General features: G+C 57.0%; 50 protein-coding genes, 1 other RNA gene and 1 pseudogene (1 of these 52 only partly in view). 42 read left to right on the top strand and 10 right to left on the bottom strand.

Going from position 1 to position 57671, the window contains the following annotated elements; translation table 11 throughout:
* Nucleotides 1-9: 9 nt before the first annotated feature.
* The 21 genes from LB462_RS13430 (at nt 10) to lpxC (ending at nt 22638) form a co-directional block, all read left to right on the top strand.
* The gene (locus tag LB462_RS13430) at nt 10-759 is read left to right on the top strand and encodes a lytic transglycosylase domain-containing protein (RefSeq protein WP_224508612.1); all 750 of its coding nucleotides are present in this window, start codon (nt 10-12) and stop codon (nt 757-759) included.
* Nucleotides 760-851: 92 nt separating this feature from the next.
* Nucleotides 852-1341, top strand: an RNA gene (rnpB, locus tag LB462_RS13425) — RNase P RNA component class A.
* A 387-nt stretch (nt 1342-1728) separates the two neighbouring features.
* On the top strand, nt 1729-2187 hold the full coding sequence (mraZ, locus tag LB462_RS13420; protein ID WP_224508610.1) for a division/cell wall cluster transcriptional repressor MraZ: 459 nt from the start codon (nt 1729-1731) through the stop codon (nt 2185-2187).
* Complete coding sequence (gene rsmH / locus LB462_RS13415; protein WP_224508608.1) at nt 2187-3215, top strand: 16S rRNA (cytosine(1402)-N(4))-methyltransferase RsmH; 1029 nt, start codon at nt 2187-2189, stop codon at nt 3213-3215. Before mraZ ends, rsmH begins: the two co-directional genes overlap by 1 nt.
* A gap of 3 nt (nt 3216-3218) precedes the next feature.
* Nucleotides 3219-3677, top strand: a complete 459-nt coding sequence (gene ftsL / locus LB462_RS13410) for a cell division protein FtsL (RefSeq protein WP_224508606.1) — start codon at nt 3219-3221, stop codon at nt 3675-3677.
* Nucleotides 3677-5416 (top strand): peptidoglycan D,D-transpeptidase FtsI family protein, encoded by a 1740-nt coding sequence (locus LB462_RS13405; RefSeq protein WP_224508604.1) that lies wholly within the window; start codon nt 3677-3679, stop codon nt 5414-5416. Before ftsL ends, LB462_RS13405 begins: the two co-directional genes overlap by 1 nt.
* Before the next feature lie 68 nt (nt 5417-5484).
* A complete protein-coding gene (locus tag LB462_RS13400) occupies nt 5485-6954 on the top strand; it encodes a UDP-N-acetylmuramoyl-L-alanyl-D-glutamate--2,6-diaminopimelate ligase (protein ID WP_224508602.1) in 1470 nt (489 codons plus the stop codon).
* Nucleotides 6951-8384: a UDP-N-acetylmuramoylalanyl-D-glutamyl-2,6-diaminopimelate--D-alanyl-D-alanine ligase gene (locus tag LB462_RS13395; protein WP_224508600.1), complete on the top strand. Its 1434-nt coding sequence runs from the start codon at nt 6951-6953 to the stop codon at nt 8382-8384. The genes LB462_RS13400 and LB462_RS13395 overlap by 4 nt, the downstream gene beginning before the upstream one ends.
* Nucleotides 8385-8408: 24 nt before the next feature.
* A complete protein-coding gene (gene mraY, locus LB462_RS13390) occupies nt 8409-9491 on the top strand; it encodes a phospho-N-acetylmuramoyl-pentapeptide-transferase (RefSeq protein WP_210000367.1) in 1083 nt (360 codons plus the stop codon).
* Between the two features lie 8 nt (nt 9492-9499).
* Nucleotides 9500-10903: a UDP-N-acetylmuramoyl-L-alanine--D-glutamate ligase gene (gene murD / locus LB462_RS13385; protein ID WP_224508598.1), complete on the top strand. Its 1404-nt coding sequence runs from the start codon at nt 9500-9502 to the stop codon at nt 10901-10903.
* A complete protein-coding gene (ftsW, locus tag LB462_RS13380) occupies nt 10903-12060 on the top strand; it encodes a putative lipid II flippase FtsW (RefSeq protein WP_224508596.1) in 1158 nt (385 codons plus the stop codon). The genes murD and ftsW overlap by 1 nt, the downstream gene beginning before the upstream one ends.
* Before the next feature lie 3 nt (nt 12061-12063).
* Nucleotides 12064-13191, top strand: coding sequence for an undecaprenyldiphospho-muramoylpentapeptide beta-N-acetylglucosaminyltransferase (gene murG / locus LB462_RS13375; protein ID WP_224508594.1), 1128 nt, complete (start codon nt 12064-12066; stop codon nt 13189-13191).
* Entirely contained in the window at nt 13188-14588 is a 1401-nt protein-coding gene (gene murC / locus LB462_RS13370) for a UDP-N-acetylmuramate--L-alanine ligase (protein ID WP_224508592.1), read from the top strand. Before murG ends, murC begins: the two co-directional genes overlap by 4 nt.
* A gap of 46 nt (nt 14589-14634) precedes the next feature.
* Nucleotides 14635-15609, top strand: coding sequence for a UDP-N-acetylmuramate dehydrogenase (gene murB / locus LB462_RS13365; RefSeq protein WP_224508589.1), 975 nt, complete (start codon nt 14635-14637; stop codon nt 15607-15609).
* Nucleotides 15610-15660: 51 nt separating this feature from the next.
* Nucleotides 15661-15942 (top strand): type II toxin-antitoxin system HicA family toxin, encoded by a 282-nt coding sequence (locus tag LB462_RS13360; protein ID WP_224508587.1) that lies wholly within the window; start codon nt 15661-15663, stop codon nt 15940-15942.
* Nucleotides 15939-16277: a type II toxin-antitoxin system HicB family antitoxin gene (locus LB462_RS13355; RefSeq protein WP_112530124.1), complete on the top strand. Its 339-nt coding sequence runs from the start codon at nt 15939-15941 to the stop codon at nt 16275-16277. Before LB462_RS13360 ends, LB462_RS13355 begins: the two co-directional genes overlap by 4 nt.
* Before the next feature lie 219 nt (nt 16278-16496).
* Nucleotides 16497-17423 (top strand): D-alanine--D-alanine ligase, encoded by a 927-nt coding sequence (locus tag LB462_RS13350; RefSeq protein ID WP_224508585.1) that lies wholly within the window; start codon nt 16497-16499, stop codon nt 17421-17423.
* Nucleotides 17411-18352: a cell division protein FtsQ/DivIB gene (locus LB462_RS13345; RefSeq protein WP_224508583.1), complete on the top strand. Its 942-nt coding sequence runs from the start codon at nt 17411-17413 to the stop codon at nt 18350-18352. The genes LB462_RS13350 and LB462_RS13345 overlap by 13 nt, the downstream gene beginning before the upstream one ends.
* On the top strand, nt 18349-19671 hold the full coding sequence (gene ftsA / locus LB462_RS13340; RefSeq protein ID WP_114428601.1) for a cell division protein FtsA: 1323 nt from the start codon (nt 18349-18351) through the stop codon (nt 19669-19671). Before LB462_RS13345 ends, ftsA begins: the two co-directional genes overlap by 4 nt.
* A 66-nt stretch (nt 19672-19737) precedes the next feature.
* Nucleotides 19738-21417 (top strand): cell division protein FtsZ, encoded by a 1680-nt coding sequence (gene ftsZ / locus LB462_RS13335; RefSeq protein ID WP_224508581.1) that lies wholly within the window; start codon nt 19738-19740, stop codon nt 21415-21417.
* 261 nt (nt 21418-21678) lie between these two features.
* Nucleotides 21679-22638, top strand: coding sequence for a UDP-3-O-acyl-N-acetylglucosamine deacetylase (gene lpxC, locus LB462_RS13330; protein WP_224508579.1), 960 nt, complete (start codon nt 21679-21681; stop codon nt 22636-22638).
* Between the two features lie 6 nt (nt 22639-22644).
* Here lpxC and LB462_RS13325 read toward each other — a convergent pair whose 3' ends face one another.
* A complete protein-coding gene (locus LB462_RS13325; RefSeq protein ID WP_224508577.1) occupies nt 22645-23538 on the bottom strand; it encodes a LysR substrate-binding domain-containing protein in 894 nt (297 codons plus the stop codon).
* Between the two features lie 109 nt (nt 23539-23647).
* Here LB462_RS13325 and LB462_RS13320 point away from each other — a divergent pair, with 109 nt between their 5' ends.
* The 6 genes from LB462_RS13320 to LB462_RS13295 all read left to right on the top strand — a co-directional run bounded on the left by LB462_RS13320 (nt 23648) and on the right by LB462_RS13295 (nt 32342).
* A complete protein-coding gene (locus tag LB462_RS13320; protein ID WP_224508576.1) occupies nt 23648-24037 on the top strand; it encodes a tautomerase family protein in 390 nt (129 codons plus the stop codon).
* A 268-nt stretch (nt 24038-24305) separates the two neighbouring features.
* The gene (locus LB462_RS13315) at nt 24306-25142 is read left to right on the top strand and encodes an outer membrane protein assembly factor BamD (RefSeq protein WP_210000402.1); all 837 of its coding nucleotides are present in this window, start codon (nt 24306-24308) and stop codon (nt 25140-25142) included.
* 77 nt (nt 25143-25219) lie between these two features.
* Complete coding sequence (gene recN, locus LB462_RS13310) at nt 25220-26896, top strand: DNA repair protein RecN (protein ID WP_224508574.1); 1677 nt, start codon at nt 25220-25222, stop codon at nt 26894-26896.
* A gap of 114 nt (nt 26897-27010) precedes the next feature.
* Complete coding sequence (ligA, locus tag LB462_RS13305) at nt 27011-29155, top strand: NAD-dependent DNA ligase LigA (protein ID WP_224508572.1); 2145 nt, start codon at nt 27011-27013, stop codon at nt 29153-29155.
* Nucleotides 29152-29856, top strand: a complete 705-nt coding sequence (locus tag LB462_RS13300) for a DUF2461 domain-containing protein (protein WP_224508571.1) — start codon at nt 29152-29154, stop codon at nt 29854-29856. The genes ligA and LB462_RS13300 overlap by 4 nt, the downstream gene beginning before the upstream one ends.
* A 215-nt stretch (nt 29857-30071) precedes the next feature.
* Complete coding sequence (locus LB462_RS13295; protein WP_224508569.1) at nt 30072-32342, top strand: TonB-dependent hemoglobin/transferrin/lactoferrin family receptor; 2271 nt, start codon at nt 30072-30074, stop codon at nt 32340-32342.
* A gap of 195 nt (nt 32343-32537) precedes the next feature.
* On the opposite strand, the gene LB462_RS13290 is transcribed toward LB462_RS13295, so the two are convergent.
* Nucleotides 32538-32882: a cupin domain-containing protein gene (locus LB462_RS13290; protein WP_224508567.1), complete on the bottom strand. Its 345-nt coding sequence runs from the start codon at nt 32880-32882 to the stop codon at nt 32538-32540.
* A gap of 150 nt (nt 32883-33032) precedes the next feature.
* Between LB462_RS13290 and LB462_RS13285 the strand changes: the two genes are divergently transcribed.
* Both LB462_RS13285 and LB462_RS13280 read left to right on the top strand, forming a co-directional pair.
* Nucleotides 33033-33779 carry an AzlC family ABC transporter permease gene (locus LB462_RS13285; protein WP_224508565.1) on the top strand — a complete coding sequence of 249 codons (747 nt, stop codon included), beginning with the start codon at nt 33033-33035 and terminating at the stop codon, nt 33777-33779.
* Nucleotides 33779-34072, top strand: coding sequence for an AzlD family protein (locus LB462_RS13280; RefSeq protein WP_224508563.1), 294 nt, complete (start codon nt 33779-33781; stop codon nt 34070-34072). The genes LB462_RS13285 and LB462_RS13280 overlap by 1 nt, the downstream gene beginning before the upstream one ends.
* Nucleotides 34073-34079: 7 nt before the next feature.
* Here the strand turns inward: LB462_RS13280 and LB462_RS13275 are convergent, their stop codons facing one another.
* The 6 genes and pseudogenes from LB462_RS13275 to LB462_RS13250 all read right to left on the bottom strand — a co-directional run bounded on the left by LB462_RS13275 (nt 34080) and on the right by LB462_RS13250 (nt 40556).
* Nucleotides 34080-35915, bottom strand: a complete 1836-nt coding sequence (locus tag LB462_RS13275) for an aminopeptidase P family protein (RefSeq protein WP_224508561.1) — start codon at nt 35913-35915, stop codon at nt 34080-34082.
* Nucleotides 35916-36098: 183 nt separating this feature from the next.
* A complete protein-coding gene (locus LB462_RS13270; RefSeq protein ID WP_224508559.1) occupies nt 36099-36815 on the bottom strand; it encodes a hypothetical protein in 717 nt (238 codons plus the stop codon).
* Nucleotides 36816-36895: 80 nt separating this feature from the next.
* Nucleotides 36896-38197: a hypothetical protein gene (locus tag LB462_RS13265; protein ID WP_224508557.1), complete on the bottom strand. Its 1302-nt coding sequence runs from the start codon at nt 38195-38197 to the stop codon at nt 36896-36898.
* Nucleotides 38198-38281: 84 nt separating this feature from the next.
* Nucleotides 38282-39166 (bottom strand): 50S ribosomal protein L11 methyltransferase, encoded by an 885-nt coding sequence (locus LB462_RS13260; RefSeq protein ID WP_224508555.1) that lies wholly within the window; start codon nt 39164-39166, stop codon nt 38282-38284.
* Between the two features lie 60 nt (nt 39167-39226).
* Nucleotides 39227-39816 (bottom strand): annotated as a pseudogene (locus tag LB462_RS13255) (SCO family protein).
* A gap of 335 nt (nt 39817-40151) precedes the next feature.
* The gene (locus tag LB462_RS13250) at nt 40152-40556 is read right to left on the bottom strand and encodes a hypothetical protein (RefSeq protein WP_224508552.1); all 405 of its coding nucleotides are present in this window, start codon (nt 40554-40556) and stop codon (nt 40152-40154) included.
* A 196-nt stretch (nt 40557-40752) separates the two neighbouring features.
* Between LB462_RS13250 and LB462_RS13245 the strand changes: the two genes are divergently transcribed.
* From LB462_RS13245 to LB462_RS13225, 5 genes are all read left to right on the top strand, one after another.
* The gene (locus tag LB462_RS13245) at nt 40753-41385 is read left to right on the top strand and encodes a DapH/DapD/GlmU-related protein (protein WP_224508550.1); all 633 of its coding nucleotides are present in this window, start codon (nt 40753-40755) and stop codon (nt 41383-41385) included.
* 185 nt (nt 41386-41570) lie between these two features.
* A complete protein-coding gene (locus LB462_RS13240; protein WP_224508548.1) occupies nt 41571-42053 on the top strand; it encodes a CreA family protein in 483 nt (160 codons plus the stop codon).
* Nucleotides 42054-42160: 107 nt separating this feature from the next.
* Complete coding sequence (locus LB462_RS13235) at nt 42161-42814, top strand: N-acetylmuramoyl-L-alanine amidase (protein WP_224508546.1); 654 nt, start codon at nt 42161-42163, stop codon at nt 42812-42814.
* 61 nt (nt 42815-42875) lie between these two features.
* Complete coding sequence (locus LB462_RS13230; protein ID WP_224508544.1) at nt 42876-43130, top strand: type II toxin-antitoxin system RelE family toxin; 255 nt, start codon at nt 42876-42878, stop codon at nt 43128-43130.
* The gene (locus tag LB462_RS13225) at nt 43123-43563 is read left to right on the top strand and encodes a helix-turn-helix transcriptional regulator (protein ID WP_224508542.1); all 441 of its coding nucleotides are present in this window, start codon (nt 43123-43125) and stop codon (nt 43561-43563) included. The genes LB462_RS13230 and LB462_RS13225 overlap by 8 nt, the downstream gene beginning before the upstream one ends.
* 5 nt (nt 43564-43568) lie before the next feature.
* On the opposite strand, the gene LB462_RS13220 is transcribed toward LB462_RS13225, so the two are convergent.
* Nucleotides 43569-46016 carry an ATP-dependent helicase gene (locus LB462_RS13220; protein WP_224508540.1) on the bottom strand — a complete coding sequence of 816 codons (2448 nt, stop codon included), beginning with the start codon at nt 46014-46016 and terminating at the stop codon, nt 43569-43571.
* Between the two features lie 267 nt (nt 46017-46283).
* Here LB462_RS13220 and LB462_RS13215 point away from each other — a divergent pair, with 267 nt between their 5' ends.
* Together LB462_RS13215 and LB462_RS13210 are read left to right on the top strand one after the other, a co-directional pair.
* Complete coding sequence (locus LB462_RS13215) at nt 46284-48620, top strand: glucose/quinate/shikimate family membrane-bound PQQ-dependent dehydrogenase (RefSeq protein ID WP_224508538.1); 2337 nt, start codon at nt 46284-46286, stop codon at nt 48618-48620.
* Between the two features lie 189 nt (nt 48621-48809).
* Nucleotides 48810-49343, top strand: coding sequence for a glyoxalase superfamily protein (locus LB462_RS13210; RefSeq protein ID WP_224508536.1), 534 nt, complete (start codon nt 48810-48812; stop codon nt 49341-49343).
* A 158-nt stretch (nt 49344-49501) separates the two neighbouring features.
* Here LB462_RS13210 and LB462_RS13205 read toward each other — a convergent pair whose 3' ends face one another.
* Entirely contained in the window at nt 49502-49972 is a 471-nt protein-coding gene (locus tag LB462_RS13205; RefSeq protein WP_112530060.1) for an Lrp/AsnC family transcriptional regulator, read from the bottom strand.
* A 146-nt stretch (nt 49973-50118) separates the two neighbouring features.
* On the opposite strand from LB462_RS13205, the gene LB462_RS13200 reads away from it, so the two are divergent.
* The 6 genes from LB462_RS13200 to LB462_RS13175 form a co-directional block, all read left to right on the top strand.
* Nucleotides 50119-51030: a DMT family transporter gene (locus tag LB462_RS13200; RefSeq protein ID WP_224508534.1), complete on the top strand. Its 912-nt coding sequence runs from the start codon at nt 50119-50121 to the stop codon at nt 51028-51030.
* Between the two features lie 45 nt (nt 51031-51075).
* Nucleotides 51076-51951 carry a dienelactone hydrolase family protein gene (locus tag LB462_RS13195; RefSeq protein ID WP_224508532.1) on the top strand — a complete coding sequence of 292 codons (876 nt, stop codon included), beginning with the start codon at nt 51076-51078 and terminating at the stop codon, nt 51949-51951.
* 86 nt (nt 51952-52037) lie between these two features.
* Nucleotides 52038-52988, top strand: coding sequence for a hypothetical protein (locus LB462_RS13190; protein ID WP_224508531.1), 951 nt, complete (start codon nt 52038-52040; stop codon nt 52986-52988).
* A gap of 8 nt (nt 52989-52996) precedes the next feature.
* Nucleotides 52997-53371, top strand: coding sequence for a DUF2185 domain-containing protein (locus tag LB462_RS13185; protein ID WP_112530052.1), 375 nt, complete (start codon nt 52997-52999; stop codon nt 53369-53371).
* Nucleotides 53372-53492: 121 nt separating this feature from the next.
* The gene (locus LB462_RS13180) at nt 53493-54902 is read left to right on the top strand and encodes an FAD-binding oxidoreductase (RefSeq protein ID WP_224508529.1); all 1410 of its coding nucleotides are present in this window, start codon (nt 53493-53495) and stop codon (nt 54900-54902) included.
* A gap of 61 nt (nt 54903-54963) precedes the next feature.
* On the top strand, nt 54964-57671 hold the 5' portion of the coding sequence (locus LB462_RS13175) for an AsmA family protein (protein WP_370637144.1). It continues 1168 nt past the right edge of the window; the window shows 2708 of its 3876 coding nt (coding positions 1-2708); the start codon lies at nt 54964-54966; its stop codon lies off the right edge, out of view.

Here is a 57671-nt window from a genome sequence, read left to right as displayed (position 1 = left end):
CGGAAAAAGATGACAAAAAAATTTGGTATGATTTTCGCCCTCCTTGGGGCGATGGCCTTCTTCGGCACAAATTCAGCATTCAGCGCTCCAAAGGAGCCGACAAACCTCGCCGACTACATGAAGGCAAAACGAGCCGAAGCGGAAAAACAGAAAGCCGCTAACAAGTCTACGAAGCCAGTGCAGGCAAAGACCCAAGTCAAGCGCAGTGTTGAAAAGACGGCGGTCAAGAAAAGCGCAGTCAAGCCGCAGCGGGTGAGCAAAAAGGCTTCAACCCACAAACGCCCGGTGGTTCAGGCTAAAGCGCGGGTGAAAACCGTCGTTCGCAACCAGACCATCAACCGTGTCGATACGATGACCACGGGCGGTGTCCCTTCAGCGATCGGATCGTCGAACTATGCGACGATTATCAGCTCTTACGCGTCGTCCTATGGTGTTCCTTTTGCGCTGGCGAACGCGGTCGTCAGGGTGGAAAGCAATTATCGTCCGAACATGACCGGCAGCGCCGGCGAAATCGGACTGATGCAGATCAAGCTCGAGACAGCGCGTGGCCTTGGCTATACGGGTTCGCGGCAGGCGCTCTACAACCCGGAAACAAATATCCAGTGGGGCATGAAGTATCTTGCCGGCGCGCACAAGCTTGGTAACGGCACGACCTGCGGCACCATCCTTCGTTACAACGCCGGTCATGGTGCCACGCGCATGAACCCGGTTTCTGCCAACTATTGCAGCAAGGTGAAGTTGCAAATGGCCGCCATGTAAGGCGGGTCAAACCCCTGCTGAATTCAAAGGCCGGATAGTATCCGGCCTTTTTTCATTTGCGTTTTTCCTCCGAAACGCATTTATACGCATCGCCAGCTGGCCGGGCAGCCGCGCATGTCATACGCCGAAAGGCGGCATGTGAGGAAAGTCCGGGCTCCATGGAAACACGGTGCCGGATAACGTCCGGCGGGGGTGACCCCAGGGAAAGTGCCACAGAAAGGAAACCGCCCCGTCTTTCGTTGCGCCGGGTTCAGAGCAATTCCAGGAAAAGTGTGAAGCGGTTTTCCGTCCGGAATTGCGACAAAAGGATACTGAACTGGACGCAAGGAATGACGGGGTAAGGGTGAAAGGGTGGGGTAAGAGCCCACCGCGCAACTGGTAACAGGGGCGGCATGGCAAACCCCACCGGGAGCAAAACCGAATAGGGACGGCGTGCCGGGCGAAAGTCCGGCGATCAGTTTCCGGGTCAGTCGTCCGGGTGGGTTGCAGGAGGCGGATGGCAACATCCGTCCAAGATGAATGGCTGCCGCGTTGGATGAAAATCCAGCCATACAGAACCCGGCTTACAGGCCAGCTGGCATTTTCACTACATTGATTTCACTGCGCTCGAGCGGTCCCGCCGGGTGCCGTCAATTACAACTTCCCGAAGAGTCCTAACCCTTCATTAAGCTTAATGAGCGATAAATTCAGAATCGCCGGAAGTGTGCCGGAATTGCGGCTCATTCCCACTCTGTGTCTTGTAATCCCATTGACGCCCATAGTGCCCCATGATATCGATTGATTTCATCAGTAGCGTTCAGTCGACACGGTGTTTCCCGAAATACGATTTGGCATGCCAAGGCTGGCGTTCGGCTCAGTTTGCCGGTGCTTGGACTTCTATTGGTGGGGCTCGCGCTTCGAAGCGATCGAAGGGTGAGGCAGAGGTAGAGATGATCGAAGCCCTGGGGGCGGAAACGGCGGTGTTGCGTTTTGAACCGGTTCCTCGGACATGTGACGAACAGGATCGATGTGAAGGGGCGGGTGTCCGTCCCGGCGCATTTTCGTTCGATCATCCAGGCGGCCGGACACACGGAACTCTACGCCCTGCGTTCTCTGCATCTGCCTGCGCTCGATGCGGGCGGCCCGGAGCTCTTGACGCGCTTCGACAACCATCTGGACAGCGAGGATCCGTTCGCGGAGACGGCGGACGACATGTCGTTTTATCTTCACGCGGATGGCGGTTTCCTGAAGCTGGACGGGGATGGGCGGATAACGGTTACGGATTTCATGCGCGAGCATACGGGCATTTCATCGGATGTGACCTTTGCGGGCGCCAACACGCATTTTCAGATGTGGCACCCGGACCGGTTCGAGGCGCATCGGGCAAAGGTCCGGCAGCGACTGGCGGAAAAGCGCCGTCAGGAAAATCTGACCGCGGGGAAAAGCTGATGGCGGGTTCGCCAGATGCGGGCGATGGCCGTCATATTCCGGTCCTGCTCGATGAAGTCGTTGCGGCGCTCCATCCAGAAAAGGGGCAGCTGATCATCGATGGCACATTTGGCGCTGGCGGCTACACCAAACGCATCCTGGAGACAGGTGCTTCCGTCATGGCCATCGATCGTGACCCGTCGGCTATCCAGGCCGGCCGTGCTATGGAAAAGGAATATGCCGGACGATTGACCCTGGTGCAGGGTGCTTTTTCGACGCTGGATCAGGTCGCGTTACTCGGTGCACCCGATGGCGTTGTTCTCGATATCGGTGTTTCGTCCATGCAGATCGATGAGGCCGAGCGGGGCTTTTCGTTCCAGAAAGATGGCCCGCTCGACATGCGTATGTCGAGTACCGGTCCGAGTGCTGCCGACGTCGTCAATCGCCTGAAAATCGGTGATCTGGCGCGTATCTTCAATTTTCTCGGGGAGGAGCGCCATGCCGGGCGCATCGCCCGTATGATCGACAAGCGCCGGGCGACCGAACCGTTCACCCGCACGCGCGACCTTGCCAATGCCATAGAGGCACTTGTCGGCAGAAACCCGAAAGTGCCGATCCATCCGGCGACGCGGGTGTTCCAGGCCCTGCGCATTTTCGTCAACGATGAATTGGGCGAACTCGTACGGGCGTTGCATGCCGCTGAACGTGTGCTGAAGCCGGGCGGGCGGCTTGTCGTCGTCACGTTCCATTCGCTCGAAGACCGTATCGTCAAGCGCTTCTTTTCCGATCGCTCAGGGACTGGCGGCGGCTCGCGTCATCTGCCGCAACTCGAACAGCGCCTGGCAAGCTTCACCCCGGTCGGCAAGGGCATCGTAGCACCGAGCGAGGCAGAGGCTCTTCGCAATCCGCGAGCCCGCTCGGCGAAATTGCGCGCCGGTATCCGCACAGACAATCCGCCGCTGGCCGAGGATCATTCGATCTATGGCTTGCCGAATCTTCCAGTGTTCCATGAAACCCAATCTCTCTTTGATAAAAGAATGGGGGGCTAATCCGTGCTGCGTACCTTCGACATCATATTGATCGGGCTGATGATCCTGGCGGCCGCCGTGACCTACAAGATCAAGCACGATGCTGAAAACCAGATGACGCAAGTTACCCGGCTCCAGCGCATGATTACGGATGAACGGGATACGATCGATCTGCTCAAGGCTGATTGGAGCCTGCTGACCCAGCCGAACCGTCTGCAAAAGCTGGTTGAGACGTTTCAAGGTCAACTCGATCTGCAGCAGGTGGAAGCGCAACAGATCATCAACATCGATGAATTGCCGCAGCCCAAACCTGTCTCGCAAGATTTGGATGACGTTGCGAACATTATCACCGAGGCAGATGCCGGTGAGAAAATCAAACCAGACACAACCATGACCGGCAGCATCAACAAACCGAAGGCGGCGCCCAAGCCGCCCAAGCGAATTGTTCCGATTGCAGCGCCAAAGGCAGCGGGGCTCTATTGATGGCTGCGATCTGGATCAAGCGGAAGAAAGCTGAATTGGTGACGGGCATTGCGCCTGTTTTCGCGCTGGACGCCAAAAAGAAAAAATCGGGCAATCGCGCCCGCAATCGCGTTGTCATGGCAATAGCTTGTTTCGTCGGCATATACGGGATTATCGGCGGACGCTTGGTCTATTACGGGATGCAGGAAGACACGACGGGCTATAATGGCCCGACCGGGGCGGTGCTTGCATCGCGTCCTGATATTCTCGATCGCAATGGTGAAGTCTTGGCCACCGATATCAAGACCGCCTCGCTTTATGCCGAGCCGCGCAAGATCGTCGATCCCGATGAAGCCATCGAATTGCTTTCGACGGTTCTGCCGGATCTCAACTTCGAACAGACCTATAGCCGCCTCAAGAGCGGGACGGGTTTTGCCTGGCTCAAGCGCGGGCTGACACCGCAGCAGAAAAGCCAGATCATGGCGCTGGGAATTCCGGGCATTGGCTTCCGCACGGAGAAATCCCGTTTCTATCCGGGCGGTCCCACCGCTTCGCATATCCTTGGTCTCGTCAATATCGACAATCAGGGTATTGCCGGCATGGAGAAATACATCGACGAACAGGGTCTGTCCGACCTGCGCGATGTCGGTCTTGCCGACAGTCGCTCGCTTGAGCCGGTGAAATTGTCGATCGATCTGCGTGTCCAACATGTCGTGCGCGATGTGGTCGTCAATGCGATGCAAAAATACCGGGCGATTGCGGCCGGCGCAGTGGTGATCAATGTGCATACCGGCGAAGTGCTTGCGATGGCTTCGGCGCCGGATTTCGATCCGAACAATCCGTTCAATGCGCTGGATAAAGACCACCTCAATCGCATGTCCGCCGGTACATACGAAATGGGTTCCACCATCAAGAGTTTTACGACTGCGATGGCGCTCGATTCCGGCAAGGTCAATTTGCAGAGTACCTTCGATGCGAGACGCCCTATTACCATTGGTCGACAGACGATCCGCGATTTCCATGGGAAAAATCGCATCCTGACTATGCCGGAAGTGTTCATCTACTCCTCTAACATCGGTTCGGCCAAGGAAGCGGACGTTGTTGGCATTGAAGGACACCGTGCCTTCCTGCATCGCATGGGACTGCTTGATCGAATGCAGACGGAATTACCCGAAGTCGCCCGGCCAATGGAGCCGAAGGTCTGGAAGAAGGTGCACTCCATTACGATCGCCTTCGGTCACGGCATGGCAACGACACCATTGCAGACGGCGGTTGGTGCAGCCGCCTTGATGAATGGCGGCAAGCTCATTGAACCTACTTTCCTGCCCCGCACGATCGAAGATGCAAACAAGGTCGCAAAACAGGTAGTGAGCGAAAAGACCAGCGAGGATATGCGCTATCTTTATCGCCTGAACGCTGAGAAAGGCTCTGGTGGTTCCGGTAACCGGGCATCGGTTCCCGGGTATCGCGTTGGTGGCAAGACTGGTACTGCGGAAAAAGTGATCAATGGCCGCTACTCTAGCGACGTACGCTTCAACGCCTTTGTAGCAGCCTTTCCGATCGACAAGCCGGAATATGTGGTTCTGACAATTATCGACGAACCCAAGGCGGAGATTGGCAAGGTCGGCGCTACGGCAGGTTTTAACGCAGCACCAATGGTTGCAGATATCATTCGCAGATCGGCATCATTCCTCGGGGTTCAGCCTGATTTCCGCGAAGAACAAGAATCCGCTCCATTGATGGTTAATTTTGATCAATAACGGTAAAACGCGAATCATATCGTCGCGTTTTCGATGGTTTTTAAAGTGAAGATGGGTCCAGTCCGGCCATGAAACTGAAAGATCTGAACGGCATACCAGCCTTGGCTATCTCTGAACTCGGAGAGAAGACAATTCGTGGCCTGACGTCGGACTCCCGTCAGGTCGAGCGTGGATTTCTGTTTGCTGCATTGAAGGGCTCGAAGGCCGATGGCGTTGCCTATGCTGCCGATGCGGTGGCGCGCGGTGCCGTCGTGATCGTGACGTCGCGCGGAGCAAAGCTTGGCAATGTCTCCGTACCCATCATTTATGTCGATGATCCACGCAGGACATTGGCACTGGCTGCCTCCAGCTTTTACAAACTCCAGCCGGACGTCATGGTTGCCATTACCGGCACCAGTGGCAAAACCTCCGTCGCGTCATTCACGCGTCAGATATGGGCGCAGGCGGGCTTTGCTTCGGCAAGCATCGGAACCACTGGCGTCGTCTCACCGAAGCGCGATGATTATGGTTCGCTGACGACACCAGATCCGGTCGAACTGCATAAATTACTGCGCGAATTGGTGGAAGAGGGCGTAACCCACGCGGCGATGGAGGCCTCCTCTCATGGTCTCGACCAGCGCCGGCTCGACGGCGTCCGGCTTTTGGCAGGAGCTTTTACCAATCTCGGCCACGATCACATGGATTATCATGCGACCGTCGAGGAGTATCATGCAGCGAAGCTGCGGCTATTCACAGAGCTTCTGCCCAAGGGCGCACCGGCAATCATCTTCGCAGACGATCCGTTCTCCAAACCCACTATCGCCGCGGCAGAGAAGGCTGGTTGTACGGTTTTGACCGTTGGCCGTAAGGGCGATTTCATCACCTTGAAGCGGGTCGAGCACGAGCGGTTCCGCCAGCACGTTGAAGTGCACATCGCCGGTGAGATCTTTGAGATTACGCTACTGCTCGCTGGTGATTTCCAGGTGGCCAATGGTCTGGTCGCAGCAGGCCTCGCGATTGCCACTGGTGTCCCTGCCGCAGCTGCCATGCGCGGGCTTGAGCGGTTGAAGGGTGCGCCGGGGCGGCTCGATCTTGTTGGTGCGACCGAAGATGGCGCTCCTGCCTATGTCGATTATGCCCATAAGCCCGACGCGCTCGAAAATGTGCTGACGTCAGTTCGGCCGTTCACGACGGGCCGTGTTATCGTGGTTTTCGGATGCGGCGGTGATCGGGACAAGGGCAAGCGCCCGATGATGGGCGAAATCGCAACGCGCCTTGCGGATGTGGTCATCGTGACCGATGACAACCCACGTTCCGAAGTTCCTGCCACCATCCGTTCCGAAATTCTCGCCGCGGCTCCCGGTGCCCGCGAAATCGCAGACCGCCGCGAGGCGATCCAGGAAGCCGTCGCCATGATGAAGACTGGCGACACGCTGATCGTTGCGGGCAAGGGGCACGAAGAAGGCCAGACCATCGGCGATGTTGTGCTCCCGTTTTCCGACCACGTCGAAGTTGCCCAGGCGCTTAAAGACCGGCTGGCGCGGGAGAAGGGCGCATGAGCCTGCTCTGGACTTCCGATGCGATGGTCGAAGCGATGAATGGAAGGCCCGTCGGCAAATTGCCTGAAGGGATCACCGGAATTTCCATCGATACGCGCACCTTGCAATCTGGTGAAGCGTTCTTTGCCATCAAGGGTGATGCTCTCGATGGCCATGACTACGCAACGGCCGCTGTTGCGGCTGGCGCTGCACTCCTCGTGGTCGCCGAAGCAAAACTGCCGGCGCTCGGCAAACTGAAAGCGCCGATGATCGTCGTTGACGATGTGCTGGCGGCGTTGACCCGGCTGAGCATTGCATCGCGGGAACGCTCGCATGCGCAGATCGTTGCCGTCACAGGATCGGTCGGCAAGACAACCACCAAAGAGGCACTGCGGCATGTTCTTGCACAAGCCGGAAAAGTGCATGCTTCCGTAGCATCCTTCAACAATCACTGGGGCGTACCGCTCACGCTCGCGCGTATGCCGGCGGACAGTGATTATGGTATCTTTGAAATCGGCATGAACCATGCCGATGAAATACGCCCGCTCGTCAAAATGGTTCGCCCGCATGTCGCGTTGATTACTTTGATCGCTGCTGCACATCTCGGGCACTTCAAAAATTTACAGGAAATCGCTATCGCCAAGGCCGAGATTTTCGAAGGAGTTGTCCCGGGTGGCTATGCGTTGCTCAACCGCGATGACAAGCACTTCAAACTTTTGGAAAAGCTCGCGCATGATACAGGTATCGAGCACATCAAGAGCTTTGGCGAGAATGCGCGTGCCGACTACCGCCTGATGAAGCTTAAACTCCACGACGAATGTTCCTGTTTGACGGCGCGTCTTGCGGGCGAGGAAGCGGTCGTCAAAATCGGTGCTCCTGGCAGGCATATGGTCCAGAACGTACTTGCAGTCCTTGGCGCCGCGCACCTGACGGGGGCGGATATGACCAAGGTAACGCTGGCGCTCGCGTCCTTGCGACCGGAGAGCGGACGCGGCGCACGTCATCTCCTTGAGATCGCCAACGGAACGTTCACATTGATTGATGAGAGCTATAACGCCAATCCCGCATCGATGCGCGCGGCAATCGAGCTTTTGGCGGCCGCAACGCCTCATGGTAAGGGCCGCCGCATCGCGGTTCTTGGCGACATGCTGGAATTGGGCAAGCAGGCACCGAAGCTTCACGCCGAGTTGTCTTCGGTGATCCTGGCCAATCCAATCAATATGGTTTTTCTCGGCGGACCGGAGATGGCTGCGCTGAAATCGGCCATGCCGGTTGAATTTCATGCCGAATACAGGCAGACCGTAGACGAATTGCAACCGCAATTGCTGAACACCATCAGAGCCGGTGACGTGATCATGGTCAAGTCATCCAAGGGGACCGGCTTCGCGCAGATCGTGAAAACGCTCCTGCAAAAATACAACACCGTAGAGCCGCTCGGTCCTGCCGAATAGCCTGCGTGTATGGGGAATTAACGTATGTTGTACTATCTCGCCGGGCTGGCGGAACATATCCAGTTTCTAAACGTGTTCCGCTATATCACGTTCAGAACCGGCGGAGCGCTGATCACATCAGCGCTGATTGTTTTCCTGTTTGGCCCGCGCATTATCGACTCGCTGCGCATTCGGCAGGGACGTGGCCAGCCGATCCGCGCCGATGGTCCGCAAACCCATTTCAAAAAGGCCGGAACGCCGACGATGGGCGGCCTCATGATTATGACCGGCATCGTCCTTTCTTCTTTGCTTTGGGCAAATTGGTCGAACGTCTATGTCTGGATTGTTCTTCTGGTCGCATTGTTCTTTGGAGCGATCGGCTTTTACGATGACTATCTCAAGGTCAGCAAACAGTCGTTCAAGGGCTTTTCTGCGCGTGCACGCCTCGGCATCGAATTCCTTGTTGCTGCCATAGCCGGCCTTGCCATCATGCGGGCGGGGCAGGAGCCGTTTTCGTCCTCGCTGACATTCCCGTTTGCCAAGGAACTCATCCTCAATCTTGGCATATTCTTCATTCCATTTGCTGCCTTCGTCATGGTAGGCGCAGGCAATGCGGTGAATTTTACCGACGGTCTGGATGGCTTAGCAACAGTGCCGGTGATGATCGCGGCGGCTTCGTTCGGCGTCATCGCCTATCTCGCAGGCAACGCGATTTTTGCCGATTATCTGCAGATTCACTTTACGCCAGGCACGGGTGAACTGGCCGTTGTGCTCGGGTCGGTCATCGGCGCTGGGTTAGGGTTTCTTTGGTTCAATGCGCCTCCCGCCGCCATTTTCATGGGCGATACTGGCTCGCTTGCGCTTGGCGGCCTCATCGGTGCAGTTGCCGTCGCTACAAAACATGAGATCGTCCTCGCCATCATCGGCGGCGTGTTCGTCATGGAGGCAATGTCGGTGATCATCCAGGTGGCATCGTTCAAGATGACGGGCAAGCGCGTCTTCCTGATGGCGCCAATTCACCACCATTTCGAAAAGAAGGGCTGGACCGAGAGCCAGGTCGTGATCCGCTTCTGGATCATTGCCGTGATCCTCGCACTGATCGGCCTCTCAACACTTAAGCTGAGATAGGTTCTTGCATGATCGCTGCCCATTCCATGAAGGACAAGATCGTCGCGCTCTTCGGGCTCGGCGGTTCGGGCATTGCGACGGCGCAGGCGATCGTCGCGGGCGGAGCCAAGGTTGTTGCCTGGGACGATAATCCCGAGAGTGTGGCACGCGCGCAAAGCGCAGGAATCGAGACAGCCGATCTTCGTCAGGTCGATTGGAAGCAGTTCTCCTCATTCGTGTTGTCACCCGGCGTGCCACTCACTCACCCGCGGCCACACTGGACGGTGGATCTCGCAAGGGTGGCAGCCGTCGAGATCATCGGTGATATCGAGCTTTTCGTGCGCGAGCGCAACCTGGCTCACAAGCAGAGCCCCTTCATTGCTATTACCGGTACCAACGGCAAGTCGACCACAACTGCGCTGATCGCTCATCTCATCAAGAGTTCCGGTCGCGACATGCAGCTTGGCGGCAATATCGGCACGGCAGTCATGACCTTGGAGCCGCCGGCGGACGAACGTTTTTATGTCGTCGAATGCTCTTCCTACCAGATCGATCTCGCGCCTTCGCTCAATCCGACCGCAGGTATCCTGCTCAATCTGACGCCGGACCACCTCGATCGCCACGGTACGATGCAGCATTATGCTGACATCAAGGAACGTCTGGTTGCCGGTAGCGACATCGCAATCGTCGGCGTCGATGACAGCTTTTCAGCGGCAATCGCCGACCGGCTGGAGCGGACAGGTAAACCCGTCATTCGCATTTCAAAACGCTTAGCCGTTCGTGATGGGTATTTCGCCAACGGTCCCGAACTGATCTTTGCCAGAAAGGGCGACGAAACAGTTGTTGCATCGCTCGCGGGCATCGGCTCGCTGCGCGGCGAACACAATGCGCAAAATGCGCTCGCCGCCTTCGCCGCCTGCAGTGCAGTCGGCCTCTCGACTGAAGAAATCAATGCGGGGCTGAAAACGTTTCCAGGTCTCGCACACCGCATGGAACAAGTCGCACGGCTCGGGAGAACCTTGTTCGTCAACGATTCCAAGGCAACAAACGCGGAAGCTGCTGCGCCCGCTTTGTCATCGTTTCCGCGTATTTACTGGATCGCTGGAGGCTTGCCCAAGGAAGGCGGTATCGCTTCGCTATCCGGTTTTTTCCCGCGCATTGCCAAGGCCTATCTGATCGGTGAGGCGGCGCCGCAATTTGCGGCAACGCTGGGCGACGCTGCACCATTCGAAATATCCGGCACAATCAGTGCTGCTGTGGATCATGCCGCGCGCGATGCAGCCACGGACGGTTCGAGCGAATCCGTGGTGCTGCTGTCGCCGGCCTGTGCCAGTTTCGACCAATTTCAGAATTTTGAAAAACGCGGCGACGCATTCCGCTCGGCCGTCCTTGCGCTTGAGGGCGCAGCACCAATCATGGGAGCTAGAAGCTAATGGTTAGTCGTGTTGACCGTGGTCCTGTTGCCGATTGGTGGTGGACAATCGATCGGTTTCTTCTGGCCGCCTGCCTGGCGCTTATGGGGCTTGGTATTTTGCTATCGTTCGCGGCCAGCCCCGCAGTAGCCGAGCGTATCGGCCTCGACAGCTTTCACTTCGTCAAGCGGCAGGCGCTGTTCATGGTGCCGGCGGTCATGGTGATGTTCGCAGTCTCCTTCATGGCGCCAAAAACAATCCGGCGCTTTGCCATGATCATGCTCGGTATTTCCCTCGTCGCGATGGTTGGTGCCCTATTCTTCGGTATTGAGGTCAAGGGCGCCCGGCGTTGGGTCTCGCTTGCCGGCATATCCATTCAGCCCTCCGAATTCATGAAGCCCGCCTTCGTCATCATCTGCGCGTGGCTGTTTGCCGAAAACGAGCGCCGCAAGGACATTCCCGGCAACTTCTTCGCCATGGTGCTATTTGCGGTGGTTGCGGCATTGCTGGTTGCACAACCCGATCTTGGCCAAACCATCCTGACAGCCGTTACCTGGGGCGCGATGTTCTTCATGGCCGGTGTTCCATGGTTCTGGATTATTCTCCTGGGTGTCCTGGCAGTTGGCGGGTTCTTCGGTGCCTATACGGTCTTTCCGCACGTTGCCGGCCGTATCGACCGGTTTCTGACTGGCGAAGGCGATACTTTCCAGGTCGATGCGGGGCGTGAGGCGATCGTTCGCGGTGGCTGGTTTGGCCAGGGTCCAGGCGAGGGCACCATCAAGCGCATCATTCCTGACAGCCACACCGACTTCATATTCTCCGTGACGGCAGAAGAATACGGTATCGCCCTCTGCCTGTTGATAGTGCTGATCTTCGGATTCATCGTTATCCGTGGCCTGTCGATCGCCCTGAAAGAACGCGATGATTTCACCCGCCTTGCCGTGTCGGGTCTGGTGATCCTGTTTGGGTTCCAGTCGATCATCAACATGTCGGTCAACCTGCACCTGATGCCCGCGAAGGGCATGACGCTGCCATTCATCTCCTACGGTGGTTCATCACTGATCGCGGTAGCAATTTCGACAGGGCTTTTGCTCGCGCTGACACGCCGGCGGCCAGAGGCACGGCGTTCCGCAACATTGGCAAATTCGAAAATGCATTCGATGTTAGGTAGCACCTGATCGATGTCCAAGGGGGTTATTTTTCTCGCTGCCGGGGGTACAGGCGGGCATCTGTTCCCGGCTGAAGCACTTGCACATGAATTGATAGAGCGTGGGTGGGATATCCATCTGGCGACCGACGAACGTGCACAACGCTTCACGGGCGCATTTCCCGCCGAGCAGATACATGTCGTCAGATCCGCCACTATTTCTGGGCGCAATCCGGTTGCCTTGGCAAAGACCTTCTGGACACTTTGGCTTGGCAATCTCGATTCCCGCAGGTTTTTCCGAACGTTTCGGCCGAAGCTGGTTGCCGGATTTGGCGGCTATCCCACACTGCCACCGCTATATGCAGCGAGCGGCATGAAAATACCGACGCTCATCCATGAGCAGAATGCGGTGATGGGACGCGCCAACAAGGCGCTGGCGTCTCGCGTCAATGCAATCGCTGGCGGCTTCCTTTCAGATGCGAGTGGTCCGTTTGCGCAAAAGACAATCGCCACCGGAAATCCAGTGCGCCCGGCAGTCTTGGCAGAAGTGGGCAAGCCTTATAAGGCCTCGCAAGCGCACCAGCCTTTCCATTTTCTGGTGTTTGGCGGCAGTCAGGGCGCGCAGTACTTTTCCACTGTCGTGCCCGCTGCCATCAAGCTGCTGGCGCCGGAAGATCGCGCGCGCCTTGTTGTGACGCAGCAGGCGCGCTCGGAAGACGAGTCATATGTCCGCTCCGCTTACGAATCGCTCGGCATCAAGGCAGAGGTTGCGCCATTCTTTCTCGATATGCCGCATCGCATCGCCGAATCCCATTTCGTTCTTTCGCGTTCGGGCGCTTCCACAGTTTCCGAGATAGCCGCCATCGGCCGGCCAGCCATTCTTGTGCCGTTCCCGCATGCCCTCGATCATGATCAGGCGGCAAATGCAGCGGCACTCCAGGCTGCGGGCGGAGCTAACGTTATCAAACAGTCCGAGCTTTCCCCGGAGCGCATTGCGTCCATCCTGACAAGTGCGATGAACGAACCCACCCGTCTGGCATTTATTGCGGAAAAAGCCCGCACCACCGGCAAACCGCAAGCCACAAGGTTGCTTGCGGACCTCGCAGAAGCTATTGCGTCCGGTCAACGGATTGAAGATTTCAAAAAAGGAGTGCGTCCATGAAGATGCCGCTCAATATAGGCCTTGTTCATTTCATCGGTATCGGCGGTATCGGCATGAGTGGTATTGCCGAAGTATTACATAACCTTGGCTACAAGGTTCAAGGCTCCGATCAGGCCGACAGCGCCAATGTGCAGCGTCTGCGCGAAAAAGGCATCGAGATCTTCGTTGGCCACAAGGCGGAGAACGTAGGCGACGCCGAAGTCGTCGTTGTTTCAACGGCCATCAAGAAATCCAATCCTGAATTGATCGCGGCCCGAGAGAAGCTGCTTCCGGTCGTCCGCCGCGCCGAAATGCTCGCCGAACTGATGCGTTTCCGCAAGGCCGTCGCCATCGGCGGCACCCATGGCAAGACGACGACCACCTCCATGGTCGCTACTTTGCTCGATGCGGGCAATCTCGATCCGACGGTTATCAATGGCGGTATCATCAACGCCTATGGTACGAATGCACGCATGGGGGAGGGCGACTGGATGGTCGTCGAAGCAGACGAGAGCGACGGCACGTTCCTGAAGCTTCCGGCTGATGTGGCCGTGGTCACCAACATCGATCCCGAGCATCTCGATCACTACGGCACGTTCGACAGGGTTCGCGAAGCTTTCCGGCAGTTCGTCGAGAATGTACCGTTTTACGGGTTCGGTGTGATGTGCCTGGACCATCCGGAAGTACAGTCGCTGGTATCGCGAATTGAGGATCGCCGGGTCATCACCTATGGGGAGAATCCGCAAGCGGATGTTCGTTTCGTCAATCTCGTCGTTGACGGCGCTGCCTCGCGTTTCGATGTTCATATCGCCAAGCGCAAGACAGGTGAGATCACCGAGATTACGGGGCTGCGCCTGCCCATGCCAGGCCGGCACAACGTTTCCAACGCCACAGCGGCGATTGCCGTTGCGCATGAGCTTGGCATCTCGTCCGAGGACATCAAGAAGGGCTTGTCATCCTTCGGTGGGGTCAAGCGCCGGTTTACCCATACCGGTTCATGGAAGGGTGTCGAGATATTCGATGATTATGGCCACCATCCGGTCGAGATCAAAGCGGTCTTGAGAGCGGCGCGCGATTCCGCGAAAGGCCGCGTGATCGCCATCGTGCAGCCGCATCGCTTCACGCGTCTAGCCAGCCTGTTCGATGAGTTTGCGGCTTGCTTCAACGATGCCGATACGGTCGTCCTGGCGCCCGTTTATGCGGCTGGCGAAGATCCGATTCCGGGAGTGACTTCAGAGGCGCTGGTTTCTCGCATCAAAACCGCCGCACACCGCGACGCACGCTATATCACGGGTCCGCAAGAGGTGGCTCCTTTGATCGCCGAGATCGCCAAACCGGATGATTTTGTAATCTTTCTCGGCGCGGGCAACATAACGCAATGGGCCTATGCCTTGCCAAAGGAACTCGCGGCGCTCTAGATTTGGCGGTTGCTCCGACAGGGATGGTTCGGGCGGGAAGGATAGAATGTCTTCACTTATCGATGGCGAAGCCCTGCTAAAAAAGCTGGGAGATCGGTTCTCTGGTCTGCGCGGACGCCTAACACCCAACATGGGCATGGAAAAGGTCACGTGGTTCCGCGCTGGCGGTCTAGCTGAAGTCATGTTCCAGCCTGCGGACGAGGAAGATTTGTCGGCATTCCTCAAAGCTGTCCCGCAAGAATATCCAATCCTCGTCGTCGGTATCGGCTCCAATCTCCTGGTGCGCGACGGCGGTATTCCGGGTTTCGTCGTCCGCCTGTCGGCCAAGGGTTTCGGCGAGGTTGAGCGGGTTGGCGATACGCAGTTGCGTGCGGGCACGGCTACGCCAGACAAGCGTGTGGCTGCTGCAGCCTTGGAGGCGGGCATCGCCGGGTTTCATTTCTATCACGGTATCCCTGGCGGGATCGGCGGCGCTCTGCGCATGAATGCCGGTGCCAACGGCGTTGAAACGCGTGAGCGTGTGGTGGAAGTGCGTGCCCTTGATCGCAAGGGCGAGGTTCGAATTCTTTCAAACGCCGACATGGGCTACGCCTATCGCCATTCCGGCGCGGCAAATGATCTGATCTTCACTTCGGCGCTATTCGAAGGCGCGCCGGGTGATCGCGGGGAAATCCAGACAGCGATGGATGCGGTCCAGCAGCACCGTGAAACGGTACAACCTATCCGGGAAAAGACCGGCGGTTCGACGTTCAAGAACCCTGAAGGTTCATCGGCCTGGAAAGAGATCGACAAGGCTGGCGGGCGCGGGCTGATGATCGGTGGCGCCCAGATGTCACCGATGCACTGCAATTTCATGATCAACACCGGCACTGCCTCGGGGCATGACCTCGAGACGCTTGGCGAAACCATCCGTTCGCGGGTCGTGCAGAATTCGGGTGTTCGCCTCCATTGGGAAATCAAACGCCTCGGTCTTTTCCGCCCTGGCCATGAAGTCCACGAGTTTATGGGCCAGCTGCTCTGATCTGGATCAAATAGCTTTTTCAAAGAATTCATTGCTTAAATTTCATTGTGAATGGTACTAAAAAATGGTACTCAATTTATGAAGCGTAAACACCACATTACCTTGGTGCAGATTTTCGCTCGTCCAGTCAGTGGTTCAGTTCGCTGGCTAGATGTCGAAGCATTGTTTGTCGGTCTCGGGGCTGAAGTCAGCGAAAGAGAAGGCTCGCGTGTCGGTGTCGTTTTATTCGGCGAAGTTCGAGTGTTTCACCGCCCGTATCCATCGACGGATACCGACAAGGATGCAATTGCGAGCATCAGAAAATGGCTGGAAAGCCATGGAGTGAAGCCATGAAAAATGTGATTGATATCGACGGTCACAAAGCTGTCGTTTCTCTTGATCCGGAAATCGGCATGATCCGTGGAGAATTTCTCGGATTGTCCGGTGGGGCCGATTTTTACGCGAGGAGCGTCGATGATCTGATTGTCGAGGGTCGTAAGTCGCTCAAGGTTTTCCTTGAGATGTGTGTTGAGAAAGGCATTCCTCCATTCCGCGAATTCTCTGGTCGTTTCAATGTACGCCTTGCTGCGGAACTTCACGAAGCTGCAGTCTTGGCAGCTGCTGCAGAAAACAAAAGTCTCAATGAGTGGGTAGCCGACGCAATCGAGGCAGCTGCTCGCGCCGCATGATCTGCCTCCTCCTGACATATTTTTTTACCTGAATTTCCATTGTTGAATCATTGGGGACTTGTCAGCGAATCAACTCTCTGATTCTTTAGGGACAAGCGTTAACTGATTTGAGTCGGCTGGTTTTGCCAGTCTCGGGTATCTGCGGTCTTGGCCGCCGGATGTGCGCGGACTCATGTCTGTTTTCAGCTTTGATGGGGAAGTGTTCGAGGGGTTGCCTTCATGGCGAAAAAGCATGTTGCGGTGCTGATGGGTGGCTTTTCATCGGAGCGTCCGGTGTCGCTATCTTCCGGCAATTCATGCGCCGATGCTTTGGAGGCTGAAGGCTATACCGTAACCCGCGTCGACGTTACTCGCGATATCGCCAGTGTGTTGCATGAACTCAAGCCCGATGTTGCCTTCAATGCGCTGCATGGTCCCTTTGGCGAAGATGGCACGATCCAGGGCATCCTGGAATATCTCGAAATTCCCTACACGCATTCAGGTGTGCTTGCGTCTGCGCTTGCGATGCACAAAGAGCAGGCGAAGATCGTCGCCAAGGCGGCTGGTATCCCTGTGGCTGAAGCCAAGACCATGAACCGCCTGGACTTCACCTCAAAGCATCCGATGAAGCCGCCTTACGTCGTGAAGCCCGTGAGCGAGGGCTCCAGTTTTGGTGTCGTCATCGTCAAAGAGGATCAGTCGCATCCACCGCAGATCATCACGTCTGCCGAATGGAAATATGGCGACAGCGTCATGGTTGAGCGCTACATATATGGGCGCGAATTGACCTGTGCCGTGATGGGTGATGTGGCCATTGGAGTGTGTGAAATCATTCCGGTCGGGCACCAGTTCTACGATTATGATTCAAAATATGTTGCAGGCGGATCAAATCATGTTGTTCCCGCTAAAATTTCACTAAAAATTTACCAAAAAATACAAACACTGGCACTCAAGGCGCATCAGGCAATTGGATGTAAAGGGATTAGCCGGTCGGACTTCCGTTACGACGACCGTTTTTCCGAGGATGGCGAGCTGATCTGGCTGGAAGTCAATACCCAGCCGGGCATGACTCCCACCTCTCTCGTGCCTGATATCGCCAAAGCTGCGGGGCATACCTTCGGTGAATTGTTGAGTTGGATGGTGGAGGACGCATCGTGTTTGCGTTGAAGGGCAAAAATGTGCACCCGCGGGGTGCTGTGCCGGTGTCTTCGGGCAGGTCGGCGACTTTTGGCCGTTTCCGGATCGTCCTGCCAAAAATCCTGCGCAAGCCTGTTCGCGTTCTTGCGCGCACCATCGAAGGCGAAGTCACCATTCCGAACCATGTCGGAACATTCGGTGCCTTGGCTTTCCTGGCTTTGACCGGCGCTTACGGTGCAATCCTTGGCGGTCATGCGCCTGAGGTGGTCAAGGTTACAACCTCGACGTTCGGCTTTGCCATTGAAGATGTGAAGGTCGTCGGCAACAAGGAAACGTCGGAGATCGACGTTCTCGGCGCTCTTGGCCTTGATGGCGAGACATCGCTGGTCGGCTTGAGTGCTGCTGATGCTCAAAAGGCTGTAGCTGGATTGCCTTGGGTCGAATCCGTCGATGTGTTCAAGGTCTATCCGAACACGATCCAGATTTCGATCCATGAGCGCACCGCCTTGGCGGTCTGGCAGAACGGCGACCAGCTTTCGGTGATCGATGCCGATGGTCGCATGATCGTACCTTTCAATGGCGGTCGCAGTGCTTCATTGCCGGTGGTGATCGGCGCAGGTGCTGACAAGCAGGCAAAGCTTCTCCTGACGCAGATGACCGCCTTCCCGCAAATCGCCGCCGAGGTAAAGGCCTATCAGCGGGTCGGAGATCGCCGTTGGGATCTGGTGCTGAAGAACGGCGTAAGCCTGATGCTCCCGGAATCCCGCATCGACGAGGCCCTGACTGATATTGCCAATATGGACAGCAAGGCGGGGATTCTGTCTCGCGATATTGCATCGGTCGATATGCGCCTGACGGACCGCGTGGTTGTCAGGCTGACACCGGAAGCAATGGTACAGCGTGTTGAGTATTTGAAGGCCCGTGACAAGGCGCCCAAGCGTTCGGAGAAGCGTGTATGAGTATTCTGAACGGAAAAGGTTCATCGACAGGAGCGCCATCTGCCAAGCGGACGCGCTCGTTGACAGTTCTGGACATTGGTTCGAGCAAGGTCTGCTGCATCATCGCGCGTTTGCGTCCGCGTGAGGAAAGCGCGCATCTGCCAGGCCGTACACATCGCATCGAAGTCTTGGGAATTGGCCATCAGAAGTCGCGCGGCATCAAGTCGGGGGTCATCGTCAATCTGGATGCAGCCGAGCAGGCGATCCGTCTTGCCGTCGATGCCGCGGAGCGTATGGCGGGCCTCACGGTCGACTCGATGATCGTCAATATTTCGGCGGGCCGCCTGAAGAGTGAAAGCTTTTCTGCCAGCATCAATCTCGGCGGCCATGAGGTTGACCAGTCGGATATCCGCCGCGTGCTTGCGGCCGGTGCCAAGCAAGCGCTTGCCGCTGAGCGTCATCTCGTGCATTCGCTACCGATCGCCTATGGCCTCGATGGTGAACGCGGTATTCGCGATCCGCTTGGCATGATCGGCGATACGCTAGGCGTCGAAATGCACGTTCTGACTGCTGACGCGGCGCCGCTGCGCAACCTCGAGCTCTGCGTTAATCGCTGTCATTTGTCTGTCGAGGCGATGATCGCAACGCCTTACGCCAGCGGTCTTTCAGCGCTCGTCGATGATGAGGCCGAGATGGGCGCTGCCTGTATCGACATGGGTGGTGGGACGACGACCATTTCCGTGTTCTCCGAAGGCAAATTCATCCACGCTGATGCCATCGCCATTGGCGGCAATCATGTGACCATGGATGTTGCGCGCGGCCTTTCCGCTCATATGGACGACGCCGAGCGGCTGAAGGTCATGCACGGTTCGGCCCTGCCAAGTGCGGCCGATGATCGGGACATGATCAGTGTTTCGCCGCTCGGCAACGATGCGCGCGATGTTCCTAATCAATATCCACGCGCGGTACTGACCCGCATCATACGTGCCCGCGTTGAGGAAACGCTCGAACTCGCGCGTGACCGCCTCAACCAGTCCGGCTACGGCCAGATTGTCGGCAAGCGTGTGGTGCTTACGGGCGGCGCCAGTCAGTTGGCGGGATTGCCGGAGGCGGCCCGCCGCATTCTGGCTCGCAATGTGCGTATTGGCCGTCCTCTTGGTGTCACGGGGCTCCCCGAGGCTGCCAAGGGTCCGGCTTTCTCTGCAGCGGTTGGTCTTCTGATTTATCCGCAAGTGGCAGGAATTGAAGAGCGTTCTGTAAAGGCTGGTTCATCTTCGTTGATGACAGGCACAGGTGGGCGTTTTCAGCGTATCGGCCAATGGCTGAAAGAGAGTTTTTGATCAATCGGGGAAACCCAAAAAAACACCGCAGCGGCGAGGCGGTAGAGACGAAAAGGAACGAAACAAATGAGTATCAATCTGCAAAAGCCGGACATTACCGAGCTTAAGCCACGGATCACCGTATTCGGTGTTGGCGGTGGTGGTGGCAACGCGGTCAATAACATGATCAATGCCGGTTTGCGCGGCGTTGAATTCGTTGTGGCCAATACCGACGCACAGGCGCTGTCGCAGTCGAAGGCTGAACGTCTGGTTCAGCTTGGTGCCGCTGTGACCGAGGGCCTTGGTGCAGGCTCGCAGCCGGAAGTTGGCCGCGCAGCAGCCGAAGAATGCATTGACGAGATCAACGATCATCTCCAGGGCACCCACATGTGCTTCGTCACGGCCGGCATGGGTGGCGGTACCGGTACAGGCGCCGCTCCAGTCGTTGCCCGGGCGGCACGCGAAAAGGGCATTCTGACCGTTGGCGTCGTCACCAAGCCTTTCCATTTCGAAGGTCAGCGCCGCATGCGCACCGCCGATATGGGTATTGCTGATCTGCAGAAGAACGTCGATACGCTCATCGTCATTCCGAACCAGAACCTCTTCCGCATCGCCAATGACAAGACAACCTTTGCCGATGCCTTCGCGATGGCCGATCAGGTTCTCTACTCCGGTGTTGCCTGCATCACCGATCTGATGGTGAAGGAAGGCCTGATCAATCTCGACTTTGCCGACGTTCGTTCGGTCATGCGCGAGATGGGCAAGGCGATGATGGGGACCGGCGAAGCATCCGGTGATGGCCGTGCAATGGCTGCCGCTGAAGCTGCGATTGCCAATCCGCTGCTTGATGAAACCTCCATGCGTGGCGCCAAGGGTCTGCTGATTTCGATCACCGGTGGCCGCGACATGACGCTCTTTGAAGTCGATGAGGCTGCAACTCGTATCCGTGAGGAAGTTGACCAGGATGCCAATATCATCCTCGGCGCAACCTTCGACGAAAGCCTCGAAGGCATCATCCGCGTTTCTGTCGTGGCAACTGGCATCGATAAGCAGATTGGAGAGTCGGCGCCCGCGCCGATCGAATTTCGCCAGCCTCTGAAGCCCATTGCCAAGCCAGCGCAGCAGGCCGCCGCAAGTACAAATGCACGTCCGGTTGTTCAGCAGCCGGCCGCACGGGTAGCGGACCCTGTAGCCGATGCGATCCGCGCTGCGGAGCAGGAGGTGGTGCAGCGTGCTCCACAGCCCGCCGAGGAATTCCGTCCACAGAGCCGCATTTTCCAGGCGCCAGCGCCGGAAGTGTTTGATGCTCCATTTGCTGCCGCGCCTCAGGCTCCGGTGCACCAGCCTGCTCCGCAGATGCAGGCTGCACCCGCACCGCAGCCGGCTGCCCCACGCATGCCGAATGTCGCTGATTTCCCGCCTGTGGTTCAGGCAGAACTCAACGCCCGCGACATGGGAAGCCGTGAGAGCAATCGCGAGCCTTCCTATGACAACCAGGAAGATCGTGGTCCGATGGGTCTTCTCAAGCGCCTCACTGCCGGTTTGACTCGCCGCGAAGACGAAACCGCCCGGCTCGAACCAGCGCAGCCGCGTGAGCCCGCAATGCGCCCGGTTGAACAGCGCCGGCCGCTTTCGCAAGATGCGTCGATCTATGCGCCACGCCGTGGACAACTCGACGAGCAGGGCCGCGTTCAGCCACAAGCGCGCCAGGCTTCCGAAGACGATCAGCTCGAAATCCCGGCTTTCCTTCGCCGTCAAGCCAACTGATTTGATCACGGATTGTTAAAGGATATGAATTCCGCCATTGCCTCAATGGCGGAATTTTTCTTTCAAGCCATTGAAAGGCCAAAGAAACGACTTAGCTGATGGCGCAGTGGTTTCGTTACAAACGTCGCGAAACCGTGATTTTGCTTCACGGGATGCCGACTGTATCTTGCGCCGCAAAATAACGATGAGCGATGCTGATTCCAGAAACGTGCAGCGCCGCAAGTTAATGTCGAAAACCGGATAGATGATCCGGGGCGGTACATGGGCACGAGGTTTCAATTGCGCGACTACCAGACAACGATTGCCGAGCGAATAACGCTTTCAGGAGCTGGTGTGCACAGCGGTGCGCCGGTGACGATTGCCTTCGTGCCGGCCGAACCCGATACGGGCATCGTTTTCCAAAGGCTCGACGGAAGGGGCGCCAGCCACGAGATCAAGGCGCTTGTGTCTGAAGTCGGGACGACCGATCTGTCGACGACGCTTGCCAACAGGGCAGGGGTGACAATCAGCACAGTCGAGCACGTCATGGCAGCCATCGCCGGTTCGGGCATCGACAACATGATCATCGAGATCGACGGCCCGGAAGTGCCAATTCTCGACGGAACATCCTCGGTGTTCCTCGACGCATTCGAGCAGGCCGGTTTTGTGCGGCAAGCGGCGAAACGCCGTTTCATCCGCATCCTGAAGACATCGCGCATCGAGGCCGGGGCATCCTGGGCCGAGTTCCGTCCTTATGATGGAACGCGCTATGAGGTCGAAATCGATTTTGAGACGCCGGTCATCGGCCGTCAGAAATTTGCCGCCGATATGGATGAGACGGTTTTCCGAAAGGAGATTTCGCGGGCGCGCACCTTCGGTTTCATGCGCGACGTGGAAAAGCTCTGGGCTGCGGGCCTGGCGCTGGGTTCATCACTCGATAATTCGCTGGTCATCGGCGATGATCATTCCGTGATCAATCCGGGTGGCCTTCGCTACAAGGATGAGTTTGTGCGTCACAAGGCACTAGATGCCATCGGCGACCTTGCCCTCGCTGGCGCACCGTTCATAGGCTGCTTCCGCTCGTATCGCGGCGGGCACCGGCTGAATGCGGCGGCGCTCCGCGCACTCCTGTCCGATCATACGGCGTTCGAGATCGTCGAAATGGCCGGTAAACGCGGCCAATCGCGCGGCGCATCGCTTGTTGCCGTAAACGCTCCCGTTTTTGCACCCTGGGCGATCTGAAGCCTGTCAGTACGCTGGTATCGCGTTGTGCACCGCTTGCAGCATGATCGATGCGAGGCGTGCGGTTGCCGGATCTGATTGCGCTTGCGATCGATGAAGAACAAGTCCGAGAGAAGGCAGCGGTGGCAGTCCGCTGTCAGCCGGCACCAGAGGTTGTACGCTTGGCGGTAGCCCGAACGGGGTGCGAATGGTTACGCCGAGGCCTGCTACCGTTGCAGCCCATAATCCCGCCAGGCTCGGGCTGACAAACGACTGTCGCCAAGGTATGCCGGCGCGGTCGAGTGCGTTTGTGGCGGCAGTGCGCAAGAGGCAAGGTGCTTCCAGCGACGCCAGAGGTAATGGTTCGTCCGCGGATACTCGCCAGTTCCTTGGCTCGCCGGCCGGGCCAACCCAGCACATTGGCAAGTCCTTTATGTGGTCGGAGTGCGGTGTCGCCACAGATGCGTCATTCCAGGCCAACGCAAGATCAAGACGATCGCTCGTGATGCGATCGATCAATTCGGCGTTGCGTGCCACCCGTGCCTCGATCCGCACCTTTGGATGAGCGCGGGCAAATTGTCCGAGGACTTCCGGAAGAATGGTTTCGCCGAAATCCTCCTGCAATCCCAGCCGCACCCAGCCTGCAAGCTCGGTGCCATGGATTGCCGTCGCAGCTTCGTCGTTCAGGTCGAGCAACCTGCGAGCATAGGCCAGCATTGTCTCGCCGGCTTCCGTTAGCGCCAGCCCGCGCCCCGCCTTGACGAAGATCGGCTTTTCCGTCTGCTGCTCGAGTTTCTTCAATTGCGCACTGACCGCCGAGGTGGAGCGGCCAAGCCGGGCCGCTGCCTTGGCAAAACTGCCAAGTTCCATGCCGGTCGCAAAAGTGCGCAACACATCAAGATCGAAGGTAATTCGTCGCATTTTAATTATCCATATTTTTGGAACTGTTAGTCCAAAACTTTCTGATTTTCAGGATAATGATGCGACGCTATAGAAAGGACGTCAAGTCTTTTAAAGAAAGGATAGTTCCATGCCCTTCACACGCATTTCGCTTCTTGAAGGAAAATCGCCCGAATATCTGAAAGCCGTTTCCGATAGTCTGCATCAAGCCATGGTCCAGGCCTTCAATGTTCCGCTTGCGGATCGTTTCCAGGCCATTCAGCAGCATCGCCCAGGCGAGTTCGTGTTCGACCGCAACTATTTTGGCGGTCCGCGTTCAGACGACTTCATGGTGTTCGAGATTACCATCGCCAGAACCCGCGATGCCGCGACGAAGCAGGCATTCTACAAACGCTTGGTAAAGCTGCTTGGTGAGGCGCCCGGCGTCAGACCGGAGGACGTCATGATAATCATCAGCACTTCAAGCCGGGATGAATTGTCTTTCAGTAATGGTGAAGCCCAGTTGCTTGAAAACGAATAGTCTACGCAAGATAAGTGAATCTTAGGGATTTCCAGCTCATTTTCAGCTCCGCCACAAAATTGGACGATTACATGGCAATAAGATTGCTGATTCTCGTCGCTTGTGGTTTATGACCGCCCAACCGACGGTAGATTGACTATGCCTAGAGTGTGGGATGCAAACGTGATATCCGGTTTGCGATCATTGCTCTTAAATTAATATATGGGGCCGAAACAGCATGGCGAATAGCAGAATGTCGATAAGTAAAGGCTTTGGGGGCAAGGCCAGGATGGCCTTTCTACTCCTTCCAGTCGCCAGCGCTATAGCCATTTCCGGTTGTGCTTCGAAGGACGATGACATCGATCTCAATGCCTATGTCGACACGATCGAACCTGCAGACGTTCTTTACAACCAGGCTCTGGCCAACCTGAATTCCGGTCGTCTCGATGAGGCCGCCAAGAAATTCGATGCTGTCGACCGCCAGCATCCTTATTCGGAGTTTGCCCGCAAGTCGCTGGTGATGGGCGCATTCGCCAATTACCGCGCAGGCAAATATGACGAGTCGATTGCCATGACCAAGCGCTACATTGCGCTTTATCCAACGCAGCCAGAGGCGGCTTACGCTTATTACATCACCGGCCTTTGCTACTATCGCCAGATTCCCGATGTGACACGCGAGCAGAGCATGACTCGCCGCTCGATTGCTGCGTTCAACGAGGTGGTCGAACGCTACCCCGACTCCGAATATGTCGAGGATTCCAAGCAGAAAATCCGCTTCGGCCGCGATCAGCTGGCCGGCAAGGAGATGCAGGTCGGCCGTTACTATCTTGAGCGCAAGGAATACCTGGCAGCGATCAAGCGCTTCCGCGGCGTTGTCGAGCAATATTCGAACACACGCCAGGTGGAGGAAGCCTTGGCCCGCCTGGTTGAAGCCTATTACGCCTTGGGCATCACCAATGAAGCCCAGACAGCGGCAGCCGTTCTCGGCCAGAATTATCCGGACAGCGAGTGGTACAAGGACAGCTACAAACTGCTGCAAAGTGGCGGGCTTGAACCTCGACAGAACGCCGGCTCATGGCTATCCAAAGCCGCAGAGGCTATCACTGGCGGTAAAGACGGCGTCTAAAGCAATTCCAGGAAAAGTGGGAACCGGTTTTCCGTCCGGAATTGCGTAAAAACGAAGAAACCCTAACCTGAGCAACCATGCTTTCGCATCTGTCGATCCGCGATATAGTTCTGATTGAACGGCTCGACATCGAGTTTCGCGAAGGTCTGTCGGTGCTAACCGGCGAGACAGGTGCAGGTAAATCCATTCTGCTCGACGCGTTGTCGTTGGCCCTGGGGTCGCGGGGCGATGCCTCGCTCGTGCGTCATGGCGCTGAACAGGGCCAAGTTACCGCTGTCTTCGATGTCGTGGGAAGCCATCCGGCCCGCGCGCTGCTGCGTGAGAATGACATTGAAGACGATGGCGATATCATCTTGCGCCGCGTGCAGAATGCCGATGGCCGCAGTCGCGTTTTCATCAACGATCAGGCGGCAAGCGTCACGCTGCTCAAGGAGCTCGGACGCAGGCTTGTCGAGATCCATGGCCAGCACGACGACCGCGCGCTTGTCGATCTCGATATCCACCGTACCTTGCTTGATGCCTTTGGAGCGCTTGAAATCAAGGCGGCGCTTGTGCGTACACTTCACAAGACCTGGCGCGATACGGAACACACGTTGGTCCGCCACCGTGCCAAGGTGGAAGCGGCGACACGCGAGGCTGACTATCTGCGCGCCTCGGTCGAAGAACTTGCAAAGCTCGACCCGGAACCGCTGGAAGAAGAGACGCTGGCGATCAGGCGCACCGACATGATGCGTTCGGAAAAGATCGCTGGCGATGTCAATGATGCCAATGAGGTGCTGTCCGGCAACGCGTCTCCCGTGCCTTCTCTTGCCAGCCTCGTCCGCAGGCTGGAACGCAAGGTGCCGGAGGCTCCGCAGCTGCTTGAGCCGGTCGTCAGGGCAATCGACGAGGCCCTGAATGCCTTGGCGGAAGCGCAAAACGGCATCGAACAAGCGATCCGCGCCATCGATTTCGACCCGCGCGTGCTTGAGCAAACGGAGGAACGGCTGTTCGCATTGCGTGCTGCCGCGCGAAAGTATTCCGTTGCTGTCGATGACCTTCCGGCGCTGCGTGACCGGATGGATGCGGACCTTGCCGATATCGACGCGGGGGCCGAGCGGCTGGCAGCGCTCGAAAAAGAGGCGCAGGCCGCACGCGACGCCTATGATCTGGCGGCGCTCGCACTTTCAAACGACCGCCACGAGACTGCCGAGCATTTGAAACAGGCTGTCATGGCGGAACTACCCGCCCTGAAACTGGAGCGCGCCGAGTTCATCGTCGAGATGACGACGGATGCAGAGAACCGCACAGCCGATGGTATCGATACGGTTGAATATTGGGTGCGGACCAATCCGGGCACACGCGCCGGTCCCATGATGAAGGTCGCGTCCGGCGGTGAGCTCTCGCGCTTTCTGCTGGCGTTGAAAGTAGCACTTGCCGATCGCGGCTCGGCGCCGACACTGGTGTTCGACGAGATCGACACAGGTGTGGGCGGTGCGGTAGCCGATGCCATTGGCCAGCGTCTGCGGCGGCTTGCGGGCACCGTTCAGGTTCTCTCCGTCACGCATGCACCGCAGGTTGCCGCGCGGGCTCAGACGCATTTCCTCATCGCCAAGGCCGCCGCCGGTAATGACCGCGTGGCGACATCCATACGGGCGATGGAAACCGGCGACCGGCAGGAAGAAATCGCCCGCATGCTGGCCGGCGCCAGCGTCACCGATGAAGCGCGCGCGGCAGCAGTGCGGTTGCTCCGGGAAAATGCTGCTGTCATCTAACGTGATGTCAGGAATTGGCCGCTGTTGCGTCGGACACGCACTTTGAACGATGCTTTTCCATTTCTCTTACGCTAATCTCCCGCCCGAATCCGTATTTTCAGCGTCGGACAAAACATGGCAGATATTCCCGTAGAACAGTTAAGCGAGGCGGATGCCACTGAGGAGCTTGGCCGCCTTGCAGCCGAGATTGCCCAGCACGACTACCGCTACAATACGGAAGACGCCCCGATCATCTCGGATGCCGAGTATGATGCGCTGCGGCGCCGCAATCTTGCAATCGAACAGCGCTTTCCGCATCTGAAGCGCGAAGACTCGCCATCGAACAAAGTCGGTGCCGTCGCATCGGAGAAGTTCGGCAAGGTAACCCATTCCATTCCCATGCTGTCGCTGGATAATGCCTTCCATGACAGCGATGTTGAGGATTTCGTCGGCCGCATCCGCAGGTTCCTCAAGCTCGGAGCCGACGCCACGATAGGTATTACGGCGGAACCCAAGATCGATGGCCTGTCGCTTTCCCTGCGCTATGAGCTCGGCAGGCTGGTGACGGCGGCAACCCGCGGCGACGGCACCACAGGCGAAAACGTCACGCTCAATGCCCGGACAGTTGCCAGTATCCCCAATGTGCTGAGCGGCAAACCGCCCGAGGTGCTGGAGGTGCGCGGTGAGGTCTATATGAGCCATGCGGATTTTGCCGCGCTGAACGAGCGGCAGGCCAAGGATGGCAAGCAGATTTTCGCCAATCCGCGCAATGCGGCGGCGGGTTCCTTGCGCCAGCTCGACCCCACGATCACTGCTTCGCGTCCGCTACAATTCTTTGCCTATGCCTGGGGGGAGGTCAGCGAAATGCCCGCCAAGACGCAAATGGGCATGGTCGAAGCGTTCAAATCCTATGGCTTCCGCGTCAACCCGCTGATGCAACTGTTTAAGACAGTAGAAGCACTGGTGAAGCACTATCACCAGATAGAGGAACAGCGGGCGCTGCTCGGCTACGATATCGATGGCGTGGTCTACAAGGTCGACGATCTGGCGCTGCAGCAACGCCTTGGCTTTGTCTCGCGCAGCCCGCGCTGGGCGATCGCGCACAAATTCCCGGCTGAACGGGCGATGACGATCCTCAAGGGCATCGATATTCAGGTTGGCCGTACCGGCGCGCTTACACCGGTCGCGCGGCTTGAGCCCGTCACGGTTGGCGGGGTGGTCGTCACCAATGTGACCTTGCACAACGAGGATTACATCAAGGGTATCGGTCAGAATGGTCTGCCGATCCGTGAGGGGCGGGACCTGCGCATCGGCGATACGGTCGTGGTGCAGCGTGCCGGCGATGTCATCCCGCAGATTGTCGATATCGTCGCCGACAAGCCGCGCGGAACGACGCCCTATAAATTCCCTGATATTTGCCCCGCCTGCGGTTCCCACGCGGTGCGCGAGGAAGGCGAGGCGGTGCGACGCTGCACGGGCGGGTTGATCTGCCCGGCACAGGCGGTGGAACGCATCCGGCATTTCGTCTCGCGAAACGCCTTCGATATCGAAGGGCTCGGTGAAAAACAGGTGGAGTTCTTCTTCAAATCGGAAGATCCGGCGCTGCACATCGGCACGCCTGCCGATATTTTCACGTTGAAAAAACGTCAGGCGGCTTCATTGGCGAAGCTGGAAAACATCGATGGTTTCGGCGCGACATCAGTCAAGAAGCTTTATGACGCGATCGACGACCGGCGCGAAGTTTCGCTGAGCCGCTTCGTTTACGCGCTTGGCATTCGCCACGTGGGTGAGGTCAATGCCAAGCGGCTTGCCAGAGCCTACCGCTCCTACGATGCGCTTGCCAATGTGGCCATGGCCGCGGAACCGCCCAAGGATAAAGCCGACAAGGGCAACGATGCGTGGCGCGAGTTGAACGAAGTCGAGGGTATCGGCAGCATCGTTGCCGAGGCGCTGGTTGATTTCTATGCCGAGGAGCACAATCGCCACGCTCTCGATGCGCTGCTCGCCGAGGTCAAGCCGCTCGATGAAGAAGTCAGAACCGTGAGCCACTCGCCGGTGGCAGGCAAGACTATCGTCTTCACCGGGTCCCTTGAGAGGATGTCGCGAGACGAGGCCAAGGCAATGGCTGAACGTTATGGCGCCAAGACGGCTGGTTCCGTCTCCAAGAAAACCGATCTCGTGGTGGCGGGCCCCGGCGCGGGAACGAAACTTGCGCAGGCCCAGACTCTGGGTATTGAAGTCATCGATGAGGATTCCTGGTTTACGCTGGTGGGCGCATGAGCGACGTGGTTTTCAAAGGCTTTGGCGAAAAGGCACTGCCCTTTCTCAAAGCGCTCGATTTCCACCAGAACCGCGAATGGTTTCTGGAGAACAAGGATATTTTTGATACTCATCTCTACGAACCGTTGGGCGATCTCGTCGAAGATCTGATGGCCCGGTTCGAAAAGGCGGGTCTGCCGTTCCGGGGCGATCGCAAGAAGTCGCAATTCCGTATCAAACGCGATGTGCGCTTTTCCAAAGACAAGAGCCCGTATAACCGCCACCTGTCTGCGCTTCTTTCGCCAGATGGCACAAAGTGGGCCGAAAGCGGCTGTTTCTATGTCTGCATCGGCCACGAAGATTATCGTGGCTGCTATGCCGCTGTCGCATGGTGGCAGCAAAAGCCGGAACTCCTGCTCGCGATGCGCAAGGCCATCGTCGACAAGCCGGAGAACTATCGCGCCATGGTCAAGGCGCTCAAGAAAAATGGACTGGCGATGAAAGATACGGATGCATTGAAGCGCACCCCGCGCGGATTTGAATCGGTCACGGATGCTGATTTGATCGAGGCCTTGCGGAACCGGAATTTCGTCGTCCGCTATCCGATCGATCCTGCCAATATCACGTCGCCAAAGCTTGCGGATGATCTTCTCGATTTTGCGGTGCGTGCCAAGCCGCTGATCGATTGGGGCAGGGCAATCGAGGGCACTGCAACCTCCTGATTCATATCATTTTGCCGAGGTTCGAATTGCGAATGCCGGATTGTGACAATGTGTAATTAATTAATGTTGACTTTTATAGTCTAGTTTTAGTAGTGAACATTTGTACGGCGTGGACACGCGCTGTTTATTTGCTCAGCAAGCCACTGACCCACAACGATATTTTCGTGTGACGTAAGCCAGCCAGGCATTCTCTTTTGGGTTTGGGGAACTGGGACATGGCTAAAAAGACTCTGCTTGCGCGCCTCATGTGTGGCGGCGCCGGTACATTGGTGATGGTTGGGTTGAGCACTGGCGCATCGATTGCGCAAAACACCACAAACACTGGTGATAATATCGAACTCGAAACCATCGTCGTAAAAGGCGCCCGGCCGAAAGCCGCCGAGGGTGAAAAATCCCCATTGACCACGGTGACTGACCGGCAAGAGATTCAGGAGCGCATGGTTGAGAGCTTCGAGGATCTTGGTCGCCGCGTCGATGCTGGCGTCAATTTCAATACCCAGAACAACAGCATCAACCTGCGAGGCCTCGATCAGAATCGTGTCCTGACGACAATCGACGGCATACGCGTGCCGTGGCTGACCGACCCGCGCAGCAATTCGGGCGGTTTGAACGCGGTGGATTTCGACGGCCTCTCCGCAATCGACATTACCAAGGGTGCCGATTCCAGCCGCTACGGCTCGGGCGCTTTGGGCGGCGTCGTGCAGCTGCAGACGCTTGATCCCGAGGACCTTTTGACGGATGGACGCAATTGGGGCGCGATAACCAAGGGCGTCTATGACAGTGCCGACCGGAGCTGGCGTACCAATGCTGCCGTTGCAGCGCGCGCCAACGATACGGAATTCCTGATCCAGGGCGGCTATAGGCAAGGCCATGAATTCGAAAATATGGGCGACGTTGGCGGTTATGGCGCAACGCGAACCGAGGCCAATCCATTAGACTTCGACCAAGGCAATTTTCTCGCCAAGATTTATCAGAATGTCGATGGCGGCCATCGGTTTGGCATAACCGGCGAATATTTCAAGCGCGACGCGGACATCGATGACAAGATTGGTTCGACGGCAAGCTACGTTCGAGGAAGTCTCGAATCCGGGGACGATGTCGAGCGCAAGCGGATATCCGCAAGCTACGACTATATCTCGCCTGACAAGACCGGCTGGATCGATGAGGCGCATGCCATAGCCTATTGGCAGCAGCAGGTCCTCACCAAGACAACGGACGGCGTTCGTTTGCCTGATAGTCGGGCGCGAATAATTCGCGGAGATCCATTCTTTTACGGTTATCCCTCCGGCATCTATACGCGTGACAATGAGCTGAAGCAGGATAGCTACGGGTTCACCGGCAATATTCTGAAAAGCACCGAGATCGGCAACCTCACACACACGTTCCGTGTCGGCGGGGAAATTTACCGCCAGGACCTGCACCAATATTCCGCTGGCGTCGACAATTGTCCCGACGTCGATTGGTCCACGATCCCACAACCTTTCGGTCCGCAATCGTGCCGGATGCTGCATTCGAATTCATCCGATATGCCAGACGTCGAATCCCTCGCAGTCGGTCTCTATGCCGAGGATGATATCGATGTTCTGAATGGCCGTGTGACAATCACACCCGGTGGACGTTTTGACTGGTATGATCATCGCCCGCAATCGACTGCAGCTTATGAGGCTGGTCCCAATTTCGATGGTACGATACCTTCGTCCAACAGCGACTCGCGTTTCTCTCCCAAGCTGCGCGCAACGTGGCACGCTGCTCCGGATCTCGACTTTTACGCGCAGTGGGCGCAGGGATTCCGCGCTCCGACCGCGCTTGAACTCTTCCAGAATTACGGTGCGCCCGGCTCCTACGCCAGGATCGGCAATCCTGATCTTAAGCCCGAAACCAGCAACGGTTTTGAAATTGGCGCGAAACTCGAAAACGAGACCTATGGATTTGGCGGAAGCATCTTCAACAATTACTACCGCAACTTCATCGAGGAAGTGACCATCGCACCTCCAGGCGGCGAATTTCCAGTCGGCGGTATCACAGGCTATGCCAACCTCAATCGCGTCCAGATCTATGGCGCGGAACTGCGTGGCCACGTGAACTTTGCCGATCATTGGCGCACCTGGGCCTCCGTCGCATGGACAGTCGGCAAGGATACGGAAAATGACGAATATCTGAATTCGGTGCCGCCGGTCCGTGCGATCGTCGGGCTTGGATACGCGGTAGAGGATTGGGGCAGCGACGTGTCGCTGACCATCGCCTCACGCCGTGACAAGGTCAGCGACGGCGGTTTCGTCGCGCCGGGATATGCGTTGGTCGATACCACTCTCTGGTGGGAACCGAAATTCGCCAAGGGAATGAAGCTTCAGGCAGGCATCTTCAATATCTTCGACACGAAGTACTGGAATGCACTCGATGTGCCGGATTCAATTTCGCCTGCGATAGCGGATCGCTATACGGAAGTTGGCCGCAGTTTCCGTGTTTCGTTGACGCAAAAGTTCTGAGCTATAGCGGCGGATTGCAAATCTGCTTTGCGTGGTTCGACGGGGCTCACCATGAGGGAGGTATGGTCGATTGCATGATCTAGGTAAGTTGCTGCCGCATAGCCAGTAGTTAGCAGACACTTGGCTCCCTGCAATCAACTACCTCCCTCATGGTGAGCCCGTCGAATCACGCACAGCACTTGAGCAGATCATAAATTACTCAAGCCATTCGGTTACGAACACCTCGTTGGCGTGGATGTCTATTGTCTCCAGCGTGCCCGGCCCGAGGTTTTCAAATTTGTGCGGCGTGTTGGCGGGCGAAACGACGATCTGGCCTTCATGAGCATCGATGATTTCATCCCCGACGGTAAACCGCGCACGACCTTTGCGGATGATGAACGTCTCCGTATAGGGATGCTTGTGTAACCGCGGCCCGGCGCCAACCCGCTCCTGATGGTTGAAAATCACCGAAATGTTGGTTCCGTAAGGCTTGCCCGTGACTTCTCCCCGCCAACGCTCGGGATCGGTCGCCCAGACATCGCGTTCTATTATATGCGGCATTTTTGGTCTCCCTTGCCTCGTCGATGCAAAATAATCGTGGCAAAATGACCTGACAAGAACCGCTGCATTCCCGATCACTGCAGTGACATTGATGGTATCAATCAACAAATGTGACGTGACAGCCAGTTGAAGCTGGCCTAGAGCAGACCAATGGACGAACAAATATATCAACGGCAATCGGTTCCCGCCGATCCAGGCCGTGCGCGCACCCAGTTCTGGGAAGGCTTCGCCAAAGGCCTGCCCATCATGATAGCTTCTGCGCCGTTCGGGCTGCTGTTTGGCGCTCTGGCCGTCGACAATGGGTTCACCGTGTTTCAGGCCGTGTTGATGAGCGCCGCGATTTTTGGCGGTGCAAGCCAGATGGTCGGTATCGAACTGTTCGGCCACAATGTCCCTGCCTGGCTGATCGTCTTTTCCATTTTCGCCGTAAATTTCCGCCATGTGCTCTATTCGGCGGCTGTGGGACGGCGCATTGGACACTTCAAACCGCTCCAGAGCGCTCTCAGCTATTTCCTGTTGACCGATCCTCAATATGCGGAAACCGAGAAGCGAGCGGAATCCGGGAAACCGGTGACCTTCATCTGGTACCTTGGCGTCGCCACGCCGATTTACGTGATGTGGGTAACAGAAGCCTGGATCGGGGGTCTGTTCGGCAATCTGATATCCGACCCGCATGCTCTTGGAATCGATATGCTGCTGCCGATCTATTTTCTCGGCTTGGTCATGGGGTTCCGCAAGCGCGATAACTGGGCGGCGATCGTCATCGCCAGCGCCGTAGTCTCAATCATTGCCTATAAGACGATTGGCTCGCCCTGGCACGTCAGTATTGGTGCTCTTGCGGGCATTCTGATGGCTGTGATTGTCGCCAAACCAGAAAAAGCGAAGGGACAGAACTGATGTCCTCGATAACGTGGATCATAATCGCCGGTGCAGTCCTGACGTTCCTGACACGTATCGGCGGTCATCTGGTGCTGTCGCGCTTCGAGCGCATTCACCCTCGTGTCGAAGTCGCGCTCAATGCGGTGCCTGCCGCGGTTTTAACGACGCTTGTTGCACCTGCCGCCGCGGAAGCCGACTGGCGCGGATTGATCGCGCTTGCCTTCGCCGGTCTTGTGGCGCTGCGCTTCAATGCGCTGACCATGTTTCTCGCTGGCGGAGCGATGATCATTCTGCTGCGCCAGTTCTCCTGAATACCAACTAGCTCTCATGGCCGAACGGCTCGGTCGCGCTGATCAGCCATTCGCGCGCCGGGCCATTCGTGTGCGGCAGCAAAGCCTCGCGAACCCTCGCGTGATACGCATCCAGCCAAATAAGCTCTTCCCGTATCAACAGGCTGGTATCGATCAGCCGTCTGTCGATGGGGCAGAGCGTAATCGTCTCAAAACCCATCATCGGGATATCGCCACCTTCCGGCACTTCCGGCTCGGTGACGATCAACAGGTTTTCGGTGCGGATGCCATATGCGCCAGGCTTGTAGTAGCCGGGCTCGTTGGAAAGGATCATGCCGGGCAGCAATTCGTGCACGCCGCGCTTCGATATGCTCTGCGGCCCTTCGTGTACAGACAGGAATGAACCCACCCCGTGCCCGGTGCCATGGCCATAATCATACCCCTGTTTCCACAGAGCGATGCGGGCAAGCACGTCGATGTCCATACCGCGTGTGCCCTTCGGAAAGCGCGCAGTCGAAATGGCAATCATGCCCTTGAGCACCAGTGTGAATTTGCGCTTCATATCATCCGACGGCTTGCCAACCGGCAGCGTGCGGGTGATGTCGGTGGTCCCGTCGCGATATTGGCCGCCACTGTCGATCAGATAGAGCTCACCGTCTTCCAATGTGCGGTTTGACGCCGTGCTGACACGGTAATGCGCAAAAGCTCCATTCGGTCCTGCACCTGAAATGCTGTCGAACGAGAGATTTTCCAGCGGCATCTGGAAGCTCTCTGCCACAGTCTGGCGGGTTTCTTCCAGTTTCGTCGCCGCGATGATCTCATCGATTGTGCCCGGCGCCTGGCTATCAATCCAGGAAAGGAAGGATACCATTGCTACGCCGTCGCGCTCGTGCGACTTGCGTGCGCCTTCAAGCTCGACCGCGTTCTTGAGCGCGCGTGGCAACCGCGCCGGATCGAGGCCGTCCACAACTTTCCCGCCGGCCTTTTCGATGATCAGACGCAGCTTTTCTGCTGTCAGCGCCGGATCGAGCATCACGGTCTTGCTCTCTGCGGCAAAGCTCGCAACATCGCCTTCCAATGCTGAAGGTGCGCGCAACGTCGAAAGCTGCGTGAGATAGGCTTCCGTTTCGATCGGCAGCTTGCGCTTGTCGATAAAAAGCAGCGGTTCGCCCGATGCCGGAATCAGCGCGAAGGCGAGGGGAAGGGGCGTGTTGCTGACATCATTGCCGCGAATATTGAAAGCCCAGGCAATCGAGGATGGATCCGTGAGGATCGTCGCATCGGCTTTGGCTTTGGCAACGGCTTCGGCCAGCTCATGCAGCTTCTGGCTCGCCAGCTTGCCTGCATATTTCTCCGGCTGGATTGTGACGGCTTCCAGCGGCGGGGCGGGCTGGTCGTCCCAGATCATGTCGACAAGATTGTCTTTGACCGCAACGAGACTACCGCCGTTTTTCTCCAGAGCCTCGCGCAGAGATTTGGTTTCGCTGATCGTGTGCAGCCAAGGGTCAAAGCCAATGGTGAGCTTCTTGTCGACATTGCCCAGCCACACCGGAGGCGGCGTATCGACGAGACTTTCGATTGTGAAGACTTCCGGGTCGGTCTGCTCCGCTGCCTGCAACGTATAGCGCCCGTCGACGAACAGATAGGCTTTGGTTTTCATGATCAGAGCAACGCCGGCAGAGCCAGTAAAACCCGTCAGCCATGCCAGACGGCGGGCGCGGGCGGGCACATATTCGCCCTGGTGTTCATCGGCTCGCGGCACGAGAAAACCATCGAGGCCAAGGTTTTCGAGTTCGGCGCGCAGCTTGGCGACACGGGGCCCTCCGGTAGCAGGATTGCTTGTGACCTCAAACGACTGGAACATGGGAATCTGGACCTCTTTGCTTAGCGTACGACCCCAAAAATCTTTGCGATTTTTTGAACAAGGATCATGTGCCCAACGATAGGGTCGAAACTAGCCTCCCGTTTTCAGGCGCGCAATGGAGGAGTGCATTTGGCAACCGTTTAATCGGGGTTCAGATGCTTGTCCTGGACGAACATTGGATTGCTACCTCACCATCCAGCGTTCGAGCAAAGTGCGGGTGCCGTCTTTGATCGCTTTCCATTGCGAGAGCTTATCTTTTGCAAAGGATCCCTGCACGGCAAGCTTCAAATCTCTAAAATAGAAAGTAAACTCGCATCCTTCGCTGAGGCTGAGGCATTCGAGAAGCGCTTCTTCTTCCACGTTCACATAAGTTTGGAGCCAAAAATCGAGAGGCGTAATTCGCGTCAACGCGCTCTCGAAAGGGATGCGTTCCTTGTACATATCCATTTCAAATTCAATGCTTGAGAACGGAAATCCCGGGGTATCCTCTCCGTCCGGAATGACTCGAACGTAGGGGACGCGAATAAGATGAGACCCGTCCGGAGGATCCAGTTCTTCAGGAGGCCATCCACTGGCATAGAATGCTTCCTTCTTTGAGGGCGCGAGGGTCGGCATCCAAAAGGCGAAGTCAAAACCATCCTGATAACAGTTTACGCCTTCAGGTGTTGGTCTGGAAAAAAGATAAGCATAGGGAATGTTAAAAGCCTGCTGCCCACCTTCCAGTCGGCGGTAAACGAGATATACCGGGTCCATATTCTGTATTCTGTACCAAGCGGACCTGATATCACCCTCCGGCTTGCACGGGTAGTCGTCGGCAGCCATCGCGACGCTGCAAAAGGACGCGGTTCCGAAGGCGAACATGATCAGCATATAGAGGGGGGCGGCCAGATTTTTCGGCATTGGGGTTCCCCAAGGATACAATTGTAATTTGAACGACGAACGTTGCGCGGACAATGCAACGTTCGTCGTAGTTGAGGCTTTCAATCATCATCCGCATTTTGCCAGGAGTGAAATTCTCCCTTGTTTTGCCGAATGTGGTAACGCGTGTTGAGCTCGTTGATTTTTGCGCGGTCGGTGACATCGATTTGTTTGAGATGCTTATCCCGTGAAAACCAGCCGATCACATTGTCATCATCGTCGTCAAAACGCGGGTGATAGCCATCGATATCATAAGGATCTCCCGCAAATCCTCCGCGCTCACCGTTGATTCCGTCAAGTGCGCGATCGATGATTTCAAGTTTGGTTCTTGCCGGCACCTGCGCGTTTAGTCCTTGCAATATCGCTTCGGCGGAATTTTCCGGGTATTGATCGAGCCGGAATTTGCGAACGGTATCGGCAAGAGCCTTGGCGTTCACCGAAATGAATTTCTCATATTCAGCGGGATCTTTCGAAATGCGGTAGCCCACGGTATCACCCGGCGTTGCTGATAAAGGCATATCCCAATAGTTGAATGAGCCGCCCCAGCCACCGATCGTTTGGTGTCCGTCTTTTGGGCCTGTTACCGAAAGCGCATCGTTTGCAATGATTCCTTGCATTGATGGCATCTTGCCTTTCGTCAGAACATTTCGCATCACAAACGCACCAATGCGGTTGGAGTTTTCCTGTATCTTCTCGGGATCTGCCGGTCTGTCGTCAAAGCGCAAACCATTTCCTGTGACGCTGCGAATGAAGAAGTTGCCCTGACTGTTCGGATCGTCGGCGTTGATCTCTCCTGCCTTGCGCAGCCAGAACTCCTTCGCTTCCAATTCTTTGCGCTCTGCAATGCTCAAACCAGGCGTTTGCAGACGATTTTGAACTTGTTGATGCAGATATTTGTACGCTTCGACATACGCTCCTTTTCCGCTGCCGATCGTCCTTCGGAGCTCAGCCTTCTGATTTTCGTTGAATTCAAGATTGCGGTGCTGCCCTTGATCTGAATCTGATGCGGGTTTGACAAGATCGCTGTTGCTACGCGGACGAGCCGGTGTAGCGCCGGTTTTGATCGGATCGACAGATGGGCTGGATCGGCCCGAGCCAAAACCTCCACCTCCATCGGTCCATTGTCCGCCATCCGGATTTCCCGCAGGTACGCGTGGCTGGTCAGGGTGAAACCTTCGTAAAATATCCTCCGTGATACGCAGCCTACTACGCCAGAAATCGTAGCCAAGTTCTGCTCCCCGGATATCCTTCGGCAGATAGGAATTGGGTGGTGCCTGCCGCATCGCTTTCAATTCGGCGGCGGCTTCTTCAACGCGGTATCTGGTGTGATTAACTCGGGACAAGTCATATTCGTAATCCCTCATGAAATAAATCCTTTAAAAAGAATATATTCCTATAATCGATCACGGCTGTCAATTGGAATTTGAGAATGCCGCTCCGAAAAAGCTCTAGTACGTTGCTTTAGCTTTCAGATGCAGCGTAACCCAGCCCTCGCGGCGCAGTGTGTTGATATGAAACAGGCCCTGGACGCGGTAGGCGGCGAGGACCTTTTCCCGTTGCGTTTCGAGAATGCCCGAGAGGATGAGCGAACCACCCCAGGCGAGGTGTTTGCGCATCTCGGGAGCAAGCTGCATCAACGGCCGCGCAAGGATGTTCGCGACGATGAGATCGAAGGGCGCGGCGGCGCGCATTGCAGGGTGATGAAACCCCGTTGCGGTTTCGGTCTGTATCCGGGCGGCCACGCCGTTCTTCACCACATTCTCCTGCGCCACCGCGACTGCGACCGGATCGATATCCGTTGCCAGAATCCGGATAGGCGCAAGCTTGGCGATGCCGATGGCGAGGACTGCGCTGCCCGTTCCAAGGTCAAGCGCATTGCGCGGATGTTCGCGCCGGATCACCTGGCTGATCATGTCGAGACAACCCGAAGTGGTGCCGTGGTGGCCTGTACCGAACGCCTGCCCCGCATCGATTTCGATACCAAGGTCATTGATGCGGCGTTTGTCGCGATCATGCGAGCCATGCACGAAAAAGCGTCCCGCGCGCACCGGCTTCAACCCTTCCAGCGAATGCGCGACCCAATCGATGTCCGGCACCTGTTCACGCTTCAATTCAAGCCCGAAGGTGTCGCTGCCGAGAACATCGCGAATGCGTGTCTCGATTTCGTCGGGCTCGAATGTATAGACCGAAACCTCGAATATTTCACGATCCTCGTCGATTTCGGCGTTGGAGACCGGCAGTCCGTCCTCTTCGAATTCACGTTCGAGCATGGTGAAGATGCGCTCGGCTTCGATCTTGCCGGCGGTAACGAAAAGGCGGGTCTGGGTGGTCATTCAAACAAGTTCTCTGCTCTAGGGTGTGTCGAGTTCATGTCAGGCGTGAATACGACAGACCTAGCTTTTGGCGAGGCGTTTCAGTTTCTCGACAGCCGTATCAGGATTTTCGCCATAGGCAATGGTGCCGAAGAAACGGCCTTTGCTGTCGAGAAGAAAGATCGAGGCGGTGTGGTCCATCGTATAGTCGCTGCCTTCGACAGGGACCTTGCGCGCAAAGACGCTATAGCCCTTCAGCATCGCCGCGATCTTGTCGGGATCGCCTGTCACGCCTGTGATTCGGTCAGACACGTTGCTGACATAGGATTTCATGACGGGGACAGTGTCCCGTTCGGGGTCCACCGTGACGAAATAGGCGTTGACGTCCGCGCCCTCCGTGCCGAGTTTCTTGAGCCAGCCGTCAAGCTCGAACAATGTCGTCGGACAGACTTCCGGGCAATGGGTGAAGCCAAAGAATATGGCGGATGGCTTTTGCCGGAATGCCGCCTCCGTGATCAGTTCGCCGTTCATCGTCGTAAGCTGGAAGGAGGTGCCGAACGCCCCTGATTGCCGGTCGTCGTCTGGCGTGACGACTGGAAGGTGATCCAGCCCGCAGCCCCGGCAAGAAGTGCAATCGCCACGATCAAAAAAGGCAGCAGACGTTTGTTCATGGATGATTACTCAGGGACTGCCAAGCGTCTACATACACCAGGCCAATCCCGCATTGATGAGGGAAAGGAAGATGGAATCGCCCTTGTTGAACCATGCAGCAAAGGTGAGCCCCGAACCTACGGATGCCGCAAGGGCAAGGGCAGCATATAGCACCATTCTCGGTGTGCTGATGGAGGATGACGTTTTCATTGTTGGATTATAGGATTTCGGTGGGGTTTATGCAAACAAGTGACGGGGACTTGTCACGGTCGTCTGACAATGAAAGACCAAGCAAATACGGACCTCTCCCGGCTCAGGCGTTTGTCGGACGCGAATAGACGGCGAGCCATCGTTTTCAACTCGTCAACGACCGCAAGGGATACGTGCCATGCTCGCGCACGCCGCATAGTTTCCCGATCAGCAATTCCATTTTTTCATCGCCGAAACGGGCGAGGATTTTCTCGGCGCGTGCGAAGGCCTGCCTTTCAGCATCGGGAAAATCGGATGGCTTCAGGCTGCTTCCCGATACCTGCGCCCCGGCGATATAGCCGCAGAATTCCGCGAAAGTTCGCTCATCGAACGACAAGCTCGCAAAGCCGCCGGGGCCAAAATCGACGGGCGCGCTTTTCAATGAGGGGTGGTCGGTGACAATGATGCTTTCGATGCGCCGGCCAAAGCTCAGGACTGCAAGCAGCTTGCCGCATAGAACGCTCATCAAGGCGCGGCGCAAGTGATGATCGGTTTCAGCAGCATTGGACATGCCAGGTACTATCTCATATTTTTTTGGCGCTCGACACCAGCTAGCCGATTTACCCTTAATGGCTCGCCTTGCCCGCATTCTTGCAAAATTCGTGTGAATTGAGGACTGGGCAGCCAGACCGACTTGATTTTATTGACGGATCTGGCTCGGATTCACTTTTTGTGCAAAAGAGTTGGCTGAACAATTGAGAAAGATCATGGCCGATAACGACGATCCGCGCTTCCAGAATGACCAGCCGCGCATCCATCCATCCGCGCAGCTGAAAGGCGTCAAGCTCGGCAAGTATACCGAAGTTGGTGAGCGCGTTGTCCTGCGCGATGTGACAGCCGGTGATTTTACCTATTTCGAACGGCACAGCGAGGGAATCTATGCCGATATCGGGCGGTTTTGCTCGATTGCAGCGAACGTTCGCATCAACGCACTCGAACACCCGATGGAGCGGCTGACGACGCACAAGATCAGCTACCGGCCAAACGAGTTCTTCAAATACCAAGGCATCGACAACGTCTTTCGCGCGCGCCGGCAAGCGAAACGCGTCGGGATCGGCCATGATGTGTGGATCGGGCATGGCGCGGTGATAATGCCTGCAATCCAGATTGGTCATGGCGCAGTCATTGGCGCCAACGCGGTCGTGACCAGGAATGTCGCACCCTATACGATCGTCGCAGGCAATCCGGCCCGGCTGATCCGCCGTCGCTTCCCCGAAGAAATTGCCGCGCGGCTGCAGCGCCTTGCCTGGTGGGACTGGCCTCCGGAAACGCTATTCGAAGCCATCCCCGACATCCAGTCACTTGGCATCGAGGATTTCCTGGCGAAATGGGAACGTTAGAGCAATTCCAGCAAAAGTGGGACCGGTTTTGCGTCCGGAATTGCGTAGAAACAAAGAGTTAGAGCATTGCAGTGACTCGATTAAAAACGGAATGCTCTAAACATCGCTCGCCGTTTTGCTTGCAATCATTCCGCGCAGTATCCAACTGTGTTTTGCCCCAACGTCAAACCCTCGGGAGTTTTCTGATGAAGCGCACCCTTGCTGCACTGGCCCTTCTAGGCGCCGCAGTCCTACCTGCTCAGGCCGAAGAAGTTGGCAAGGTCGGTGTCGACTGGCTCGGCAATGACATCGTCATCGACGCGGTCACCGATCCGAAGGTGCAAGGCGTTACCTGCCATCTCGCATCATTCTCGCGGGGTATTATCGACCGGCTGCAGAAAGGCAACTGGTTCGAGGATCCGTCCAATGCCTCGATTTCCTGTCAGCAGACGGGTCCTATAACCATCGCTGATATCGAGCTTGGCGAAGGTGGCGAGCGGGTTTTTTCCGAGCGCACCAGCCTCATCTGGAAGAAGCTCGTCATTACGCGCATCTACGACAAGCCCAACAACACGCTCATTTATCTTGCCCATGCCACGCAGGTTCAGGATGGCTCGGCCAAAACGTCCATCTCGACGGTCCCGCTCTTTGCGGGAAATGTCAGCTGGTCCAAAGGCAAGCCTGAGTAATCATTCTGGCTTTTGCGATTTGGCAAATAATCTTATACTATTGACTAATAGGAATTTAATCTTATTTGATGCAGGATGGATCAAGCTTTTATTTGAAGGGTTTGATCATGAATTTCCGCGTTAAAAACCACCGGCTTGGAGCTGGTGCATCGAATGTGAATTTCGTCGGTTCGCCTAACATTGGCGGCGAATTGGACGCCAAGTTTCTGATCATTCACTATACCGCGAGCGGACCGGACGCCGATATCGCCAGGTATTTTTCGCAAAAAACGGCCAATGTCTCGGCACATCTCGTTGTCCGCCGCGATGGGTCAGTCACGCAATGCGTGCCATTCAATGTTATCGCGTGGCATGCCGGCAAGAGCCAGTGGACGGGCAAGGGCGGTACCAGATATTCGGGATTGAACAATTCGGCTATCGGCATAGAAATCGAAAACTGGGGACCGCTTGGTAAGCGTGCTGGAGGCTGGGTGTCGTGGACTGGAGCCGCGGTTGATCGGTCGAAAGTCATCGAAGCCCGCCATAAGTTCGGTGTGCCCGATTGCGGCTGGGAAGTCTTCACCACCGCGCAGATCGAGACCGTGATTGCCCTAGCGCAAGCCATCAGCCGCGAATATGCCATCGAGGATATCATGGGTCATGATGATATCGCCCCCGGCCGAAAGTCTGATCCGGGACCAGCGTGGGACATGGAAACGTTCAAGGCGAGAGTGAAGGGCGGGGGACTTTTCCAGCTGAACAGGCAGCGTGCGATTGGTTGAAGAACGCGCCAAGTAGTCGATATTCAAATCTCCTTGCATTTTATAGCTATTGGTAATATTTATGACGAAGAGTATCGCTTATAGCAAACAGGCATCCCAATTTTTGCGGTCCATTCCGCGAAATGAAGCTGAGCGGATACTGTTGAAAATTCGGACCTATGCGAATGATCCGACCAGTTTACAGAACAATGTAAAAGTGTTGCACGGGTTGGGTTTGAAGCGTTTGCGGGTTGGGGATTGGCGCATCATTTTTGATGAGAGCGGTAACGTGCTGACAATTGTAAAAATTGGGCCTCGTGGCGGCGTTTATGATTGAAGGAAGTGAAATGGGCGATCTGAAGGTAAGTTACATTACGCCGCCGGGCAGTGATCAGCGGTATGCAATGATCGCAGAAGGCGATTTTATCGCGATAAAAGATATCATTTCGCGTCTGGATGTTACTTTGTTGGAAGCAAATAGCGAGGCTTTAAAGGAGCTTGCAGAAGCGCTGGACATTCGTGCGCGAATCATGAGCGGTGAAGAGGAAACTTTCCCCGAAGATGTTGTGTCGGCTTTGGTGGCTGGCCAAAACCCGATACGCGTCTTTCGGAAATGGCGCGGTATGACTGCTGTGGCCTTGGCGCGGGCCGCCGGAATCTCTCAGCCCTATCTATCTGAAATTGAAAATGGAGCTAAGGACGGTTCGCTGTCCGTTATGAAGCGCATTGCAGAGCTCCTAAACGTAACTCTAGACGATTTGGCTGGTTAGGTCTCTCAAATGCCCTTCACAAAGCTGTCCAGTACGCGTTTTTGCCCGGCCTTGTCGAAATCGATCGTCAGCTTGTTGCCTTCGATCGACGAGACATTGCCGTTGCCGAACTTGATGTGGAAGACGCGGTCGCCCACGTCGAAATTCGAAGGTGTCTCGCTGACGGATTTCGCTACCAGTTCGCCATCGATCGTGCGGCCCTTTACTGAACCACGCCCAGCGCCGAGGACGGAATCCGTTTCGCCGTAGCCGATGCGCTCCACCTTTGCGCCGGAGCGCGAGCCCCAATTGTTGCGGGTCGCGTCAGAGCGGTTTTGTTGGGCGCGTTGCCAGCCGGGCGTCGAATAGGTGTTTTCGAATGGATCGGCGCGGTCGAAGCGCGATTGGCCGTAACCGCCGCCCCTGCCACCATACCCTCCGTAACTATCGCCGCCCGCCACCACGTCCACATGCGCTTCCGGCAGCTCTTCGAGAAACCGGGAAGGGATCGTCGATTGCCACAGGCCATGGATACGCCGGTTTGAAACGAACCAGATATGCAAGTTCTTCTTGGCGCGCGTCAGTCCGACATAGGCGAGGCGGCGTTCTTCTTCGAGCCCAGAGCGACCGCCTTCATCCAGCGCGCGCTGGTGCGGAAACAGGCCTTCCTCCCAACCTGGCAGGATGACTGTCTCAAACTCAAGGCCCTTGGCCGAGTGAAGCGTCATGATATTCACGGCATCGAGGTTTTCGTTCTGCTCGGCATCCATGACCAGCGCGACGTGTTCGAGGAAAGAGCGCAGCGACTCATATTCCTCCATCGAGCGGATCAGTTCTTTCAAGTTCTCCAGCCGCCCCGGTGCCTCGGCGGAGCGATCCGCCTGCCACATGGCCGTATAGCCGGATTCGTCGAGGATTTTCTCGGCGAGCTCCGTATGCGGGGTCGTGTCAATCTGCCCCTGCCAGCGCTGGAAATTTTCCACCACCTCGCGCAAGGCTGAGCGCGGCTTGGGTTTCAGCTCTTCCGTCTGGATGAGGTCGGCCGCCGCGTCGAGCATGCTGATGTCGCGGGCCCGTGCATAATCATGCACCTGCCGGATCGCCGCTTCGCCAAGCCCGCGCTTGGGCGTGTTGATGATGCGTTCCAGCGCGAGATCGTCCGCACCTTGCGCTACAACGCGGAAATAGGCCAGCGCATCGCGGATTTCGAGACGTTCATAAAACCGCGGGCCGCCGACCACCCGGTAATTCAGGCCGAGCGTGACGAAACGGTCTTCGAACTCGCGCATCTGGAATGAGGCGCGCACAAGGATCGCAATGTCATTGAGATTGTGGCCTTTGCGCTGGGCTTGCTCGATCTCTTCACCGACGGCGCGTGCCTCCTCTTCCGAGTCCCAGGAGGCGTGCACATTGACCTTCGCATCTTCCGGATTGGCCGCATCGGTGAAGAGGGTTTTGCCGAGACGGCCTTCATTGTGCGAAATCAGGAACGAGGCAGTACCGAGAATATGCGCCGTCGAGCGGTAATTGCGCTCCAGCCGGATCACAACTGCGCCGGGAAAATCCTTCTCGAAGCGCAGGATATTGTCCACTTCCGCGCCGCGCCAGCCATAAATCGACTGATCATCATCGCCGACACAGCAGACATTCTTCGACCCCTGCGCGATCAGCCGCAGCCACATATATTGCGCGGTATTGGTGTCCTGATACTCGTCGACGAGGATATAGCGAAACTTGGCGTGATATTCCTTCAGCACATCCGGATAGGCGCGGAACATGCGGATCGGATGGCAGAGCAGATCGCCGAAGTCGCAGGCGTTCAGCGTCTTCAGGCGATTCTGGTACGCGCTGTAAAGCTCACGGCCCTTGCCATTGGCAAAGGCGCGCGCGTCGCCTTCCGGTATTTCGGAAGGGCCGAGCCCCTTGTTCTTCCAGCCATCGATCATGAGCGCAAACTGCTTGGCAGGCCAGCGTTTGTCGTCGAGGCCCTCGGCCTGGATGATCTGCTTGATCAGACGGACGACGTCATCCGTGTCAAGAATGGTGAAATCGGACTTGAGGCCGACCAGCTCCGCATGACGCCGCAGCAGCTTGACGCCGATCGAGTGGAAGGTGCCGAGCCATGGCATGCCCTCTACTGCACCGCCAACCAGAACGCCGATACGCTCTTTCATTTCGCGGGCGGCCTTGTTGGTAAAGGTCACCGCCAGGATCTGGCTTGGCCAGGCTTTGCCCAGCGAAAGGATATGCGCAATACGGGAGGTCAAAACGCGGGTCTTGCCCGTACCGGCACCAGCCAGGACGAGCACCGGACCTTCCGTCGTTTCAACCGCCAGTCGCTGTTCAGGATTGAGCCCGCTCAGGTAGGGTGGCGCCCCACGCGCTTGCATAGCGCGTGCAGCTATACCCGAAGGCTGGCGCGGCGGCGCATCAGCTTCGTCGAAAAACGGCATATCGTCAGGTAATCCGGACATTTGAACCCAATGTAGTGATTCGGTACCGAAAAACCAGAAAAATGCGATACAAAAAGAGAACGGGCGGGCTTAGGCACAATCTTCTACACCTAAACTTGAAGTTGAAATATGCGCCAGGCGATATTGCGTCCTTTGGATTTACGGCATACCCATTTTGATTGAGACGACTCTTTGACTTGAGCACACCCTGACAACCGCCGGCACGTTCGCAGCCGCATGTCAGAGATCATTCGATCCTGATTGAGCTTGGAAAAGGACCCCCGCCCCATGGCAATCACTCTGACAGCCGTTGTTTTCCTCCTGATCGCTGCGGCGCTGGGTGCCGGTGGTGTCTGGCTCGCGATGCTTGGTGGCAGCTGGTATTATATCCTCGCGGGGCTGGCTTTCCTGATAACCTCCTATCTTCTCTTCCGGAAACGCGCGTCGGCGTTGCTTGTCTACGCGATCCTGGTGATCGGTACGCTTGCGTGGGCCATATGGGAGATCGGCTTTGACTGGTGGCAGCTCGCGCCGCGCGGCGGCGTCATCATACTGCTCGGGCTATGGTTGCTGACGCCGTGGATTCGCCGCGGACTGAATGCGGGCGCCGACGCACAGCGCACTTCGTGGGGTCCGGCCGTTCCTCTGCTTCTCACCGTTCTCGCCGCACTTGTTGTTGCCGGCTACTCCATGATGGGCGATCCGAAGCAAATCACGGGCGAACTCAGCGAGGAGGTTATCACGTCCGAGCCTGATTTTGGCGGCAACGTTCCCGCCGACGATTGGCACCAATATGGTCGCACACCCTATGGCCAACGCTATTCGCCGCTGAAAGAGATTACGCCAGACAACGTCAATAGTTTGCAGGTTGCCTGGACCTACCAGACCGGCGATGTGAAACTGCCCGATGACATCGGTGAAACCACCTATCAGGTAACGCCGCTGAAGGTACGCGACACGCTCTATATCTGCACGCCGCACAATTGGGCCATCGCGCTTGATGCAGCAACAGGCAAGGAAAAGTGGAAGTTCGACCCGAATGTCGGGCTCAATCCCGATCGCCAGCACCAGACATGCCGCGGCGTCTCCTACTATGCGGACCCGGCTTTGCAGCCCGGCCAGCCTTGCGCGGAACGGGTCTATCTTCCGACCTCAGACGCGCGATTGATTGCGCTTGATGCGGCAAACGGCCAGATCTGTCCCTCCTTCGCTGACAAAGGCACCCTCCATCTTGAAAAGGGCATGCCATACGATCCGGCGGGCTATTATTATTCGACCTCACCGCCCGTCGTTGCTGCCGGCAAGATCATTGTCGGCGGTGCGGTCAATGATAATTACTCGATACATGAGCAGTCCGGCGTCATTCGAGCGTACGATATCAATACAGGCGCACTCATCTGGAACTGGGATACAGGCAATCCCGACGTGACGACGCCCTTGCCGGAGGGCCAGACCTATACCCACAATTCGCCCAATAGCTGGTCGGTTTCAAGCGCCGATGAAAAGCTTGGATTGCTCTTCGTCCCGCTCGGCAACCAGACCCCGGACCAGCTTGGTGCGGGACGGTCGGAAAATGTCGAGAAGTTCTCGTCGTCGATCGTTGCGCTTGATCTCAACAGCGGGCAATTGCGCTGGGTACGCCAGACGGTTCATCACGATCTCTGGGATATGGATGTTCCTGCGCAGCCGACGCTCCTCGATATCAATACCGCAACGGGTGCCATTCCAGCACTCGTCGGGCCGACCAAGCAGGGCGACATTTACGTTCTCGACCGGCGTACTGGCGAACCTATCCTGCCGATAGAGGAAGTTCCGGCGCCGACGGGTGCAATCGAGGGGGATCATTCCGCTCCGACACAGCCGGTATCTGCTCTCAGCTTCATGCCGCAGCGTTTGACGGGCACGGATATGTGGGGCGTGTCGATGTTCGACCAGCTGGCATGCCGCATCGAGTTCCTCAAGCTACGCTACGAAGGCCGTTACACGCCGCCATCGCTGCAGGGATCGCTGATCTATCCCGGCAATTTCGGCGTCTTCAACTGGGGCGGCATTGCTGTCGATCCCGGGCGCCAGATCATGTTCGGCATGCCGACCTATCTTGCCTTTACCTCAAAGCTGGTTCCGCGCGCCGATGTCCCGCCGCCGGGCGACAACACCAAGGGCAGTGAGCAGGGCCTCAATCGCAATGAAGGCGCACCGTATGCGGTCATCATGGGGCCGTTCGTATCGCCGCTCGGCTTGCCTTGCCAGGCTCCACCATGGGGCTATGTGGCCGGGGCTGACCTGCGCACCGGCAAGATCACCTGGAAGCACCGGAATGGTACAGTGCGGGATTCGTCGCCGCTGCCATTGCCGTTCAAGGTCGGCGTTCCGGGCATCGGCGGTCCGATGATCACCGCCGGTGGCGTCGCTTTCCTCGGTGCTGCCGTGGATGATTATCTGCGCGCCTATGATGTCACGAACGGCAAGCAGCTTTGGGAAGCACGCCTTCCGGCAGGCGGCCAGTCGACACCCATGTCCTTCGCTTTGAACGACAAACAGTATGTCGTCATGGTCGCCGGCGGGCACGGTTCTGTCGGGACAAAACCCGGTGACTATGTTATCGCCTATACCCTGCCGAAGTAGGGTATGGGCCGGATTGACTGCGCTCCAAACCGCCTCTAACAATTGAGGCGGCAGATGCAGCCGGCCGCTCGCGGGCCTCACAGCTCAAGGTGAATGTATCGGACAAAACGTCGTTTCATCCTTTGATAGGTGAACGGGTCGGCAATGCGGGCACTGACTTTCCTCGTTCACCGGATGCGAAGGAAAACGATGCGTACATTCAATGACGCCAAGGCGATTGCCAAGTCGCTGCGCCGGGCACTCAAGCAAAAGAATATCGAGATCTCCCACAGCGAGGGGCTGGAACTCGTCGCGGCGGGATTCGGTTTCGACAGTTGGAACGTACTTTCGACGAAGATCGAGAATGAGTCGCCAACGACCAGCGCTGCCATTTCGTTTGGCTCGGCTATTCCGATCCTGCGGATATTCGATGTGGGGAAGGCCAAGGAATTCTATCTGGATTTCCTAGGGTTCACGCTCGATTGGGAACATCGCTTCGGCGATAATTTCCCACTATATTGTCAGGTCTCGCGCTCTGGACTCACTCTGCATCTCAGCGAGCATTCCGGTGATGCCAGCCCTGGCGCTCGCGTCTTCGTCCGCATGAAGGGCATCGATGCGCTGCATAAAGAACTTCACTCGAAAGACTACCGCTTCATGAAGCCCGGCATCGAACAGCAGGATTGGGGGCGAGAGGTGATGGTCATCGATCCCTTCAGCAATCGTATCTCGTTCTGCGAGTAGCCCGGTAACCGACGATAGAAACCTATTGAGAATTCAGGCTGATGAGGCGGATGAGGTGGATTTCGAGAACCGGAACGCAGTGGACATTTTCGTCCATGAGTACCGGAAGCACAGAAAGCCGCCTCAGATGCCCATCAGGGTGGATTGGCAAAGGTTTCTTAACGTTGCGGGAGCTTTAGCGGAGCTCCCGTTTTCACGGTGCGGATGGCGAAATTCGAACGGATGTCCGCAACGCCAGGAAGCAATAGCAGCTTTTCCGTCAAGAACCGCTCATAGGCGCTCAGGTCCTCGACAACCACCTCGGCGAGAAAATCCGCGGTTCCGGAGATGAGGAATGCGGCTGTCACTTCCGGCATGGCAATGAGCGCCGCCTGTTGCGCGTCGGAATTTTCGCGGCTGTGCTGCCCGACCTTGATTTCCACGAACACCGTCAAGCCGAGACCGACTTCCTTGCGGTCGATATCAGCGCGGTAACCGCGGATGACTCCGGCCTTTTCCAGATTGCGGATACGGCGCAGGCAAGGTGAGGGCGAAAGATTCACCTTCTCTGCAATCTCGACATTGGTCGCCCGTGCGTCCTCCTGCAGCGCTTCGAGTATTCCAATATCAAATTTATCCAGATTTGGCATAAACGGCCTCATACTTCTGTTTAACTTACTGAATATTGCTGAAAGCGTATCAACGGTGGCATCAACTTGCAAGGACATGCTCATGCCATAGGCGCTATCCTGACTTTCAACCGAAGATGTTCGGGCATTTTTGAAAGGAAGTTCCGATGGTTGCTCTCAGTCCAGAATTCAGGAAATCCAATTCCCTCGCCACAGGCTATGCGGGTGCGCTGGTCACCGTTTTCATCTGGGCGACGTGGATCATTGCCACCCGCCACAGTAGCGGCACGCATCTCGGCACGATCGATCTTGGCCTCATCCGCTACGGTGTTCCGGCATTGGTCCTCGCACCGGTGTGGTTGAAGACGGGACTTATCCCTCGCGATGTTCCGCTCGCCCTTCTGACGATCATGGTCTGCGGCGCTGGCGCGCTGTTCTTTCAGGTCACCACCTTCGCCATTCATTCGACGCCCGCTTCAGCCGTCGGGGTTCTTCTCGGTGGTTCCATGCCGCTTGCTGCTGCACTGATCGGTGTCGTTGTGTTCGGCGAACGGCCGGATCTCACGCGCTGGCTTGGCCTTGGCTCTATCGTCGCCGGTCTTGCCATCCTTCTCGTGCTTGCCCTCAACAGTCATGAAATCACGTGGGTCAGCTTCGTCTTCCTCCCGCTCGGTGCGTTGCTCTGGGCTGGCTATACCCATGCATTCAAGCGCTCCGGTTTGACCGCGATGCAGGGCGGTGCGCTGATCGCGGTCTGGTCTTTCCTCATTCACGTTGGCCTCGCGCTCACCTTCGGCTCAACGATTCTCGAGGTTCCACTGCCTGAACTCGGTTTGCAGTTCCTGAGCCAGGGTGTCCTGTCGGGTCTTGCCGCGATGTTGGCCTATGGCATTGCCGTCCGTTCCCTTGGTGGCAGCCAGGCCGCCGCCTTCAGTGCACTGACGCCGGTTCTGGCCGCTCTTGGCGGTGCCATATTCCTTGACGAGCCGGTCGGCGTCTGGGAGATTGTGGCAGCACTTATCACCGGACTTGGCGTTGCCCTTTCAACCGGTATCCTTTCGCATCGCGCCAGGGGCTGATGCGAGGGACGCGCGCCTCGTCCTCCACGTTTGGAGGAAACAGTTATGAACAAGCCGACAATCACCCAAGCGATGGTCGAGGCCTACGACGAATATACTCACCTGTCGCTTGACCGCCGCGCCTTCATGGAAAAGTTGACCAAGCTTGCAGGTTCCGGAGCTGCTGCCGCCGTCATCGCCCCGATGCTGGCGGCAAATGCCGCACAGGCTGGAATCATTGCGGTCGATGACCCAAGGCTTCGCACCAAGGACATCGTTTTTTCGTCATCCGCAGGAGACATCAAGGGATATCGGGCAAGCCCGGCAGAACGCTCGGGCAAGCTCCCGGCTGTCATTGTCATCCATGAGAATCGCGGCCTGAACGAGCATATTCGTGACGTTGCCCGCCGCATGGCGCTCGAAGGTTTTGTCGCGTTGGCACCGGACCTGCTTTCCGCCTCTGGCGGAACGCCCGGCGATGAGGACAAGGCGCGGGATATGATCGGAGCGCTCGACCCAAAAACTGCGATTGCAGAAGGCATTGCAACCATCGAATATCTCAAGCAGGACAAAGGGACCACCGGCAAAGTCGGCGTCGTCGGCTTTTGCTGGGGCGGTGGCATGGTCAACGATCTTGCGGTCAACGCTCCTGATCTCGGCGCCGGTGTGGCGTATTATGGCCGGCAGCCAAAAGCCGAAGACGTTGCCAAAATCAAGGCACCGCTGCTTTTGCAATATGCCGGTCTCGATACGCGGATCAATGCTGGTATCGATGCCTACAAGAAAGCCCTCGAACAAAACGGCAAGAGTTTCGAGATCCATATTTATGATGGCGCGAACCATGCTTTCAACAATGATACATCGGAAGCCCGCTATGACAAGAAAGCGGCGGATCTCGCCTGGAGCCGCACGGTAGCGTTCTTCCAGAAGAATCTGGCGTGAGGAGTACGAAAAACAAAAGGGAAACCAAAAGCTTGCGGGACCGTTCTAAGGCGATTACTTCTCTCATTGAAAGAAGGAATGACCCGATGCGAATTGTTACTCTCGCCTTAAGCTTTGCGCTTTTTTTGCTGGCAAGCGTCCAGTTGGGCCTTGCACAAGAGCGGGTTTTTCCCGGCGGTTCCGGTGTCGGGCTCGTGCCTCCTCCCGGTCTGGTCCTGTCTACCAATTTCAGCGGGTTCGAAGATGCCGCCAAGGGTACATCGATCGTTCTGACGGAGCTGCCGGTGGACGCCTACGCGGAGCTCGCGGCAAAATTTAATCCCGATGGTCTGCGCGCGACCGGGATCGAGGCTGGCCAACCGGAAGATTGGCCTGTCGAAGGCGCTGTCGTCTCAAAACTTATTCGCGGCAGCCAGGTCGCGGCCGGGATCAAATACCGGAAATGGGTGGTCCTGGTCGGTGCCAAGACGACAACTGCCATGGTGACGGTACAAATACCCGATGGCGTACAGGGAGGCTTGTCCGATGCGGATGTCGAGACCGCCCTGCGCACCATCACGATCCGCACCCCGCCAAGCCTCGACGAGCAGGTCGCTGCCTTGCCGTTCAAAGTATCCGATACGGCCGGGTTCCGCCCGGTGCGCGTGATAGCAGGGGCGACTTTTCTTTTGACCGAGGGTCCGAATGATGTCGCGGCAAACTCGATGCAGCCCATCATCATCATTGCGTCCAATCTCAATACTGCACCGGAAGCGCCAGCGCGAATGTCCTTTGCCAAACAGGCATTCGCCTCATTGACCGGCATCAAGGATGTGCAGTCGGACAACGAGACGAGCTCTGAAGAAAATGGCGCCGAATGGGTCGAGATCGACGGGAGTGCCAAGGATGCTGCCAGCGGAGATGCGCTGTACGTCGCGCAAATTGCTCGTTTTGAAACAAGCCGTTACGTGCGCGCCATCCTGATCGTGCGGAGTAGCGAGAAGGACAAGTTTTCCGATCGTTTTCGAAAACTAGCCAAATCCCTGACGATCAACTAAAATTGGCTATGGAGAAAAGCTACCGACTCACCAAGAACGAGATACGGCCATTGATCCGCAACTATGGCGGTTGCATTGCGACGGATACGATCACGATCGATGGCTATCCGGTGCGCTTCATGTACCGCGAGGATCCCGACAACGAGATGGATAGCGGTTGGCGGTTTCTCTCCGGCTTCGAGAGCGACGACTATATGGAAGACCCGGACAACAGCGGCATCTTCGAGGTCAATACCATTGCCAATTACGATCCCAGCATCATTCCGCTTCTGGATGCACCTGTCGGCAGTGTGTTCGAAAAGACCGGCGAGCAGGAGCGCTTCATCCCCGTCACCGATTGGCAGCCGGGCGAAGACGATGATGAGGATGACGACGATAATTAGATCCCGCCTTTTTGCGTGCGGGAAGTCGTCACGGTAATCACACAGAGTTACAACTGGACAAGTCGTGTGCATTCCCCGAAAATGCACGCGTGGAAGACGTATATTGAAGGGTGGAACTGGAATGGCATTGGCAGATGCGGGCGCTTTGCTACGCAACGAAAACGGTATCGCGACGGTCGTTTCTATTCTGAAGAAACGCTTCGGCGATAATGCGCAGTCGGGCAAGTCCATTCGCGAACAGCACGCGCATACGACGAGTTACGTGCCCAACCAGGCACCGGATCTGGTCGTTTTCGTTGAGTCCGCCGAGGATGTTCAGGAAATAGTGCGCCTGTGCAGTGAATGGGGCGTTCCGGTGATCGCGTTTGGAACAGGCACTTCGCTCGAAGGTCATGTCAACGCGCCGGCCGGCGGCATTTCCATTGATCTTTCGCGTATGAATCGCATTCTCAAGGTCTATAGCGAAGATTTGAATGTCGTTATAGAGCCGGGCGCTACGCGCAAGCAGCTCAACGAATATCTACGCGACACGGGTTTGTTCTTCCCCATCGATCCCGGCGCCAATGCCAGCCTCGGCGGTATGGCGGCAACGCGCGCTTCGGGCACCAATGCCGTGCGCTATGGCACGATGCGCGAGAACGTGCTGGCACTGAAGGCAGTGATGCCGGACGGACGCCTGATCACCACGTCGAAGCGGGTGAAGAAGACATCGGCAGGCTATGACCTGACGCGTCTGCTCGTCGGCTCGGAAGGCACGCTCGGCATCATCACGGAACTGACGCTGAAGCTTTATGGCATTCCGCAAGCTATTTCCGGCGGCATCTGCGCTTTTCCAGATCTTGAAAGCGCTTGCAATGCGGTGATCGAGACCATTCAGATGGGCATACCGGTCGCGCGCATCGAACTGGTCAATCAGCTCGAAATGCAGGCGATGATCGCCTATTCCAAGCTGGATTACGAGCCTGCACCTTATCTCTTTCTCGAATTCCACGGCAGCGAAACCAGCGTGGCCGAGCAGGCAGAACTCTTCGGTGAAATTGCCGCTGCCAACGGCGGCGGCGAATTCAAATGGACAGCCAATGCAGAAGAGCGTGAGAAGCTCTGGTCGGCGCGTCACAATTCCTATTTCGCCTGCATGACGCTCGCGCCTGGAAAGCAATCGCTTTCGACCGACGTGTGCGTGCCAATCTCGCGGTTGGCGGAGTGTATCGTCGAGACCGAGAAGGATATCGAGGAGAGCGGGCTGATTGCGCCGATCGTCGGTCATGCCGGCGATGGTAATTTCCACGTGCTCGTGCTTTTCGACGAGAAAGACCCGGCCGAGATCCAGAAGGTCGAGGCCTTTGTCGAGCGTCTTAATTTGAGAGCGATCGCGATGGATGGAACCTGCACGGGTGAACATGGCATCGGCCAGGGCAAGATCAAGTTCCTTCGGGCAGAGCTCGGCGGTGCTGTCGACGTGATGGAAGCGATCAAGCGCGCAATCGATCCGGGCAATATCATGAATCCCGGCAAGATCTTACGCCTTTAGGCTCGCAGATTGATTCCTGGCGCTAAACCATTGTGTGAGCGTTGCAAATTGACCAGAAAGACTGTCATGTCTTGCCGCCGCCAAAAACTGGTGCTTATGGTGCCCGGCACGTATCGATCGGAGTAGGACACTGGCACGCCTGTTCGTATTTATCGGCGGATTATTGGTACTGGTGCTGACAGCGGCGCTGGTTGTGCCTTACTTTGTCGATTGGGCCGGTTACCGTTCCTCCTTCGAGCGCGAAGCATCCGCGCTGCTCGGACGGCCTGTGACGGTTGCAGGCAGCGCCAGCGCGCGGCTGCTGCCGTTTCCCTCTGTGACGTTTTCCGATGTCAAGGTCGGTGATCCGGGCTCCGAGCCGGTGATGACGATCGAGAAGTTTTCGATGGATGCCGAACTTGCGCCATTCGTCCGTGGCGAAATCCTGATCTTCGACATGCGGATCGAGAAGCCGACGGCAAAGGTAGCCATCGATAAGAACGGCGTCATCGACTGGGCAATCCGTCCGCGCGCGCCGTTCCATTCGGCGCAGGTCAGGCTGGAGGATATGCGCATTACAGATGGCTCGGTGGTCATTCGCGATGCCTCGACAGGAACCACCCGGACTATTGGAAACCTTAACGCGTCATTGTCGGCAACCGACCTGTCCGGGCCGTGGAAATTTGATGGAACGCTGTTTTTCAACGGCGCAAAGACGGCTGTCTCCGCTTCGACGGGCGCTGTGAAGCCTGATGGCACGCTGAACGTCCATGCACGCGTCTCCCCGGACCGCATTCCGGCGGCATTCGAAACCGACGGCGAGTTGACCGTGAATGAAGGTGTGCTGAAATATACCGGCAATATCGATATTCGCTCGGCTGACGAGGTGGCCGACGGTGCCAAGACTGCCGGGAAAACCGAAAAGCCGCTGCTTTCCAGCGTTCGCGTCACCGGACGTTTTGAGGCCGATCACGCCAAGATCGATATCCCCGAATTTCGGATGGAGCAGGGGACCGTCGACGATCCCTACATTGTCAATGGCAACGCGCTTTTCGACTACGGCAGTAATCCGCGTTTTGAAATCAAGGCGGACGGACAGCAAGTCACGTTTGCCAATCAGAATGAACAAGCCAAGGGCACCACACCCAAACCGGCCACCGCAACTGAACGGATGGGTGTGTTCCGGCGTCTGATGGATCAACTGCCAATACCGACCGTTCCCGGCACGATCGACCTCAAACTTCCAGCGATCGTTGCAGGTGACACGACGATCCGCTCGGTAACGATCGATGCGGCGCCGTCGAACGGGGCTTGGCAGATCAATCAGGTCAAGGCGGAACTGCCGGGGCGAACCCAGTTCGAAGCCAGGGGGACATTGCAGGTTGGGGACGATTTTGGCTTTGACGGGCGGCTGCTGATCGCGTCACGTCAGCCCTCGGGACTCGCCGCATGGCTGACGGATTCCGTTGACGAGTCGATCCGGCGCTTGCCCGGAGCCGGTTTTTCCGGCGATGTGAGCCTGCATGACGAGTTGCAGAAGGTCGATAATCTCGAACTGGCACTTGGCGGCGCATCGCTCAAAGGCTCGCTGGTTCGCAGCGCCAAGGGCGAATCCCTGCCGCTGACGCAACTGACGCTTGAGGGTGGGGCGCTCGACGCCGATGCGCTCGAGGCTTTCGCGGCGATCTTCGGCAATACTGGAAAGCCATCCGCAAACGGTTCGCCGCAGTTGCGCGGCCAGGATCTCGATGTGCATCTTAAAGCCGGGCCCGTCACACATAACCGGCTCGTTGCGGAAACTCTGGACACGGCTTTCCGCCTGCGCGATGGCGTTTTCGATATCGATCGGCTGACGATCGGTAATGTTGCAGGTACCACCATAACCGCGACCGGCAAGCTTGCACCCTTCAAGGCCGAACCCTCAGGTTCGCTCGACTCCACCATTCTCTCGGACAATCTCGCCCCATTTGTCACGGCCATGGCTACCCGGTTTCCGGATTTCCCGTTCATCAAGACCTTGAGCGAAAACGCTGCCCGGTTTCCGGGTCTCTTCGAGGAGACCAATCTCAATGTCATTGCAAACACTTTGCATGGCAAAGGCGGATCCGAGTTCTCTTTGAGCGCTGCGGGGAAAACCGGGGGGATGGACGTAACCCTCTCTGGCACAACGACGGAAAACGCTGACAAGTTGCGCTCGCTCGAGCTGACGATGGATGCGCGCAACGCACAGGCGGAGACGCTGATGGCGTTGATAGGACTTCCGGCCCTGCCACTCGGCATGGCGGGCGAACTGGAGGCCGACCTCGCGTTGAAAGGTAATGAAAAGGATGGCCTCCAGACACAGCTTTCGCTGAAGTCCTCAGATGGACAGGCGCTTGTCGATGGCAGTTTTCGGGACATCGGCGGCGAGCTGAGCGGCGAGGGCCGTGCCTCGATCAAGGCAGCGGATCTCGAATCTTATATCGCAACGGCAGGTTATTCACTGCCCGGCTTTGGCAATGGCATGCCCGTGGATATCGCAAGCAGTTTCCAGCTTTCGAAGGGCAAGCTGACCTTGCCAGATTTGAACGGCGAGGTGAGCGGCAGGAAGATCGCTGGCCGACTGGGCTTCGATGTCGAGAACGGTATACCGGCGGCGCAAGGCGATCTGACGCTCGCTCAACTCGACCTTCCGTCACTGGCGCAATTCATGCTGGGCACGAATGCGCTCGGAACTGAAGGTCGCAATATTTGGCCGAAGGAGAACTTCGCGGCCGCACCGCTTTTTCCGGTAAATTTCAATGTGAAAGT

The sequence above is a fragment of the Phyllobacterium chamaecytisi genome (assembly GCF_020164455.1).
Taxonomy (GTDB): Bacteria; Pseudomonadota; Alphaproteobacteria; order Rhizobiales; family Rhizobiaceae; genus Phyllobacterium; species Phyllobacterium chamaecytisi.
This window is presented reverse-complemented; position numbering and strand designations above follow the sequence as displayed.

Excerpts from the sequence above, each read along its gene's own strand:
- LB462_RS13355 (WP_112530124.1), top strand. The coding sequence starts at position 15,939 with ATGAAAAATGTGATTGATATCGACGGTCACAAAGCTGTCGTTTCTCTT.
- LB462_RS13395 (WP_224508600.1), top strand. The coding sequence starts at position 6,951 with ATGAGCCTGCTCTGGACTTCCGATGCGATGGTCGAAGCGATGAATGGA.
- LB462_RS13260 (WP_224508555.1), bottom strand. The coding sequence starts at position 39,166 with ATGACCACCCAGACCCGCCTTTTCGTTACCGCCGGCAAGATCGAAGCC.
- LB462_RS13210 (WP_224508536.1), top strand. The coding sequence starts at position 48,810 with ATGCGTACATTCAATGACGCCAAGGCGATTGCCAAGTCGCTGCGCCGG.
- LB462_RS13220 (WP_224508540.1), bottom strand. The coding sequence starts at position 46,016 with ATGTCCGGATTACCTGACGATATGCCGTTTTTCGACGAAGCTGATGCG.
- LB462_RS13200 (WP_224508534.1), top strand. The coding sequence starts at position 50,119 with ATGGTTGCTCTCAGTCCAGAATTCAGGAAATCCAATTCCCTCGCCACA.
- LB462_RS13265 (WP_224508557.1), bottom strand. The coding sequence starts at position 38,197 with ATGAGGGATTACGAATATGACTTGTCCCGAGTTAATCACACCAGATAC.
- LB462_RS13280 (WP_224508563.1), top strand. The coding sequence starts at position 33,779 with ATGTCCTCGATAACGTGGATCATAATCGCCGGTGCAGTCCTGACGTTC.
- LB462_RS13405 (WP_224508604.1), top strand. The coding sequence starts at position 3,677 with ATGGCTGCGATCTGGATCAAGCGGAAGAAAGCTGAATTGGTGACGGGC.
- LB462_RS13350 (WP_224508585.1), top strand. The coding sequence starts at position 16,497 with ATGGCGAAAAAGCATGTTGCGGTGCTGATGGGTGGCTTTTCATCGGAG.
- LB462_RS13195 (WP_224508532.1), top strand. The coding sequence starts at position 51,076 with ATGAACAAGCCGACAATCACCCAAGCGATGGTCGAGGCCTACGACGAA.
- rsmH (WP_224508608.1), top strand. The coding sequence starts at position 2,187 with ATGGCGGGTTCGCCAGATGCGGGCGATGGCCGTCATATTCCGGTCCTG.
- LB462_RS13205 (WP_112530060.1), bottom strand. The coding sequence starts at position 49,972 with ATGCCAAATCTGGATAAATTTGATATTGGAATACTCGAAGCGCTGCAG.
- LB462_RS13215 (WP_224508538.1), top strand. The coding sequence starts at position 46,284 with ATGGCAATCACTCTGACAGCCGTTGTTTTCCTCCTGATCGCTGCGGCG.
- LB462_RS13315 (WP_210000402.1), top strand. The coding sequence starts at position 24,306 with ATGGCCTTTCTACTCCTTCCAGTCGCCAGCGCTATAGCCATTTCCGGT.
- LB462_RS13250 (WP_224508552.1), bottom strand. The coding sequence starts at position 40,556 with ATGTCCAATGCTGCTGAAACCGATCATCACTTGCGCCGCGCCTTGATG.
- LB462_RS13270 (WP_224508559.1), bottom strand. The coding sequence starts at position 36,815 with ATGCCGAAAAATCTGGCCGCCCCCCTCTATATGCTGATCATGTTCGCC.
- mraY (WP_210000367.1), top strand. The coding sequence starts at position 8,409 with ATGTTGTACTATCTCGCCGGGCTGGCGGAACATATCCAGTTTCTAAAC.
- LB462_RS13225 (WP_224508542.1), top strand. The coding sequence starts at position 43,123 with ATGATTGAAGGAAGTGAAATGGGCGATCTGAAGGTAAGTTACATTACG.
- LB462_RS13290 (WP_224508567.1), bottom strand. The coding sequence starts at position 32,882 with ATGCCGCATATAATAGAACGCGATGTCTGGGCGACCGATCCCGAGCGT.
- LB462_RS13245 (WP_224508550.1), top strand. The coding sequence starts at position 40,753 with ATGGCCGATAACGACGATCCGCGCTTCCAGAATGACCAGCCGCGCATC.
- LB462_RS13230 (WP_224508544.1), top strand. The coding sequence starts at position 42,876 with ATGACGAAGAGTATCGCTTATAGCAAACAGGCATCCCAATTTTTGCGG.
- murD (WP_224508598.1), top strand. The coding sequence starts at position 9,500 with ATGATCGCTGCCCATTCCATGAAGGACAAGATCGTCGCGCTCTTCGGG.
- LB462_RS13430 (WP_224508612.1), top strand. The coding sequence starts at position 10 with ATGACAAAAAAATTTGGTATGATTTTCGCCCTCCTTGGGGCGATGGCC.
- LB462_RS13240 (WP_224508548.1), top strand. The coding sequence starts at position 41,571 with ATGAAGCGCACCCTTGCTGCACTGGCCCTTCTAGGCGCCGCAGTCCTA.
- LB462_RS13325 (WP_224508577.1), bottom strand. The coding sequence starts at position 23,538 with ATGCGACGAATTACCTTCGATCTTGATGTGTTGCGCACTTTTGCGACC.
- murC (WP_224508592.1), top strand. The coding sequence starts at position 13,188 with ATGAAGATGCCGCTCAATATAGGCCTTGTTCATTTCATCGGTATCGGC.
- LB462_RS13185 (WP_112530052.1), top strand. The coding sequence starts at position 52,997 with ATGGAGAAAAGCTACCGACTCACCAAGAACGAGATACGGCCATTGATC.
- ligA (WP_224508572.1), top strand. The coding sequence starts at position 27,011 with ATGGCAGATATTCCCGTAGAACAGTTAAGCGAGGCGGATGCCACTGAG.
- LB462_RS13295 (WP_224508569.1), top strand. The coding sequence starts at position 30,072 with ATGGCTAAAAAGACTCTGCTTGCGCGCCTCATGTGTGGCGGCGCCGGT.
- LB462_RS13235 (WP_224508546.1), top strand. The coding sequence starts at position 42,161 with ATGAATTTCCGCGTTAAAAACCACCGGCTTGGAGCTGGTGCATCGAAT.
- murB (WP_224508589.1), top strand. The coding sequence starts at position 14,635 with ATGTCTTCACTTATCGATGGCGAAGCCCTGCTAAAAAAGCTGGGAGAT.
- recN (WP_224508574.1), top strand. The coding sequence starts at position 25,220 with ATGCTTTCGCATCTGTCGATCCGCGATATAGTTCTGATTGAACGGCTC.
- lpxC (WP_224508579.1), top strand. The coding sequence starts at position 21,679 with ATGGGCACGAGGTTTCAATTGCGCGACTACCAGACAACGATTGCCGAG.
- LB462_RS13360 (WP_224508587.1), top strand. The coding sequence starts at position 15,661 with ATGGTACTAAAAAATGGTACTCAATTTATGAAGCGTAAACACCACATT.
- LB462_RS13285 (WP_224508565.1), top strand. The coding sequence starts at position 33,033 with ATGGACGAACAAATATATCAACGGCAATCGGTTCCCGCCGATCCAGGC.
- LB462_RS13400 (WP_224508602.1), top strand. The coding sequence starts at position 5,485 with ATGAAACTGAAAGATCTGAACGGCATACCAGCCTTGGCTATCTCTGAA.
- murG (WP_224508594.1), top strand. The coding sequence starts at position 12,064 with ATGTCCAAGGGGGTTATTTTTCTCGCTGCCGGGGGTACAGGCGGGCAT.
- LB462_RS13275 (WP_224508561.1), bottom strand. The coding sequence starts at position 35,915 with ATGTTCCAGTCGTTTGAGGTCACAAGCAATCCTGCTACCGGAGGGCCC.
- LB462_RS13180 (WP_224508529.1), top strand. The coding sequence starts at position 53,493 with ATGGCATTGGCAGATGCGGGCGCTTTGCTACGCAACGAAAACGGTATC.
- LB462_RS13190 (WP_224508531.1), top strand. The coding sequence starts at position 52,038 with ATGCGAATTGTTACTCTCGCCTTAAGCTTTGCGCTTTTTTTGCTGGCA.
- LB462_RS13300 (WP_224508571.1), top strand. The coding sequence starts at position 29,152 with ATGAGCGACGTGGTTTTCAAAGGCTTTGGCGAAAAGGCACTGCCCTTT.
- ftsZ (WP_224508581.1), top strand. The coding sequence starts at position 19,738 with ATGAGTATCAATCTGCAAAAGCCGGACATTACCGAGCTTAAGCCACGG.
- ftsA (WP_114428601.1), top strand. The coding sequence starts at position 18,349 with ATGAGTATTCTGAACGGAAAAGGTTCATCGACAGGAGCGCCATCTGCC.
- ftsW (WP_224508596.1), top strand. The coding sequence starts at position 10,903 with ATGGTTAGTCGTGTTGACCGTGGTCCTGTTGCCGATTGGTGGTGGACA.
- LB462_RS13320 (WP_224508576.1), top strand. The coding sequence starts at position 23,648 with ATGCCCTTCACACGCATTTCGCTTCTTGAAGGAAAATCGCCCGAATAT.